The 57,671-nt window shown below is 63.6% G+C and carries 45 protein-coding genes and 1 tRNA gene (1 of these 46 running past the window's edge); 25 read left to right on the top strand and 21 right to left on the bottom strand.

Annotation, left to right across the window (positions count from 1 at the left end):
* Window positions 1–230, bottom strand: partial view of a hypothetical protein gene (locus NTZ26_13875; GenBank protein MCX6561589.1) — the 5' portion only. Its footprint begins 922 nt before the window's first position; 230 of the gene's 1,152 nt are visible here — the first part of the coding sequence; the start codon lies at window positions 228–230; its stop codon lies off the left edge, out of view.
* Between the two features lie 171 nt (window positions 231–401).
* On the opposite strand from NTZ26_13875, the gene NTZ26_13870 reads away from it, so the two are divergent.
* From NTZ26_13870 to rlmD, 5 genes are read left to right on the top strand one after another with little or no spacing between them, the layout of a single operon-like run.
* Window positions 402–1,490 (top strand): BamA/TamA family outer membrane protein, encoded by a 1,089-nt coding sequence (locus NTZ26_13870; protein MCX6561588.1) that lies wholly within the window; start codon window positions 402–404, stop codon window positions 1,488–1,490.
* A gap of 42 nt (window positions 1,491–1,532) precedes the next feature.
* Window positions 1,533–2,183: a LysE family transporter gene (locus NTZ26_13865; GenBank protein MCX6561587.1), complete on the top strand. Its 651-nt coding sequence runs from the start codon at window positions 1,533–1,535 to the stop codon at window positions 2,181–2,183.
* Between the two features lie 10 nt (window positions 2,184–2,193).
* Window positions 2,194–4,695 (top strand): alpha-mannosidase, encoded by a 2,502-nt coding sequence (locus NTZ26_13860; protein MCX6561586.1) that lies wholly within the window; start codon window positions 2,194–2,196, stop codon window positions 4,693–4,695.
* 5 nt (window positions 4,696–4,700) lie between these two features.
* The gene (locus NTZ26_13855) at window positions 4,701–5,918 is read left to right on the top strand and encodes a Gfo/Idh/MocA family oxidoreductase (GenBank protein MCX6561585.1); all 1,218 of its coding nucleotides are present in this window, start codon (window positions 4,701–4,703) and stop codon (window positions 5,916–5,918) included.
* A gap of 20 nt (window positions 5,919–5,938) precedes the next feature.
* Window positions 5,939–7,222, top strand: coding sequence for a 23S rRNA (uracil(1939)-C(5))-methyltransferase RlmD (rlmD, locus tag NTZ26_13850; GenBank protein MCX6561584.1), 1,284 nt, complete (start codon window positions 5,939–5,941; stop codon window positions 7,220–7,222).
* Between the two features lie 80 nt (window positions 7,223–7,302).
* On the opposite strand, the gene rlmN is transcribed toward rlmD, so the two are convergent.
* Both rlmN and NTZ26_13840 read right to left on the bottom strand, forming a co-directional pair.
* A complete protein-coding gene (gene rlmN, locus NTZ26_13845; protein MCX6561583.1) occupies window positions 7,303–8,361 on the bottom strand; it encodes a 23S rRNA (adenine(2503)-C(2))-methyltransferase RlmN in 1,059 nt (352 codons plus the stop codon).
* Window positions 8,362–8,365: 4 nt separating this feature from the next.
* Window positions 8,366–10,471, bottom strand: coding sequence for a sodium:solute symporter family protein (locus NTZ26_13840; GenBank protein ID MCX6561582.1), 2,106 nt, complete (start codon window positions 10,469–10,471; stop codon window positions 8,366–8,368).
* A 31-nt stretch (window positions 10,472–10,502) separates the two neighbouring features.
* On the opposite strand from NTZ26_13840, the gene NTZ26_13835 reads away from it, so the two are divergent.
* The gene (locus NTZ26_13835; protein MCX6561581.1) at window positions 10,503–11,420 is read left to right on the top strand and encodes a DMT family transporter; all 918 of its coding nucleotides are present in this window, start codon (window positions 10,503–10,505) and stop codon (window positions 11,418–11,420) included.
* Window positions 11,421–11,717: 297 nt separating this feature from the next.
* Here NTZ26_13835 and NTZ26_13830 read toward each other — a convergent pair whose 3' ends face one another.
* Window positions 11,718–12,338: a corrinoid protein gene (locus NTZ26_13830; protein ID MCX6561580.1), complete on the bottom strand. Its 621-nt coding sequence runs from the start codon at window positions 12,336–12,338 to the stop codon at window positions 11,718–11,720.
* Between the two features lie 89 nt (window positions 12,339–12,427).
* Window positions 12,428–15,307, bottom strand: coding sequence for a prolyl oligopeptidase family serine peptidase (locus NTZ26_13825; GenBank protein MCX6561579.1), 2,880 nt, complete (start codon window positions 15,305–15,307; stop codon window positions 12,428–12,430).
* Between the two features lie 185 nt (window positions 15,308–15,492).
* Between NTZ26_13825 and NTZ26_13820 the strand changes: the two genes are divergently transcribed.
* From NTZ26_13820 to NTZ26_13780, 9 genes are all read left to right on the top strand, one after another.
* The gene (locus NTZ26_13820) at window positions 15,493–15,855 is read left to right on the top strand and encodes a zinc finger Ran-binding domain-containing protein (GenBank protein ID MCX6561578.1); all 363 of its coding nucleotides are present in this window, start codon (window positions 15,493–15,495) and stop codon (window positions 15,853–15,855) included.
* A gap of 10 nt (window positions 15,856–15,865) precedes the next feature.
* Window positions 15,866–16,882 carry a sugar phosphate isomerase/epimerase gene (locus NTZ26_13815; GenBank protein ID MCX6561577.1) on the top strand — a complete coding sequence of 339 codons (1,017 nt, stop codon included), beginning with the start codon at window positions 15,866–15,868 and terminating at the stop codon, window positions 16,880–16,882.
* A complete protein-coding gene (locus tag NTZ26_13810; protein ID MCX6561576.1) occupies window positions 16,879–18,207 on the top strand; it encodes a hypothetical protein in 1,329 nt (442 codons plus the stop codon). The genes NTZ26_13815 and NTZ26_13810 overlap by 4 nt, the downstream gene beginning before the upstream one ends.
* A gap of 170 nt (window positions 18,208–18,377) precedes the next feature.
* Window positions 18,378–19,580 (top strand): ATP-dependent 6-phosphofructokinase, encoded by a 1,203-nt coding sequence (locus tag NTZ26_13805; protein MCX6561575.1) that lies wholly within the window; start codon window positions 18,378–18,380, stop codon window positions 19,578–19,580.
* A 63-nt stretch (window positions 19,581–19,643) separates the two neighbouring features.
* The gene (locus NTZ26_13800; protein MCX6561574.1) at window positions 19,644–21,659 is read left to right on the top strand and encodes an FAD-binding protein; all 2,016 of its coding nucleotides are present in this window, start codon (window positions 19,644–19,646) and stop codon (window positions 21,657–21,659) included.
* A 10-nt stretch (window positions 21,660–21,669) separates the two neighbouring features.
* Complete coding sequence (locus NTZ26_13795; GenBank protein ID MCX6561573.1) at window positions 21,670–22,461, top strand: 3-ketoacyl-ACP reductase; 792 nt, start codon at window positions 21,670–21,672, stop codon at window positions 22,459–22,461.
* Window positions 22,462–22,486: 25 nt separating this feature from the next.
* Complete coding sequence (locus NTZ26_13790; protein MCX6561572.1) at window positions 22,487–23,359, top strand: hypothetical protein; 873 nt, start codon at window positions 22,487–22,489, stop codon at window positions 23,357–23,359.
* 77 nt (window positions 23,360–23,436) lie between these two features.
* Window positions 23,437–24,135: a DUF5668 domain-containing protein gene (locus NTZ26_13785; protein ID MCX6561571.1), complete on the top strand. Its 699-nt coding sequence runs from the start codon at window positions 23,437–23,439 to the stop codon at window positions 24,133–24,135.
* A gap of 12 nt (window positions 24,136–24,147) precedes the next feature.
* Entirely contained in the window at window positions 24,148–24,957 is an 810-nt protein-coding gene (locus NTZ26_13780) for a hypothetical protein (GenBank protein MCX6561570.1), read from the top strand.
* Between the two features lie 99 nt (window positions 24,958–25,056).
* On the opposite strand, the gene NTZ26_13775 is transcribed toward NTZ26_13780, so the two are convergent.
* From NTZ26_13775 to NTZ26_13755, 5 genes are all read right to left on the bottom strand, one after another.
* Window positions 25,057–26,670, bottom strand: coding sequence for an energy transducer TonB (locus NTZ26_13775; protein MCX6561569.1), 1,614 nt, complete (start codon window positions 26,668–26,670; stop codon window positions 25,057–25,059).
* A 15-nt stretch (window positions 26,671–26,685) separates the two neighbouring features.
* Window positions 26,686–27,174, bottom strand: a complete 489-nt coding sequence (locus tag NTZ26_13770) for a hypothetical protein (protein MCX6561568.1) — start codon at window positions 27,172–27,174, stop codon at window positions 26,686–26,688.
* Window positions 27,152–27,700, bottom strand: coding sequence for an RNA polymerase sigma factor (locus NTZ26_13765; protein MCX6561567.1), 549 nt, complete (start codon window positions 27,698–27,700; stop codon window positions 27,152–27,154). Before NTZ26_13765 ends, NTZ26_13770 begins: the two co-directional genes overlap by 23 nt.
* 116 nt (window positions 27,701–27,816) lie before the next feature.
* Window positions 27,817–29,409 (bottom strand): tetratricopeptide repeat protein, encoded by a 1,593-nt coding sequence (locus NTZ26_13760; protein MCX6561566.1) that lies wholly within the window; start codon window positions 29,407–29,409, stop codon window positions 27,817–27,819.
* Between the two features lie 254 nt (window positions 29,410–29,663).
* Entirely contained in the window at window positions 29,664–32,159 is a 2,496-nt protein-coding gene (locus tag NTZ26_13755) for a methylenetetrahydrofolate reductase C-terminal domain-containing protein (protein MCX6561565.1), read from the bottom strand.
* 174 nt (window positions 32,160–32,333) lie between these two features.
* Here NTZ26_13755 and NTZ26_13750 point away from each other — a divergent pair, with 174 nt between their 5' ends.
* On the top strand, window positions 32,334–35,267 hold the full coding sequence (locus NTZ26_13750) for a prolyl oligopeptidase family serine peptidase (GenBank protein MCX6561564.1): 2,934 nt from the start codon (window positions 32,334–32,336) through the stop codon (window positions 35,265–35,267).
* A 94-nt stretch (window positions 35,268–35,361) separates the two neighbouring features.
* Here NTZ26_13750 and NTZ26_13745 read toward each other — a convergent pair whose 3' ends face one another.
* A complete protein-coding gene (locus NTZ26_13745) occupies window positions 35,362–35,733 on the bottom strand; it encodes a response regulator (protein MCX6561563.1) in 372 nt (123 codons plus the stop codon).
* A 119-nt stretch (window positions 35,734–35,852) separates the two neighbouring features.
* Here NTZ26_13745 and NTZ26_13740 point away from each other — a divergent pair, with 119 nt between their 5' ends.
* The 4 genes from NTZ26_13740 to NTZ26_13725 all read left to right on the top strand — a co-directional run bounded on the left by NTZ26_13740 (window position 35,853) and on the right by NTZ26_13725 (window position 39,298).
* Window positions 35,853–36,134: a metalloregulator ArsR/SmtB family transcription factor gene (locus NTZ26_13740; GenBank protein MCX6561562.1), complete on the top strand. Its 282-nt coding sequence runs from the start codon at window positions 35,853–35,855 to the stop codon at window positions 36,132–36,134.
* 5 nt (window positions 36,135–36,139) lie between these two features.
* On the top strand, window positions 36,140–36,478 hold the full coding sequence (gene trxA, locus NTZ26_13735) for a thioredoxin (GenBank protein MCX6561561.1): 339 nt from the start codon (window positions 36,140–36,142) through the stop codon (window positions 36,476–36,478).
* A 108-nt stretch (window positions 36,479–36,586) separates the two neighbouring features.
* Complete coding sequence (locus NTZ26_13730) at window positions 36,587–37,603, top strand: bifunctional methionine sulfoxide reductase B/A protein (GenBank protein MCX6561560.1); 1,017 nt, start codon at window positions 36,587–36,589, stop codon at window positions 37,601–37,603.
* Window positions 37,604–37,639: 36 nt separating this feature from the next.
* Window positions 37,640–39,298, top strand: coding sequence for an AAA family ATPase (locus NTZ26_13725; GenBank protein ID MCX6561559.1), 1,659 nt, complete (start codon window positions 37,640–37,642; stop codon window positions 39,296–39,298).
* 13 nt (window positions 39,299–39,311) lie between these two features.
* Here NTZ26_13725 and NTZ26_13720 read toward each other — a convergent pair whose 3' ends face one another.
* Window positions 39,312–39,614, bottom strand: coding sequence for a hypothetical protein (locus NTZ26_13720; protein MCX6561558.1), 303 nt, complete (start codon window positions 39,612–39,614; stop codon window positions 39,312–39,314).
* 161 nt (window positions 39,615–39,775) lie between these two features.
* Between NTZ26_13720 and NTZ26_13715 the strand changes: the two genes are divergently transcribed.
* Window positions 39,776–39,982, top strand: coding sequence for a hypothetical protein (locus NTZ26_13715; protein ID MCX6561557.1), 207 nt, complete (start codon window positions 39,776–39,778; stop codon window positions 39,980–39,982).
* Between the two features lie 38 nt (window positions 39,983–40,020).
* Here NTZ26_13715 and NTZ26_13710 read toward each other — a convergent pair whose 3' ends face one another.
* From NTZ26_13710 to NTZ26_13675, 8 genes are all read right to left on the bottom strand, one after another.
* The gene (locus tag NTZ26_13710) at window positions 40,021–40,641 is read right to left on the bottom strand and encodes an NUDIX hydrolase (GenBank protein ID MCX6561556.1); all 621 of its coding nucleotides are present in this window, start codon (window positions 40,639–40,641) and stop codon (window positions 40,021–40,023) included.
* A 26-nt stretch (window positions 40,642–40,667) separates the two neighbouring features.
* Entirely contained in the window at window positions 40,668–41,105 is a 438-nt protein-coding gene (locus tag NTZ26_13705) for a hypothetical protein (protein MCX6561555.1), read from the bottom strand.
* Window positions 41,106–41,122: 17 nt separating this feature from the next.
* The gene (locus tag NTZ26_13700) at window positions 41,123–42,265 is read right to left on the bottom strand and encodes an XRE family transcriptional regulator (protein MCX6561554.1); all 1,143 of its coding nucleotides are present in this window, start codon (window positions 42,263–42,265) and stop codon (window positions 41,123–41,125) included.
* A 53-nt stretch (window positions 42,266–42,318) separates the two neighbouring features.
* Complete coding sequence (locus NTZ26_13695; GenBank protein ID MCX6561553.1) at window positions 42,319–42,864, bottom strand: gamma carbonic anhydrase family protein; 546 nt, start codon at window positions 42,862–42,864, stop codon at window positions 42,319–42,321.
* A gap of 8 nt (window positions 42,865–42,872) precedes the next feature.
* The gene (locus NTZ26_13690; GenBank protein MCX6561552.1) at window positions 42,873–44,570 is read right to left on the bottom strand and encodes a mucoidy inhibitor MuiA family protein; all 1,698 of its coding nucleotides are present in this window, start codon (window positions 44,568–44,570) and stop codon (window positions 42,873–42,875) included.
* Between the two features lie 330 nt (window positions 44,571–44,900).
* Window positions 44,901–48,014 carry a protein kinase gene (locus tag NTZ26_13685; GenBank protein ID MCX6561551.1) on the bottom strand — a complete coding sequence of 1,038 codons (3,114 nt, stop codon included), beginning with the start codon at window positions 48,012–48,014 and terminating at the stop codon, window positions 44,901–44,903.
* A gap of 145 nt (window positions 48,015–48,159) precedes the next feature.
* Window positions 48,160–48,232 (bottom strand) — tRNA-Thr (locus NTZ26_13680).
* Window positions 48,233–48,333: 101 nt separating this feature from the next.
* Window positions 48,334–48,732, bottom strand: a complete 399-nt coding sequence (locus NTZ26_13675; protein ID MCX6561550.1) for a PilZ domain-containing protein — start codon at window positions 48,730–48,732, stop codon at window positions 48,334–48,336.
* A gap of 119 nt (window positions 48,733–48,851) precedes the next feature.
* Here NTZ26_13675 and smc point away from each other — a divergent pair, with 119 nt between their 5' ends.
* The 4 genes from smc to NTZ26_13655 all read left to right on the top strand — a co-directional run bounded on the left by smc (window position 48,852) and on the right by NTZ26_13655 (window position 57,442).
* A complete protein-coding gene (smc, locus tag NTZ26_13670; GenBank protein ID MCX6561549.1) occupies window positions 48,852–52,343 on the top strand; it encodes a chromosome segregation protein SMC in 3,492 nt (1,163 codons plus the stop codon).
* A complete protein-coding gene (locus NTZ26_13665) occupies window positions 52,336–53,823 on the top strand; it encodes a radical SAM protein (GenBank protein ID MCX6561548.1) in 1,488 nt (495 codons plus the stop codon). The genes smc and NTZ26_13665 overlap by 8 nt, the downstream gene beginning before the upstream one ends.
* A gap of 108 nt (window positions 53,824–53,931) precedes the next feature.
* A complete protein-coding gene (locus NTZ26_13660; GenBank protein ID MCX6561547.1) occupies window positions 53,932–55,401 on the top strand; it encodes a sodium:solute symporter family protein in 1,470 nt (489 codons plus the stop codon).
* A gap of 127 nt (window positions 55,402–55,528) precedes the next feature.
* Entirely contained in the window at window positions 55,529–57,442 is a 1,914-nt protein-coding gene (locus NTZ26_13655; GenBank protein ID MCX6561546.1) for a hypothetical protein, read from the top strand.
* A gap of 47 nt (window positions 57,443–57,489) precedes the next feature.
* On the opposite strand, the gene NTZ26_13650 is transcribed toward NTZ26_13655, so the two are convergent.
* On the bottom strand, window positions 57,490–57,671 hold a 182-nt coding region (locus NTZ26_13650), incomplete at its 5' end, for a hypothetical protein (protein ID MCX6561545.1).

Here is a 57,671-nt window from a genome sequence, read left to right as displayed (position 1 = left end):
TGGCCGTGCAGGCTGATCAGGATGCCGTCGAACTCATACCGGGCCCGCAGGCTCCGCAGCGTCTCGATAAAGGCGTCCTCGTCGAACCACAGCTCTTCCGGCCGAACGCCGCCCTGGATGAGCATGTGGCCTATACTCATCTGGCACATCACGGGGACTCGGGCAGGTCGGCCTCCGGCCATGGCGATCCGCATGCGTTCCCTGGGCGTCTCGGGGAGGATGGCCGTCATGGAGGCCATTATGCCGCGGGCCGAGGGCGTTTTCAATCGGTTCGCCGGCTTTCGCCAGCCGTCTTTTTCGTGTATCATCAAATTTTAGGCGTTTTTCCAGCCTGCCTTCCTTCGAGCCTTCAGCTTCTGCACCCTGAGAGTGCAAGCGAACCGAATCGATAAGAACCGATCATGAAAGCCGTTTCCGCCCCTATTTTAGCTTGGGCCGTTCTGGCCGCCGTTCTGCCCCTGTCTCTTCGCGCGGCGGAGGATACCAAGCCGACAGCCGCAAAGCGCACGATTCTTGTCATGCCGCTCGCTTATTACACGCCCGAAACGCGTCTGGCGGGCGGGATCGGGGGAATCCTGGCCTACAGGCCCGCATCGGAGGGCAAACAGCCCCGTCCGACCTCAATCCAATTCAGCGCCGTCATTACCCAAAACGACCAGTTCACCCTTCAAATGAAGCCCGAGATCTATCTCGGCCGGGAGGATTGGGTCCTAACGGGAAGCCTGGAATGGAGCCGCTTCCCCAATGAATTCTTCGGCCTCGGCAATGAAACGCTCGAGGCGGCCGGAGAGCTGATCACCCCCCGCCAGCTCCTGGCTGAATTCCAGGTCCAAAGGCGGCTTTTCCCGGGACGCCAGATCTACGCAGGGCTTATGGGCGTCATCGAGAATTACCGTTTTTTGGCCTTTGCGCCCGAGGGGCCTCTCGCCTCGGGAGACATCCTGGGCTCGCAAGGGGGAACCTTGGCGGGGCTCGGGATCATCGCCAAGACGGACGACCGGGACAACGTCTTCGTCCCCCGGCGTGGGCGATTCTGGCAGATTTCGGCCGTCTTTTTCGGCGGCGACTATCGTTTTTCCCGATTCAAAGCCGATCTCAGATCGTATCTGCCGTTCGCTGCATCAGCCGTTCTCGGCTTCCAGATGAAGCTCGAGGCCGTTTCCGGAGACGTGCCCTTCATGGCCATGCCCAAAATGGGCGGCGATAGTTTGATGCGCGGCTATCTTACGGGGAGATACCGCGACCGCGTTTTCGCCGGATTCCAAGCCGAGGCGAGGCTCCCTCTGTCCGGGCGATTCAGCGCGGTTGCGTTCGCCGGGTTGGGCCAGGTCGCCGGGCGCCTCGGTGCGCTCTCCGCGGCGGGCTTTAAACCCTCGGTGGGAGGCGGCCTGCGCTGCCGGGTCTCAAGCGAGGGCAACACCATCCGAATCGATTTCGGGTTAGGCCGGGGCTCTTCCGGCTTCTACGTCACCGCCAATGAAGCTTTCTAAACCTTTCCCCACCGTTGACAGGGCCGGAAGGATTCTGGTATTTTGGGCGAGCCTATGTATATCCTGATCGGGCTCGTCATTGGGTTTATCGCCGCCATCCCGCTCGGCCCGATCAACGTCTTCATCATTTCCCAGACCATGAAGCGGGATTTCTTTCACGGCTTCATAGGCGGGATCACGGCCTGCGTCCTGGACTCGATCTATTGCCTGATCGCCATTCTGGGCCTGTCCCAGGTCACCTCCTTGATCAACCGCTGGGTCGTCGTCCTCAAGGCCGGCGCTGCGGTCTTCCTGTTCGCCATCGCCTTCCGGCTCTTCCTGCAGTCCAAGGAGAAGCGGGAGCCCAAGGCGGAGAAGCCGGAGCTCAAGAAATCCGCCCGGCCGGCCCTGGCGGTTTTTCTGATGTACATTTCCAACCCGACCCTGGTCGCCTGGTGGATCGGGATCGGAGGCTTTTTCACCAGCCACTACTGGTTGACCGACCGCGGCATGAAGCCGTTTCTGTTCGCCCTGGCCTGCGGCCTGGGCGGGGCTCTGTGGTACTTCATCCTGACCCGCTACGTCTCCAAGTACCACCATATGTTCTCGCCCAAGACCTTCCAAGGGATCTTCGTCGGTATGGCCGCCATCCTGTTCGCCTTCGGGGCCTACACCTTTGCCTCGATCTTTATCGACTTCAAAATCCATCTCTAAGCCCGGCCCCATGCCCCGCCGAAGGGTCCACCTTCTCTGCAACGCCCACATCGACCCCGTCTGGCTCTGGGAGTGGCCGGAGGGTGCGGGCGAGGCCCTGGCTACTTTCCGCGTCGCGGCGGACTTCTGCGAGACCCGGCCGGGATTCGTCTTCTGCCACAACGAGGCCATCCTCTACCAATGGGTCGAGGAGCTCGAGCCCGAGCTCTTCACCCGCATCCGCAAGCTCGTCCGGGCGGGACGCTGGTCCATCCTGGGCGGCTGGTTTCTGCAGCCCGATTGCAACCTCCCGAGCGGCGAATCGTTCGTCCGTCAAGCCCTGCTCGGCAAGCGCTATTTCCGGGACCGGTTCGGCATCGAGATTCCGGTCGCCGCCAACCTGGACCCGTTCGGCCATACCCGCGGCCTGGTGCAGATCATGGCCAAGAGCGGGACCAAAGCCTACCTGTTCTGCCGGCCCGATCGAAAGTTCGCCGCCCTGCCGGCCGAGGACTTTGTTTGGATCGGGTACGACGGTTCGGAGGTGTTGGCAACGCGGGCCGAAGCCCATTACAACTCCCGCGGCGGCGGAGCCCGAGCCAAGATCGAAGCCTGGCTTGGGGGGTTGGCGGCGCGGCCCTCCAGCCTGCTGCTGTGGGGGATCGGCAACCACGGCGGCGGCGCTTCGGCCCGGGACTTGGACGAAATCGAGGTCCTGCGTCGGGAGAAAGCCGGCGAATTCGAGATCTTCCATTCCACCGCCGACGCCTATTTCGCCGAGCTGGAAAAGCGGCGGGCCTCCCTCCCCCGCTGGAACTCCGATATCAATCCCTGGGCGGTCGGGTGCTACACGACCATGGCCCGCATCAAACAAGCCCATCGACGCTTGGAGAACGAGCTGTTCTCGTCCGAAAAAATGGCTGCGGCCGCCGCCTTCCAAGGCTTGATCCGCTATCCCCTGACCGAGCTGGCCGAAGCGGGGCGGGATCTGGCTTTTTCCGAGTTCCACGATATCCTGCCCGGCTCTTCCATCCCGCCGGCCGAGGAGGGCGCCCTGCGGCTCCTCGATCACGGGCTGGAGATCGCCTCGCGCATCAAGGCCCGGTCGTTTTTCGCCCTGGCCGCCGCCGAGCCCAAGGCGGCCGAGGGGGAAATCCCCATCTTCGTCTACAATCCTCATCCCTATCGTCTCCGGACGATGATTGAATGCGAATTCCAGGACCACGAGCCCAACTACGGCGACGGCTGGCTGCGGCCCAGCCTGCGGTCCGGAGGCAGGGCGGTCCCCTGCCAGCCGGAGAAGGAACTGTCCAACCTGCGCCTGGAATGGCGCAAGAGGATCGTCTTCGCGGCCGATTTGGCCGCGTCCGGGCTGACCCGTTTCGATTGTCGACTGGAGAAGTCGCCGGCCCGCCCTGGTCCCGCCTTAGCCGCCGAAAACGGGTCCTTTCGATTCCGGACGCGCGACCTCGACGTGGCCGTCGACGCCGCGACCGGGTTGCTGCGGCGGTTCCGGATCAAAGGCCTGGATATCCTGCGGCCGGGCGCGCTCGAGCCCCTGGTCATGGCCGACAACGCCGACCCCTGGGGCATGAGCATCGTTCGCTTTCGCGAGGTCGCGGGCCGTTTCCAGGCGGCAGATCCGGCCGACTGCGCCAGGGCGGCCGGTGTGGAGGCCGAGCGCCTGGAGCCGGTTCGGGTCATCGAGGACGGCGAGGTCCGGACGGTCATCGAGTCCATCCTAGCCTACCGGACCTCGTTCGTCGTCCTCCGCCTCAAATTGCCGAAAGCCGGGACCGAGGTCGAGGTTGAAGCCCGCGTTTTGTGGAACGAAAAAGACCGCCTGCTCAAGCTGCGCCTTCCGACGACTTTGCGGGATGGGGTCTATTGGGGCCAGGTCGCCTACGGCCGGGACCGCCTGCCCGCCGGCGGAGACGAAGCCGTGGCCCAGAAATGGACGGCAGTCGTCTCCCCCTCCCGAAGGATCGCCCTCACTTGCATTAACGAGGCGACCTACGGCTCGGACTTCAAGGACGGCGAGATCCGTCTCTCTCTCGTTCGTTCGCCCGCCCATGCCGCCGACCCGCTGCCGGACAAGCCCCTTCTCTTTCAGGACCGGTTCATCCCCCGGATTGACCAGGGCGAGCGCGTTTTCCGCTTCTGGCTCGATGCGGGGCCTGCCGCGCGGCTCATGCGGGACATCGACCGCACGGCCTTGGCCAGAAACGAGGTGCCGTATGTTCTAAGCTGGTTCCCGCCGGGGAAGGGCCGCCGATCCGAAAGCTTCGTCCGTTTAGATGGCGACGCCGTCCAGATGACCACCCTCAAACAGGCCGAAAAAGGCAGAAGACTCGTCCTCCGCCTGTTCGAACCCACGGGCCGGAAGCGCACCGTACGGCTCGCGCTCCCCGCCGCGGGAGCCGAGACCCGAGTGGCGATGGGCTCCTTCGAGATCAAGACCCTGCTTTTCGACCCCAAGGACCGAAGCTTCGTCGAAGCCGACCTCCTGGAAGATCCGCTCGCGGGAAAGTGAAACAAATGGCCAAATCCCCGATCTCACTCGTTCTCGTCGGAATCGGCGGCATGGGCAACGTCTACGTCGAGGAGCTTTTTAAGAGGGATGGCGAAGGCCTCTTTTCAATCGCCGGGCTCGTCGACCCCGCCCCCGAGCGTTGTCCCCGGCTGGCAGAGCTGACGGCCAGGGGCATCCCCGTGTTCCCCGACCTGGCCGGGTTCTACGCTGCCCGCGGGACTGCCGACCTGGCGGTCATCTCTTCCCCCATCCAGTTCCACGCCGCGCAGACGATCCTGGCTCTGGAGAAGGGAAGCTACGTCCTGTGCGAAAAGCCGGTCGCGGCGACGATCCAGGAAGCCCGGGCCATGGCCGCGGCTGAGCGCCGGACGGAACGCTGGGCCGCCGTGGGGTATCAATGGTCGTTCTCCCGCGCCGTCCAATCGCTCAAGACCGATATCATGGCCGGCATCTATGGGCGGCCGGTAAAGATGCGCTGCCTCTACACCTGGCCGCGCGACAAAGCCTACTACGGGCGAAACGACTGGGCCGGCCGCGCCCGGACTTCCGACGGCGGCTGGGTCCTGGACGGTCCGGCCAACAACGCCATGGCCCACGACCTGCACAACATGCTCTATCTCCTGGGCCGGGACGTTCGATCGTGCGCCATGCCCGTCCGGATCGAAGCCGAGCTTTACCGGGCCAACCCGATCGAGAACTGCGATACGGCCGCGGCCCGTTTGGAGCTCGAGGACAGCACACCGGTCCTCTTCTGGGTTTCGCACGCCACCCGGCACGACCGCGGCCCGCGCCTCCGGCTCGAGTTCGACAAAGGCATCGTCACGGCCGAGCGCCGGGGCGGGAGCCTGCTCGGGGAAACGGCGGGAGGGGTGATCCGCGATTACGGCTATCCCGATCTGGCCCCGATGAAAAAGCTCTGGGACGCGATCGACGCGGTCAGGACGGGTACGGTTCCGGTCTGCTGTGTCGAGGCAGCCGCCGGACAAACGCTGGCTATCGACGGCATGCAGGACAGTGCGGGGACGGTTGTCGATTTTCCGGCCGGCCTGCGCCGAGAATCGGCCAACACCGCCTCGTCCTGGGTCTGGATCGAAGGCCTGGACGAGGCTCTCGCGGCGGGGTTCGAAGCGTCCAGGCTCCCTTCGGAGCTGGGCCTGCCCTGGGCCAGGCCCGGCCGCCCGGTCGATCTGACCGATTATCGCGAGTTCCCCGGCCCTCGGTAAGCGCCGGCCAAGCCACGGACATGGATGCTCTGGAGATCCGCAAAGTCGTTTACCCGGGACGGAGTCTGGGGTATCTGGACGGAAAGACCTGTTTCACGGACGAAGGCCTCCCCGGAGAGACGGTCGACGTCGAGCGCCTCAAGGACAAGCCGGATCTTATCGAGGCCCGAACGGTCGGGATCAGAGTGCGCTCCGCCCGCCGCGTGGAGCCGCGTTGCGATCATTATTCGGCTTGTTCCCCCTACCAGATCGCGGATTATCCCCTTCAGCTCGACCTCAAGGCCGGGCAATTGAAAGAGCTTCTAGCCGGACTGGAAACGGACGGCAAAAAAGACATCGGCATCGAGCCTTCGCCTCTTGTTTGGGAGTATAGGAACAAAGCCCGTTTCCGGATTCTCTGGACGGCGGCGGGCCCGGTGCCCGCCTATAATCGCCCGGGGCGCCGCGACAGTTTCGTTCCCGCCCTGGGTTGTCGGCTGCTCCTGCCCGCGGTGCGCGAGACCGTGGCCCGCGCGGTGGCGGCGGCGAGGCCGCTGCGGTCCTGCCTGGAGGATGTCGAGGTCAAGGCCTCGAGTACGACGGGCGAGATCCTCGTGGTCCTGCACGGGCGCTCGGCCCCCAAGCCCAAGGAGGTTGATCCCCTTCTGTCCGCTGTTCTCGAAAATCCCCGGATCGTCGGCATCGTCAGCCTGACGACCCGGGGCGGGAACCTCGAGGAGCGCGTCCTCTGGGGCCGCCGCTTCCTCGACGACGCCTTCGGCGGGGCGCCGGTGCGGATAGGGCCACTTTCGTTTTTCCAGGTGAACGCCTCCATCCAGCCCGCCGTTTTAGCCGAAATGCGCGGCGTCCTGAAGGGCCGCAAAGCGCGAACGCTGGCCGACCTGTACTGCGGCGTCGGCGCCTTCGGTCTGGCCCTGCTGCCGGAAGTCGAGACCGTTTATGCCGTCGAGTCGGAGCCGGAGGCGGTCTCGTTCCTCAAGATCAACGCCGCCCGAACGGGCTCGCCCCGCTTCACGATCTGCGACGGGACAGCCGAAGAATGGCTGGACTGGATTCTGGATCGCAAAGTCGACGCGGTCATCGTCGATCCCCCGAGAAAGGGCTTGGACGAGACGGTCTTGAACGGCTTGATCGCCCGACCGGTTCCCGCACTGATCTATCTATCCTGCAACCCTTCCACCCTGGCCCGCGACCTGCGCCGGCTCCTGCCCGCCTATCGGGTCGTCTCCTTGCGCGGCTATGATTTCTTCCCCCAGACCCCGCACATCGAAACCCTGGCTGTTTTAGAAGGGGTCAGGTCTTAAGATATAAGTTATCTATTTTCTTTCTCGAGAAACCTTATATCTTAAGACCTGACCCCTGCCAGTATTTCAGGCGAAAAACGTCACTTTTCGACAATTCGTCGTTCAAGAATTGTTGAATGTTGAGACCTGACCCCTGCTAATTGGCCGCAAGCGGCCTGGATATCCCGGCCTTTGGACTGACGGAGGGTTGCGGCGATTCCTGCCCCCCTCAAGCGAGCCAGAAAGCCCCGGCATGCACTGGCGTCCGGGGCAGCGTACGGCAGGCCCCGCACCGGGCTGAACGGGATCAGATTGACCTTGGCCTTGAGCCGGCCGGCGATCCGGGCCAGCTTTTCGGCATCGGCGGCGGTGTCGTTGAGGCCGCGGATCAGGACATATTCGAAAGTGATCATCCGCCCGCCCGCAGCCAAGTAATCCCGGCAAGCCCTCAATAGCGCGGCCAGCGGGTATTTCCGGTTGACGGGCATCAGCCGGCCGCGCTTCTCGTCGTCGGCCGCGTGCAGGGAAATCGACAGGTTGATCTGCAGGCCCAGGGCGCCCAGGCACGCGATGCCGGGGACGATTCCGCTCGTCGAGACCGTCATGCGGCGGGCGGCCATGGCCATCCCTTCGGGCGCGTTAAGGATGCGGACGGCCTTGACCAGATTCTCCAGGTTGTCCAAAGGCTCCCCCATCCCCATGAAAACCAGGTTGGTGAGCCCGGCCTCGAAATCGTCCCGCAGCGACAGAACCTGGCCGACGATCTCCCCCGGCCGCAGGTCGCGCTTGAATCCACCCAATCCGCTGGCGCAGAAGACGCAGCCGAACTTGCAGCCCACCTGGGTCGAGGCGCAGACGGTCCGCCGCCCGCCCGAAGGGATCAGCACAGTCTCGACGAACTCGCCGTCCTCGAGCCGGAAGAGCGTTTTCCGCGTGCCGTCCGGGGATGCCAGGATATCCGCCGGTTCAAGGGACCCGAAAGCGAAATGCTCTTCCAACCGGCCGCGCAGAGCCCGCGGGAAATCTGTGAACTGGTCGAAGCGGGTGGCGCCCTTGCGGTAGATCCAGGCGAAAGCCTGCCCGGCCCGGTAAGCCGGTTCCCCTAGGGATTTAAATTCCTCCCGCAGCTCCTCGAGCGTCAGGTCGCGGATATCGGTCATGGCCTCAACGGATGCTGACCATAAGCCAGAGCAGCAGGATGATGACGCCGACCAGGATCCAGCTTCCGCCGAAGCCGATGATGTCCATCCGGGTCGGCTTGAGAATCTCCCAGCTCGACTTCGGCCAGATCTTTAGGCGCCCGATCCTTTCCGGCTCGTTCGCCGCTGCCTCCACGGCCAGGCTGTCAGCTTCCAGAGTCGGCTGAATGGGCGTATGGAGCTTGCCGAAGAATCGGTCCAGGTGCGTTTTGGGCACCGGCCGGGTGGCCAGGCTGATCAGGAAGAGCAGGAGGAAGGGGAACAATGCGTCGAAGCCGAACCGGGCAGCGGAAAGCTGGGCCTTGGTCCAGCCCGAAAAATCAATTCCCAGCCAGCTCATGACCCAGATCTCGGCGTTGAACCGCCCCAGCCCGATCTTGGGCGAAGAGGGGTCTTCCGGATTGCGGCGGGCAACCTTGTCGTAGAAAACGGCCGCCGGCTCGATGACATGAGGCCGCTCGATCTTCTGCCCCAGGATGCCGGCCCGCCCCTCGCGGACGTCCTCCTGCAGGGCCGCGGTCCGGATCGTGACCGTCTTCGGCCTCGTCTCGGCCAGGAAGGCCGGGTTGGTCCGGGCCCAGGTCCAAGATTGGAAGACGTTGGGAACCACGGCGTAGATGGTGAAGCAGACGAAGATCTGGACGATGACCGCCGGTTTCGTCAACCGGCGCCAGATGAAGCCCAGCCAGATGGAGGCCCCGAAGACGGCCGGCAGGGAGATGAAATACTGGAACAGGGACAGCAGGTTGCCGACGAAGAGCGCCGTCCCGATGCCCCCCATCAGGGTCAAGGCCAGGACGACTTTGCCCAGGGTCAGATAGTGGCGCTCGCTCTTGTCCGGCCGGATCGGCTGGTAGATATTGCGGATGAACAGAGCCGCGTAGGAGACGGCGTTGGCGCTCAAAGACGACATATTGGCCGCCAGGACGCCGACCATCATCAGGCCGATGGCGCTGGGGAAGAGCAGCTCCCGGGTCATCATCCCCCAGATCAGATCGGGGTCGTGTAATTGACCGCCGAACAAGGCTACCGCCAGCAGTCCCGTCAAGGCCCAGAAAATCATCACGAAGCGCTTGAAGAACATGCCCATGATCATGCCGAAGCGGGCCGAGTTCTCGGTCTTGGCCGAGCCTGCCGTCTGCATCATCCCGGCCGAGGCGATGATCGAAACGAGGTTGGCCATGATCATGGCCAGAATGGTGTACCAGGCGTATTCCGAGGTGGTCACCGACCCGAACAGGTTGAACATGAAGTCCGGGACCTTGGCATGTAAGCCGGCAAACCCCCCGACCCGGGCCAGCCCGATCGGGACCAGCATCAGAGAGAATATGGTCTTGAGGACGCCCTGGACAATATCGGTCATGGCCGCGGCGATAAACCCGCCCATCACGGTGTAGGCGCTGACGACCAGGGCGAAGATAAAATAGACGAGGAGCGGGTTGGTGTAGGAGACGAAAGATTTCAGCTCGCCTTTCTTCTGGCGGTCGTCCAGCTCCCGGTAGCGGGCAGCGTCGGGCGCCGACAGGCCGGTATCGAGCTTTTTGCGCAGGCCCTGGTACTCGAAGAATTCGGTCACGTTGGCCTTTTCAACCGCAGTATAGGAGGCCGCCGGCTTGGGCGTCAGGGCCTGGATCATTTTGCCCGCGACCATATAGCTGACGCCGCCGCCGACAAAGGCCATGATCAGAGTGAAGACGGCGAACGCCGCTCCCAAAAACTTGCTCTTGAAGCGCTCGGTGAAGAAATCCCCCAGCGTCACCAGCCGCGATCGGCGCATGAAGGCGGTGGTGAACCAGTAGAAGGGGGTCAGGAATAAAACCAGATACTGGATCCACATGCCGCCGATGCCCTGCCGGTAGATCTCGCGGGTCACGGCCACGGCCTGGTCGGCGTTGGTCGAAGTCCCGAAGTTCAGGAAGAATTGGGTGAACTTCCCGAGCCTGCGCCCGGCCAGATAGAAATCCCCGGAGGTCTTGTTGCGCTTCTGGGCCCAGCGACCCATGGCCAGCATGCCGACGATATAGGCCAGGATGATGGTGACGTCGATCCAGTGCAAACCGAAGACGGTCATGCAGGCATTATATGATAAAATTGCTTTTTCAATGAGTGGACTGATCGATTCCCTGCGGCATCTCCCGATTTCGGGCGAGCTTCTGTCGATCGGGGCGGCCCTCTTCTGGGCCGCCGCCATCGTCATCTTCCGGATCGTCGGCCGCGACGTCCACCCCCTGGCCGTCAACCTGTTCAAGAACCTGCTGGGCGTCGCCCTGCTCGTCCCCACGATCGCCGCTCTCGGCCACCCCATTCTGCCCGCCCTGCCGGTCCGCGATTACGCCGTGTTTCTGCTCAGCGGGGTCATCGGCATCGCCGTCGCGGACACGCTGATCCTGATGGCCCTGAACAAGCTCGGGGCGGAGCTGCTGGCCATCGTCGACTGCGCCTACAGTCCATTCGTCATCGGCCTGTCGTTCGTGTTTCTCGGCGAACGGATGGACGCCCTCCAGACGGTGGGTGTCGTCCTGATCGTCCTGGCCGTGCTGCTCATCAGCGGCGGCCGCGGCGAGGCCAGGACTTCCCGCCGGGACCTCTTCCTGGGGATCGGCTTGGGCATCGTCAGCGTTTTCCTGATGGCCGCCGGCATCGTCATGGTCAAGCCCCTTCTCGGCCGGACGCCGCTCCTATGGGGGACGATGATCCGCCTGGCCGGCGGCAGCGCGGCCGTAGGCCTATACTTGGCTTTTCACCCGCGCCGCAAGGCATACCTTCGGCCGCTCGGATCGCTGCGGACGCTGGTTCTTTTGGTTCCCGGGGCGCTGTGCGCCACGTATTTCTCGAACACCCTTTGGTTGGCCGGGATGCGCCTGACCCAGGCTTCGATCGCCTCGGCCCTCAATCAGCTCAGCACGATCTTCATCTTCGTGCTGGCGGCGCTGTTCTTGAAAGAGAAGCCGACACCGCGAAAAATTCTCGCGGTCGCCCTGGCCTTTATCGGCGCCGTGCTGGTCTCGGCCGCCCTCTGATCTCCGGGAAACGCGGCTCGGAGTATTGGCCCGGCGGCTTCGGGCTCTACTCGCCTTTTCCCACAGCTCTCTTCGGCGCCTCGGAACTGCGCATTCGAGATCTCCCGATCTTGGAGACTACCCACTCCGTTTCGATTCCGTCAGATGGTTGCGTGCTCAAACAGCCCTCGGCGCCTGGCCAAAGCCAGGTTCCCTCAGAGAGTTGTGGAAAAAGGCGCCGCCCTCGCTATTTCGCCGTTGGCCAACACCCCGAACCGCGGCAATTTCCCGGAGATGGGAGCTACCCAAAAAATGTTTTCAGCTCAACAGGCGCGAGACGATGTCCACGGCGCTGGCGGCGTCTGGCGCGTACCCGCCGGCTCCGATCTGGGCGGCGTAATCCGGGGTCAACGGCGCCCCGCCCACCACGACGGGAGCCGTCACACCGGCGTCGCGAAGCGCTTGGACGACACCCTTCATCTGGATCATGGTCGTGGTCAGGAGCGCCGACAGGGCCACCACGTCGGCCTTGTTATCCCGGGCCGCGGCCACGAACTTGTCGGCGGACACGTCGGCCCCGAGGTCGACGATCTTGTAGCCGGCGCCCTTGAGCATCATGGCGACCAGGTTCTTGCCGATATCGTGCAGGTCGCCCTTGACGGTGCCGATGACCACCAGGCCCTTGGGCTCGACCTTTTCCTTGATCAGCAGGGGCTCGAGCTTGGTCAGACCGGCGTTCATGGCCCGGGCGGCTACCAGGACCTCGGGGATAAAGACTTCGTTGGCTTTGAACAACACGCCCAGCTTTTCCATGCCGATGATCAGGCCCTCGTTTAGAATCTGCCGGGCCGTCATCCCGGCCGCCACGGCCTGGTCCACCAGGGCTTCCACCTCGGCCTTGCGGCCGGCCATCAGGGCCTCTTGAATCTTATCCAGCATCGGTGCGCTCCTTGTCTCTTGGAGTTCGAAGTCTTATATACCACAGAGGACCGGCGACGAAAAGGCCGCCGGCGGTCCGCGGGTCCGGCTTACTTCTTCTCGGCCCCCTTGTAGAGGGCGTTGACGTCGCGCTTGCCCCGCTCCAGGAACGGCACCGGGGTGTCCATCCAGGCCGGCCGAGGCTTGCCCAGCAGATAGTGATCGAAGAACTCGTCCTGGTGGAGCGTCCAATACTTCATGTTCTCCCTCTCCCGCAGGCCGTGTTTCTCGCCGTTGAAGTTGAACATGTAGGCTTCCTTGCCCAACCGGCGCAGGGCGGTGAAGAATTCGATGCCCTGGTACCAGGGAACCGCGTCGTCGTCGTCGTTGTGGATCGAAAGGTAGGGCGTCTTGACCCGCTCGGCCCAGAAGACGGGCGAGTTCTCGAGATACTGCAGGACCCGGCTGAAGAGCGGGGCGCCGATGCGGCTCTGGGTCTTCTCATATTGGAATTCGCGGACCATGCCCGAGCCCCAGCGGATGCCGCCATAAGCGCTGGTCATGTTGGAGACCGAGGCGCCGGCCTGAACGGCGGCGAAGATGTCGGTCTGGGTGATCAGGTAAGTGATCTGGTAGCCGCCCCAGCTGTGGCCCTGGATGCCGATCCGGGCCGGATCGATGAAGCCCATGTCGACGACCTTCTGGACGGCCGGCACGACGCATTTCAGGGCGCTCGAGCCAGGGTAGCCGATCTCGTAGACGATGTCCGGCTGAAGGATGATATAGCCGTTGCTGGCGTAGCGGGTGAAGTTGATGCTGGTGCCGGGGGCCGGAGCCTGATGGCGGTGCAGGCCGTCGGCCAGCTTCTCGTAGATATAGACCATCAGCGGGTACTTTTTGGACGGATCGAAGTCCTCCGGCTTGGTCAGGATGGCGTCCAGCACCACCCCGTCCGCGTTCCGGTATTTGATCAGCTCCGAGGTCCCCCAATTGTATTCGGTCTGCTGCGGGTTGGCGTCGCTGACCTTGCGGCGATCGGCGAATTCGGGCCCGCTGGTCCAGAGGTTGGGGAACTCGGCGAAAGTCTGCTGGGTGAAGGCATAGATCTCGGCGTTCTTGGCCTTGATCAGGCCTCCGATGAGCTTGTCCGCCGTGAACACCTTGGACGGTGCGGCATCGACGGCCAGATTGACCCGGTAGTAGCCGGTGGCCTTGGTTTTGTCGTCGACGGTCTGGAGCAGGATCGGAGTCTTGGCCGGGACGGTCCGCTCCTCGCGGTCGAGCCGCAGGTAGCGGAAGATCAGGCCGTCGCGACGGCCGACGCCCTTGGTCGCGTTGCGGGCTCCGCTGCCGTCGGGATTGATCTCCCAAATGTCGTACTGATCGTAGAGGAGCAGGGCTTTGTCGCCGTCGGTCCAGCCGGCCGAACCGTAATTCCCCGGCTCGCTCGGCGAGTCCCATTCCTCCTGATGGAATTTGACGGGCAATTTGGAAGTCAGATCGAAGGTCTTGCCGTCGAGCAGCCGATAGGCGAACCAGGCCCGCGCGGCCTGATCGTAATAGGAGAGGAACCGGCCGCCGGGCGATAGCGAGGCGTTCCCGGGGAACTTCTCCAGGACTTTCTTGCGGGACCCGTCGGCCAAGCTGATCAGATAGACGTCGGCATAACCCTGGTCCCAGGACACCATCTGGCGGTACGGCTTGTCGTTCTGGCCGACGACGAACTTGGGATCGTCGCCCGCCGCGACGGAGGCAAGATCGGGCCCGCCGAGCACGACGAGCTTCTTCTCCTTGACCTGGAAGACGGCCGCGTAATTGCGCTTCTTGTCCTGGTCGGCGTTGATCTTCTGCATCGGCTGCAGGTCGGCGTCCTTCCAGCTCCAGATGTCGACCTTAACCGGCTCGGGCGCGTCCTCGGGCTCGGCCTTGGAGGCGTCGGCGTAGCCGAAGAAGAGCCGGGCGCCGTCCTTGGAGAACTGCAGGCGCCCGTTCTCGCTCACCGCCTGGCCCACGGGCAGGCCCTTGGCCGCGGGCACGGCCTCCGTTGCCGCCGCCGCGTTCTCGACCCAATGATATAGCTTGAAGGCCGAGGCGTCCTTCTTATATTCGTCGCGGTCGCTCAAGAAGGCCAATTGCCCGCCTTTGTCGTCGAAGGTCAGGCTCTTATAATGGCCGAGCCCCTTGGCCAGAAGCACCGTAGTCCCGTCGGCGGCTTGCCAAGCGTAGGCGCCGTCGTCCTCGGGCTTCTTGGCCGAAACGGCATAACCCAGCCACGAGCCGGGCTTGTTCCAAATATATTCCACGACTTCGGGCACGGACACGGTCCTCCCGGTCGCGAGCTCCCGGATGACCAACTCGGTGCCGGGGTCTTTCTTCTTTTCCTTGGGCTTCTTGACGTCGGCCGCCGACTTGGCTTCGCCGGGCTTCGTTTCGGGAGCCTTGGCCTCCGGGGCTTTGGCCTCTTCCTTCTTGGCCGGATCGGCCGGCTTCTCGTCCTTCTTCACGGGAGTTTCCAGAAGGTAGGCAATATAAGCGCCCGATTCCTCCGGGACTTTGAATCCCTTGACCCGTTCTACGGCCGTCACTTCGCCGGTGGCCAGGTTCATGACGCCGAGCCCGTTCTTGGGCTGTTCCTCCGGCTTCTTTTTATCCTTCTTGGCTTTGTCCATCTCCGCCTTGAGCGGCATGATGGTGAAGACGACGAACTTGCCGTCCACGGTCAGGACCGGGGACTGTCCGCGCGGGGACCGGAATTCCTTGTCGGTCTTCAGGTTGCGGACGACCAGCTCGCCGTCGCCGTCCTGGGGGACCAGGGCATAGACGAGCCAGGCGCCGTCGCGGGCCATTTGGGTCGATTGAATCGATCGCCAGGCGTTGTAAGCACTGTAGGACAGCGGTTTCTTGGCTGCCGCGGCGGGGCCGGCCGCCAGGACGGCGACTGCGACCAGGACGACCGCGACAAGGGCCCAGCTTCGGAATGTACGTCTCATAAGGGAACCTCCATCGAGGATGTGGAAGATCGCGCCGGAACAGGGGCGAACAGGCGCGCGTTCATGAATGCCGCGAATATATCAGGGGTGAGAAGAGGATGTCAAATGGCCGACTAAAAAAGAGACCGGCTCGTTTGACAACCGTCCGGCGGCGCACTATAAGGAAAAGCGGGGAGGAGGCGGAAATGATCGAATTCGTTTTTCTCATCATCGCGATCGGAGCGATCGTCACCGTTTCGCGCCAGCGGGGCGGCCAACCCCTGCTCTGGGGTCCGCTCGCCCTGGGGGGCTATTTCGGCCTGAAATTTCTGATGATCAAGCTGGCTCTTTTCCCGGCGCCTCCGGGAGAAGCCGGGAACTTGAACGTTGTGCGTTTTGCGATAAGCATCGGGTATGTCTGTCTCCTGTACCTGATCGTTCGCTTCGGCCTGGGCCGCTCGAAAGCCAAAGCCGGGGGAAAATGGGTCTGCCCGTCCTGCCAATTTCTCAACTCCGAGATCGCCGTCAAGTGCGAGGCCTGCGGCCGGGATTACAAGGAAGAGGAGTGATCGACTCCTGATGGATTCGAGGCAAGATTCCGGAGACGGGCGGCCCGGCAGGATTCTGAAGGTCGGCCTGGACGGCTACGGCCTCAAGCCGCTCGGCCTACCTCCCCTTCGCCTGCTCGAGTGGGCGGCCGCCCGGGGCGCCGACGGGATCCAGTTTTCCGAGCCGCCGCCGGAAGCGGATGATCCCGGCTTCCTGAAAGACCTCGGCCAGACCGCCCGCGGCCTAGGCCTCTATCTCGAATGGGGCGGCGGCCAGCATATCCCCTTCGATCCCAAGTCCCGCCGGCCGATCGATATCGCCGCCGTCAATCGGAAGGCCGCCGGTCAAGCCGCCGCGCTGGGCTTGACGGCGATCCGGTCCTGCTCCGGGGGCCTGATGCGTTGGGCCGCCGACGACCCGCCGGTCGCGGATTACCTCCAGGCCATGACCGCCGCCTTGCGCGATCAAGCCCCGATGCTGCGCGGCTTCGGAGTGACGTTGGCCTTGGAGACCCATTTCGAATTTACGACCTTCGAGATTCTGCGGCACTTCGAGATGTGCGGCGCCGAGCCGGGCGGCTGGCTGGGCATTTGTCTGGACACCATGAACGTCCTGACCCTGCTTGAGGATCCCGTCGCCGCCGCCCTCCGCGCTCGGCCCTGGATCGTGATGACCCATCTCAAGGACGGCGGGATTCTGGAGACCGCCGAGGGCTTCCGGACATTCACGGCGGCGGTTGGAGACGGGATCGTCGATTTTGCCTCCATCATCGCCGGCCTGAACGAACTCGAACGGGACATTCCCTTATCCGTCGAGGATCACGGCGGGGATTTTCTGATCCCCTTGGCCGACCCGGCTTTTCGGGCCAAGCTCCCTGACCTTTCCGTCGACGAGGAGGCGTCCCTGCGCCGTCTGTCGCGCCTGACGCGGGAGAGAATGGAGACGGAAGGATTGGCCGTCCTCGACCGCGCCGATTGGCCCCGCGCCTGCGAAGCGCGAATGACCCGCGGCCTCGCGGCCGCCCGCAGGCTGGCGGAGGGCGCGTGAGCCCCGATTCCGGGTCCCGTCATCGCCGATTCCAATTCCAGGATGCGGCCTCGCTTAGGAAGAAGGCCATCGAACTAGGGGCGGCCATCCCCTGGTCGGATTCTCTCGCTTCCCTCTTCGAACCCTTGGCCCTCGGAGAGAAGCGTCTCCCCCACCGCCTGATCTCGCACCCGATGGAAGGAGCGGACGCGGAGCCCGACGGAGGGCCGGGACCGCTGACTTCCCGCCGCTACGAGCGGCTCGCCGTGGGCGGCTTCGGCCTGCTCTGGTTCGAAGCGGCGGCCGTGACGCCGGACGGACGATCGAATCCTCGCCAGCTCCAATTGACGCCGGCGACGCTCCAGGGGTTCCAGCGGATGACGGAGGCGGCTCGCCGGGCGGCCCGCCGAGCCGGCCGCCCGGAGCCCGTCCTGATCCTGCAATTGACCCATTCGGGCCGGTTTTCCAAGCCGGAGGGCATCCCGGCACCGATCATCGCCCGGCACGACGCCGGGCTCGACGAGCTGCGCGCCATCCCCCCGGAGGCGCCGGTGATCTCCGATGCGGCTTTGGACCGGTTACGGGACTCCTTTATCGCCGCCGCCGGATTGGCGGAGCGAGCCGGATTCGACGGCGTGGACATCAAGGCCTGCCACGGCTATCTCGTCGGCGAGCTCCTGGCGGCCCGCGACAGGACCGCCAGCCGCTACGGCGGCCCTCTCGACAATCGTGCCAGGCTTCTCCTCGAGACCGCCGCCGCCGCGCATAGTCTCCACCCCGGGCTTCTCCTGGCTTCCAGGTTAGGCGTTTTCGATGCCGTCCCGGGCGGCTTCGGCGTCGCCGCCGGTTCGGCGGCCGGCTTCGATCCGGCGGAACCGATGGAAATCGCAACCCGCCTGCAGGCCGCCGGCGTCTCCCTCATTAACGTCACCGCCGGCGTCCCGGCCTGGCGGGCGCACTATGGACGGCCGTTCGATCGCCCGGCCGAAGGCGGGGCTGTCCCGGACGAACACCCCTTGGAAGGGATCGCCCGGCTGATCGAGCTGGCCGCTGTCATTCAGAGATCCGTCCCCGGCCTTGCCATAGTCGGGACGGGTTACTCCTGGCTGCGCGCTTTTTTCCCTTTCGTTGCTGCCGCCGTCGTCGCCGGCGGGGCCGCCTCGGCGATCGGGCTGGGACGCCTGGCCTTCGCCTACCCCGACGCGCCGGGAGACTTGCTCGCAGGGCGGCCGCTGGATTCCAAACGGGTTTGCACCGCCTGCTCGTCCTGCTCGACCCTTCTGCGGGCCGGCCGCCCGACGGGCTGCGTCGTGCGCGACGCAGCCATCTATCGCCTGGATCGATAGACAAACCCAGGCGGCATGCGCCGCGGGCGACCGAAATGGTTTACAAATCGAAGGCTTTGCCCCTATAATACCCGCGACATTTACGGCATCTCCGGCCGTGAAATCCGGCCGCATTCATCTCGAACCGCGAGAGCGAACGGGCATGTCCGCCGGAGGCCAAGGAGTTCAACATGGCCAACGGAAACGCCAAGCGCGGGCGGATCGGCATTCTGACCGGAGGCGGAGACGTCCCCGGCCTCAACCCGGCCATCCGGGCCGTCACCATGCGGGCCATCCACGAGGGCTACGAAGTCATCGGCATCCGCCGCGGCTGGGCCGGCCTGATCGATATGAATCGGGACGACGGCTGCGACAATTCCGAGCATTTCCAGGTCCTGACCGATGAGACCGTCAACCGGATCGGCCGCACCGGCGGCACGTTCCTCCACACCTCTAGGACCCGGCCCAGCCACGTCCCCAACGTCAACGTCCCCGAGCATTTGCGGGATCGATATCACGCGCCGACCAACGACCTGACGGACGAAGTCCTGAAAAACCTCGATAGCCTGGGCATCCACACCCTGATCCCGATCGGTGGCGACGACACCCTGAGCTACGGCATGCACCTGCACAAGAAAGGCGTCAAGGTCATCGCCATTCCCAAGACCATGGACAACGACGTCCCCGGCACCGATTACTGCATCGGGTTCAGCACTTGTTTGTCCCGGACGATCGCCTTGACCCACGCCTTGAGGACTTCGGCCGGATCGCACGAGCGCTTTCTGGTCATCGAGGTTTTCGGCCGTTACGCCGGGTTCACGGCCCTGCTGCCGACCATGGCCGGGGCGGCCAATCGCTGCGTCATCCCCGAGCACGTCTTCGACATCGAGCGGCTCTGCGAGCTCATGACGGCCGACCGCAAAACCAATCCCAGCCTTTACTCGGTCGTCCTGGTCTCGGAGGGCGCCCGCTGCCAAGGCAGCGACATGGTCTTCGCCAGCGAGGAGCGGGACATGTTCGGCCATAAGAAGCTGGGCGGGATCGGCGAGATCGTGGCCAACGGCCTGCGGGAGCTCTCGCCCAAATTCAACGCCGGCCGCCGCATCAATGTCATCGCCCAACGCCTGAGCTACCTGGTCCGCTGCGGCGACCCCGACGCCGTCGATTCGCTCGTCCCGATGGCCTTCGGCAACATCGCCCTGGACCTCCTGCTCGAAGGCAAGTCGGGCCGCATGGTCTGCCTCCGCAACGGCGAATACGACCATGTCCCGGTCGAGATCGTGACCAGCCAGAAGAAGGTCGTCGACATCGAAAAGTATTACGATCGGGAGCGCCTGCGGCCGCTCTACAAGAGCTTCCTGCAGAAGCCCTTCTTCATCGTCACCAACGACTGAACCCCGCCGCGGTTGCCGCGGGGCCCGGTTCGCCGTAGAATGGTTCGGGACCGCGGAGGCTTGGTGCGAACAACCGAAATCATCATCGATGGCCGGCGCATCCCGCTCCTTTCCCTAAACACCCTCGTCGTCGGCAGCGGTACGGCCGCCCTCAACGCCGCCGTCAGCCTGCACGAGCTGGGCGCGCGCGATCTGGCCCTGGCCACGGAAGCCATGGGCGCGGGGACCTCGTTCAACGCCGGCTCGGACAAACAGACCTACTACAAGCTGTCGCTGGCCGGCCCCAACGCCGATTCCATCCCGGACATGGCCCGGGATCTTTTCGCCGGCGGCTGCATGCACGGCGATATCGCCCTGGCCGAGGCGGCCGGATCAGCCCGGGCCTTCCTCAATCTCGTGCGGCTCGGCGTTCCCTTCCCCCAGGATGCGAACGGCGCCTTCCCGGGCTACAAGACCGATCACGACCCGCGCCGGCGAGCGACGTCGGCCGGGCCGCTGACCTCGAGGCTCATGGCCGAAGCGCTCCGCCGGGAGCTCCGGCGGCGGCGCATTCGCGTCTTTGACGGCCATCCGATCATCGGCCTGCTGACTCTGCCGCCGGAGGAAGGGCATCCCCCCGAAATCGTCGGCGCTTTGGCCTTGGACGAGCGCCGCCTGAAGCGCGGCGGAAACGGCCTCGTCGCTTTCTCCACCGTCAATATCATACTGGGAACCGGGGGGCCGGCCGGAATCTACCGGGATTCGGTTTATCCGGAAAGCCAAACCGGTTCGCACGGCCTGGCCTTCGAAGCGGGCGCCATTGGCCACAACCTGACCGAGTGGCAGTACGGCTTGGCCTCGATCAAGTTCCGCTGGAATCTTTCGGGAACTTATCAACAGGTCATCCCTCGCTATATCTCGACCGACCGCCGAGGCCAAGACGAGCGGGAATTCCTGACCGGCCATTTCCCCGACCTGGGCCGCTTGGCCACGGCCGTCTTCCTTAAGGGCTACCAATGGCCGTTCGATCCTCGTAAAGTCGCCGGATACGGTTCGTCGCTCATCGACCTGCTGGTTCATCGGGAAATTCACTCGCTCGGCCGCCGGGTCTTCCTGGACTACACCCGCAATCCGTCGGGCGCGGGGCGGCAGGACGATTTCCGCTTCGACCTTTTAAGTCCCGAAGCCCGAGCTTACCTCGAGCGGTCGCAGGCCCTCCTGGCGACGCCGTTTGAGAGGCTGGCCCGAATGAATCCCCCCGCCGTCGAGATCTATCGGAGCCGCGGCATCGACCTCGAACGGGAACGGCTGGAGATCGCCGTCTGCGCCCAGCACAACAACGGCGGGCTGATGGGGGATCATTGGTGGCAGTCGAACGTCCGCGGCCTCTTCCCGGTGGGCGAGGCCAACGGCTCGCACGGCGTTTACCGGCCCGGCGGATCGGCCTTGAACGCCGGCCAGGTCGGGAGCTTCCGGGCGGCCCAATTCATCGCCGCCTGCCGAACCGGCTCGCCCCTCTCCCCCGCCGCGTTTCTGGCCGTCGCGGGAAGCGGCATCAAGGCCAAGCTAGAGACAATGCGGGCCATGCAATCGGCCGGAGACGGCGGGGCCCGGGCCGAACGGTCCGCCCGCGCCGAGCTGGGCCGCCGTATGTCGTCCGCTGGCGCGCATATCCGCGACCCGCAAACGATCGGCCGCGAGGCGGACGCCGCCCGCCGCCAATATCAAAAGCTGCGCCGGACGATCGGCGCCGGAACGCTTTCGGATCTGCCGCGGGCCTTCCGCACCCTCGACCTCTGTCTGACCCATTGGCTTTATCTCGAGGCCGCTCGGGAATATTTGGCCCGGGGAGGCCGCAGCCGCGGCTCTTTCCTCGTCCTTGATCCGGCCGGCGAAAAGCCCGCTCCGTCGCTCGGGGAGGAGTGGCGCTTCGCCCCGGCCCAAGACGCGAACGGGGCGCCGGCCGAGATCCTCGAGATAGAACTCGCCCCGGACGGGCGGGTCATCCGCCGCTGGGTCGCTCCCCGCCCTCTGCCCGAATCCGATCCCTGGTTCGAGACCGTTTGGGCGGACTTCCGGGAAGGCCGCATCATCCGCTAGGAGAATCGCCATGTCCAAGCGACGAGTGGCATTGATCACGGGCGCCGGGCGCGGCATCGGTCGCGGCATCGCCCTGGCCTTGGCCCGGGAGGGGTATGACATCGCGGGCTGCGATATCGTTTACGAGCCGGATAATCGCATGACAGGCTTATTCGAAGCGAGCGCCGCCGCTGAAGCCGCCGGAGCGGCATTCCTGCCCATCCAGGCGGATATCGCCGATCTCAAGGGCCATGAAGCTCTCCTCCGATCCGTTTTGGATCGATTCGGCCGGATCGACTGCCTGGTCAACAATGCGGGAGTCGGGCCGGAAGTCCGATCCGACATTCTGGAGGAATCGCCGGCGGCCTACGATCGGGTTCTGGGCATCAACTTGAGAGGCCCGTTTTTCCTGACCCAGCGCATCGCGCCGCACTTGACCGACCTGGCCGCCCGCGAGCCCGAAGCCCATCCGGCCGTGGTCTTCATCACTTCGATCTCGGCCGTCGTCTCCTCTACGGCCCGATCGGGGTACTGCATCTCCAAGGCGGGCTTAAGCATGGCCGCCCGGCTTTTCGCCGACCGGCTGGCGGAAAGCGGGGTCGGCGTCTACGAAGTCCGGCCGGGCATCATACGGACGGACATGACGGCTCCGGTGAAGGAAAAATACGACCGCTTGATCGCGGAAGGCCTCGTCCCGCAGGGACGCTGGGGGGAGCCGGACGATATCGGCCGCGCCGTCGCCGCCCTGGTCGGAGGAGCCTTCGGCTATTCGACCGGTCTGGCCGTCGAAGTCAGCGGCGGCATGGACATCCGGCGGCTTTGAGCCGAACCGAAAAGGAACCGGGCTTATGAATAAAACCATTCTCGTTTTGATGCTCCTGACGGTGATTCTCGGCCCGGCCTCGCCGGCCCAAACGCCCGCCCCCCTGCGCTCCCTGATCGACACCGAGCTGGCCTTCGCTGGTTTTACGGCGGAGCACGGCATCCATGACGGCTTCCTGGCCTTCATGGCTGAAGGCAGCGTCGTCTTCCGGCCCGGCCCCATCGACGCCCGCGGCGTCTACTCCGCGGTGAAGCCGTCGCCGAGGCTTCTGGTCTGGTATCCCAGCTTTGCCTGGATTTCGGCGGCTGGAGATCTCGGCTATACCACAGGCCCCTGGGAGAGCTTCAAGGCCCGTGGGGAGAAAACGCCGGGGGCATCGGGGCATTTCATCACTCTGTGGAAGAGGCAGGCCGACGGGAGCTTCAAGTTCGCTCTGGATGCCGGAGTCTCCCATGCCGCCCATGCGGCCAAAGCGCCGGTCTATGCGCCCCCCGAGCAGCCGGTGAACACGCTGCCTATCCCGGCCAACGCCGCCGTCCGAGCAGAGGCGGAGCTCGCGAGCCTGGAAGCCCAGCTGGCCGAGGCGGCGGCGGCAAAGGGATACCCGGCCGGCATCGGGCCTTTCCTCGGCTCCGACGCCCGCGTTTACCGGGCCGGCGAATATCCGGCCGTGGGGCTGGAGAAAGCGTTGGATTTGGCCCGGAAATACGATGCCCGGTGGATACAAAAGCCCGCTCGGCTTACCGCGGCCTCGTCGGGTGATCTCGGCTTTGTCTACGGCCTGATGGAACGGGTCCCGGACGGGGCCAGGGCGGCCTTCCTGCGGATCTGGCGGCGGGCCGCGGACGGCCGCTGGCGTCTCGCGCTCGACCTCGTCGACCCCTTCCCGGAGTCATAGCCCCCCCGGGAGGCCCGGCGTTGGCGCGCCTACCCCGGCCGTGGTATAAAGGATTCATTCCCAAAAAGGAGATGGCCATGCCCGCAAAACGAACCGACGGCGGCCGCGTGTTCTGGGGCCTGCTTTTGATACTGATGGGCGTCCTGTTCCTCCTGGACCAGATGGGCCGGCTCAATTTCGGCGACATCATGTCCACCTATTGGCCGGTCATCATCATCCTGGTCGGCCTGTCGACGATGATCGGCAGCGGCTTCCGCCGGATCGGCGGCGGGCTCTTCCTGGTCCTCCTGGGGACGTTCTTCCAGCTCCGGGAGCTGGGCATCCTGCGCGAGGACATCTGGCACTATGCCTGGCCGGCCCTCATCATCCTGGTCGGCATCTGGATCCTCTTCGGCGGCATCTTCCGCCACCGCACGCATCCGGCCTTCCCCGTCGACGCCGGTTCGGATATGGACGTTACGGCCATCCTTTCCGGGCAGGATCGACGCTTCACCTCGGCCGGCTTCAAGGGCGGCCATGCCACGGCCGTCATGGGCGGGGCTGAGATCGACCTGACCGAGGCGACGCTTGAAGGCGGCAAGGCCACGGTCGAGCTGACCGCCATCATGGGCGGCATCGATCTGCGGGTGCCGCGCGACTGGAAAGTGGTCATCGACGCGACCCCGATCCTGGGCGGCGTCTCGGACAGCCGCAAGAACATCGCCGACGCCGACGCCAAGTCCACTCTTTACATCAAAGCCACGGCCATCCTGGGCGGCGTCGAGATCAAGAGCTGAAAGGCGGCGGATATGAAGAAATTTTTGCTCTGGTTTCTGGCTTTCATTATCGCGGCCGGATTAATGGCCTATCAGCGCATCACGGGCCCGACCTACCCCAAGCGGGGGACCGTGTCCGTGGACGGCCGCGAGGTCAAGTTCCGCCTGCCGCGAAGCTCGGAAAACCTAAAGGATTGCGAAATCGCCGTCTCCATTCTGGGAGCGGATGTCGGCGGCTATGTCGAGTTCAAGCGATACAAAACCGAGGACCCTTACTCCAAGTTCCCAATGGTCCGTCAAGACGACAAGCTGGTCGGATTCCTGCCCAAGCAGCCCCGGGCCGGGAAGCTCCTCTATCGTGTCGTCCTGATCCAAGGCGACAAGGAATACCCGTTGACCGGGGAAGAACCGGTCGTCATCCGGTTCCGCGGGTCGGTCCCTATCTGGGTCCTCATCCCCCACGTCCTGGCCATGTTCCTGGCCATGCTGTTGGCGGCCCGGGCCGGGCTGGCGGCGCTGGACAAAAAAAGCAAGCCCATCGCCTTCGCCAAATGGGCGGCGGTCTTTCTCTTCATCGCCGGGTTCATCCTGGGGCCGCTGATGCAGTATTACGCCTTCGGGCCGTTCTGGGCGGGGTTCCCGCTCGGGCACGACATGACCGACAACAAGACGCTGGTGGCCATGATGGGCTGGATCATCGCCCTGCGGGCCGGCCGCAAGGGCAAGGAGGCGCGGGGCTGGGTGCTGGCCGCGTCGCTCCTCTTCCTAATCGCCTTCCTCATCCCGCACAGCGTGTTCGGGTCGGAGCTCAACTACACGGCGCTCAAGCCGCCCTTGAAATAGGGATCGATCGACCCTTTAGAGCATTCGAGGAAACGAAACACCGGGAAGCTGTCGAAGGCTTCCCGGAGTTTTTTTGTTGGCGATGCTTTCCGCGCCGTCTCACTTCAAGTTAAAGCGGACGGTAGTCGTGAAAATAGCCGGCCGCTTCCGGCCGTCGATCACCAAGGGCTCATAAACCCACTGCCGGACGGAATCGATGGCCGCTTGGTCGAGCAAGGGGATGGAGCGGAGAATCTTGACCGAGGCGATGCGGCCATATATGTCGGTCAGGACTTCCATGATGACGACGCCCTCGACCATCGCCTGCCGGGCCGCCTCCGGGTAGATCGGAGCCACCTGGCGGACGAGCTTGGGCGGCTGGATATTGTCCACGCATCGCACGGCATCGCCGTCGTCAACCGGCTTTTGCGGCGCTTCTTTGGGCATCGTCCCTCCGATGACTCCCCCCATGACGCCGCCGACGACTCCTCCCATCACGCCGCCGGCAACCCCGCCTACCTCCGCACTTTCTTCGCTCGGAAGGTGGAAAACGACGCTCAGCGCCACGGGCCCCGACTTGATGACGCTCTTCCCCGGAGCCGGTTTGAAGACATGGTCATTCAAACCATCAATGGCCGCCTTGTCGAGCATCGGATGAACGCTCTTGATGACGTTGACCGCCGAGACCGAACCCTTGGCGTCGATGACCGCTTCCACCTCGACGGTTCCTTGGAGCTTCTTCGCGATGGCTTCCTTGGGGTATGTGATCGGGATCGCGGCCGGGAAAACGGCAAAATCCTTGTCCCCCTTAGAGGGATTCGGCATGGCGAAAGCCCTGGCCGTGTCGCGCGCGAATCGGACGGTGACGGTGAAGATCATAGGCCGATTCCGGCCGTCGATCATCATTGGCTCGTAAACCCACTGCCTGACCGCGTCGATGGCCGCCTGGTCGAGCAGAGGGATAGAACGAAGGACCTTGATGTTCTGGACCCGGCCGTAGATGTCGGTCTGGGCTTCCAGGATGACGGTGCCTTCCACCTTGGCTTGGCGGGCCACGGGCGGATAGATCGGAGCGACCTCACGGACGAGACGGGGCGGTCGGATATCCCCTACGGCTCGGACGGCATCCCCCACAACGGCACCCTCAACGACCACTTCGGGCGCCGGCCAGGATGTCGTCTGCATGGACAGGAAATAGGGCTTGCCGTCCTTATCGGAAAAGCCGAAGACGGCGGTGTTCTTCTCGGGCAGGGTGAACTCCGTATCGAGCAGATTGATCTTGGCCCCGCCGTTTTGCTCAAAGACCTCAATACGGAATCGCTTTTGCCCGATCGCCAGCGGCGTCACCATGACCAGATAGAAGGTCTTGTCGAGCTGGAAGAAATGGAAGGCCTTATCGGCTTGGCCGGGCTCCCAGGTCAGCTCGGCCTCGGTCAACAGGCTGACATCTTTCAGGTTGAAGACCTGCTTGATCCGGGCCGCTTGGGCGGCTTGATCCGCCTCCGCTTGGATGTTCGCGGAAACCGTAAAATTCAGATAGGAGGCGGTGACGGCCTTGAAAGGCTCGGGCGCCCCCTCCCGCTGGCCCTGAAAGACGAGCAGCTTCATCGTGCCGATGGTTTTGTGGGGAGGTTGCCCTGCCGCGGACGGTCCTCCTCCCTGGCCCCAAACCGGGCCTCCTAGAATCATCGCCGCCGCCAAGAGTCCTAATGTTCCGAAGACCACCCTTTTCATGACGCCCTCCTTTTCCTATAAATTCTTTTCCACCCAGACGAGAACCATCCCGTCCCCGGGCGAGTGGACGACAAACGTAGCCGCTGGTTTCTGTTGGATCCGGGCATAATGAATCTCGAAACTTTCTTCCGCCCTCGTGATGATTGCCGTTCCTTCCGATCCGGTGCCGAAATAGCGAACGACGGAAACCGTCAGGCCGGCCGCAACCATGAAGCCGAGGCAAGCGACGGCGTATCGCCACAGCCGCGGCCCCGGATTGCGCACTGGAACGGGCTCGAAATCCAAATCCCGCCCGGCTTGGGACGATCTTCGCCGCACGGCGGGCCAGATGTCGTCCAGCCTCCCCAAATCAGCCGCCCGGACGAATATCCGCCGGACTTCGTCCCGGCCCGCGAGCCGTTTCGCGCAGACGGGGCACCGCTCGGCGTGCTCCGCCAGCCGGGCTTTTACGGCCCGAAACGGAATCAGCCTATAGAGCCAATCAACGATTCCCGAATGTCCCATGACCTTTCTCCATCAGAGCTTTAATCTTCTTACGGGCGTTGAACAGATAAACCCGGGCCGTGGACGCCGTGCAGCCCAAGATGCCGGCGATTTCGGCCGCGATCAGCCCCTCGTTGGCCCACAGGGCGGCGACCATCCGCTCCCGCGGGCTCAGCGTTTCAAGAAGACTCGCGAACAGCTTCGGGTCGGCGGAAGTCTCCACCGGCTCGGTGTAGGGCGGACGCAGCGGATCGGCGGCCGCCCGGGCGAAAAACGCGCGGAAGCGGCGCTTGCGCTTAAGCAGATCAAGGGCACGGCGGTAGAGGATCGTGTAAAGCCAGTTCCGGAAGCTCAAGCGGGGGTCGTAACGATCGAGATGGAGGAAAGCCTGGATGAACGTCTCCTGGCAGACATCCTCGGCATCCTGCCGGTTGCCCAGCATGTTCACGGCTAACGCCGTCAATGGCCCCTGGTACTGGTTCACGATTGGACGGAACTCCTCCCCGTCTCCGCGCAGGCAAGCCGCGATTCGTTCGTTTTCGTCCATCGGGTCTCTTTGACCCTTTCATAGGGTATTACGCCATGGGACTTCGCAACGTTTAGGATAGGTCTATGGCCGGGCCGGTCACTATGCCGCAGGCCGGGAGATGGGAGACCTTTGCTTTACTTCATCCGTGCCAGGAGGGCGGTCGCTTTCTCTTTGAATTGGGGATGAGCGGCGGCCCGCTCGGCAGCCGGGCGGGCTTTGTCGGGGCGGCCCAAATTGAGCCAGGAGGCGGCTGCGTTGTAAAACGCCGTGGCTCGCGTCACTCGGGTGACCAGGAGCTGGTTCTCTTTTTTCTTCAGCATCCTCGCCCGCCGATCCTCGGCCATCGGCGCCGCCTTGATCTCCGCGATCTTGGTCTCGATCGCCGCTTCATTGCGGCCGACGACTTCAGCCGCCAGGTCGTAATACAAGGACGCATCCTGCCAGTTGGATCGGCTATCGCTGATCCGGCCCAGTCCGAAAAGCGCTTCGACGTTGCCCCCGTTGTATTTCAGCGCCTCTTTGAATTCCTTCTCGGCCCGATCAAACTGAATCAGATCAAGAGCGATCGTGCCGGCCAGCCCGAAGACCTCGGAGTTTGTCGGGAGACGGCCCTTCGATTCTTCGATGTGGGCCTGGGCCGCCGCGTCCTCGTCCAAGGCATGCCGGTTCCAGGCCAGCCAATAGTGGGCCTCCCCCATCAGCCAATTGCCCAGCTCGACCATCTTGCCCAGAACCTCGATGGCCTCGCGGTAGCGGCCCAGGTAGCTGAGGCTGATGGCTTTCCCGAGCAGCGCATCGCGATAGCCCGGCGAGAGCGCCAGCGTCCGATCGTAATAAGAGAGGCTTTTCTCAAATTCCTCGGTCGTGGTATAGATGCTGGCCAGGTAGATGAAGACTTGGGGCGAATCGACGAGTCCTGCTTCCGCCTTGAGGAAGTCCGCTTCGGCCGAGAGGAGATTCCTCTCGCCGAGCGCCAGCTCGCCCAGATGGAACCAGGCCTCGTAAAATTCGGAATCGGCCGCCGTCAGGCGCTCCAGAAGATCCGGTTTTTCCTTGGTGGTCCGCATGGCGTTCATGTAGAGCATCAGCCGCGACTCGGGGAATAGAGCGAAGATCGGCCCGTAATCCTCCTGCCCGTCCCGCCCGGCGGCATAGGAGGCGTAGAAGGCCAGATAGGCAAAAGCATAATAATCCGCGCTTGTGGTTTTGGCCCGCAGATCGGCCTGAGTCGCTTGGGCCGCCTTCATGGACTTCTCAAAGTCCGCCTGTGTCCAGCGGGCGTAGGAGTGGGTGTCGGCGAAATCGACTTGGATGCCTCGGGTCCTCGACGCAACGAGGTCGGCATGCTCGATATAGAATTTCAGCCCGGCCAGCTCGGGGTTCGCCCCGATGACGGCGAGGGCGGTATCCACCGTATGGCTGGTTTGAATGGAGAGCTGGCGCTCGCGGATCCGAAGCAGGACCAGGGTTTTAACATAATCCGCGGCCACGGACTTGTGAGCCGCTTTCAGGGCGTATAGATCAGCGTAGATCGTAGCGGCTTTCTTGAAGGCTTCATAGTGCCCCCGAGCGACGAGTCCCGCCGCCTCGGCTCTTTTGGCCTCGATCGAAACTCCGCCGGGCGCGGTTTCGGGTTTTCCGCCGCCCGCACAGGCCGAGAGGAATCCGACCAAACAGATCAGCGCGGCCGAGCCGGCCGTCCGGAGGCAAAAAGACGCTTTGGCCATAAAACACCCCTCACATCGTATACGACGCCGGGAGACGGGATGTTTAGCCCCGCCCCTTACTCCAGATTCTACTATGAGGCGTCGAGATCGCCACGTGCTTCCTTTCAGGAAGCCCTCGCGACGACAGTCGAGGCGACATCGTGTCGAGGGCGGCAAAGTGACCGCTCTCGCGATGACGACAAAAAGAGCGTGTTCGTTTCACAAACGCGGCTGACGGGAAGGGCTCGCGATGACGGCGAGGGAAAGGCCCCGGGTCAGGAGCGCTTTTTGCGGTTGGTCCGGCAGAATTCCATCATCGCGTCGATGGCCCGCTGGCCGGCTTGGGGGCTTCCGTCCTGCCGGGCAAAAGCATCCACGAAAGTCGTGAGCTCGGGCGCGGCGGGATGGTCCTCGTAATCGTGCATGACGTTGACGATGGCCGCGTCCAACCCACAGCGGCGGGCGATCGCCAAATAGGCCCGACAGACGCCGGTCCTGCGGCCGGGCAGGTCGCGCACGGCGTTGGTGACGCCGAGCGAGAGATGGACGCCGCGAAGCGCGGGATCGCGCTTGACCCGCCGGATTGTCTCGAAAGTCCGATAGGTGTAGCCGGGCGTATCCGGGGCCATGGGCATGTCGATGGCCAGCGGGAAGACCGTCGAATCGATGAAGATGTCGGCCGGTCGGAATCCGTTGGCCACCGCGGCTTGGACCAGCTGGCGAGCCATCTCGTGCAGCTCCGCGAAGCTGTAGACGCCTTCGTGGCCGGCGTGTTTTTCGTCCACGAGCATGCCGATGAACTTGAAGGCGAAGCGGGACCGCAGAGGCAGGAGCCGGTCCATGGTGTAGGTCTTGACGGCGTTGACCAGCGGCACGGCCAGGCCGGAGGCGGCGCCGTCGTACCAGGCGGCCAGGCCGGCTTCCAAGACTTCCGGCGAGCCGCTGTCGACGCAGACCGGCAGGCCCTCGGCGGAGGTCCGGATGAAACGTACATAATCGACCATCATCCGCTTCCGGAACTCGAGGTCGGAGCCGCCGAAGGCGTCGACGTTGACGTCGATGTAATCGGCCTTGTGTTGGATCTGGGCCTTGATAAGCGAGAGGAGATAATTGCGCGCCCCGCCCGGCCGATCGAGCCCGCCTTCCCCCGTCGCAAGCACCTCGGCCATGGCGGCGGCCGTCTTGGGGATACTGCCATGGAGCAGTTCGCCGATCTGAATCAGGCCCCGCGGGCGGGCGTGATCCCGGCCGAAATAGTAGTTCGGGATCGAGGCGGTGTGGGCTAGAGCCGGGATGCGATCGGCGTTGGATAACGCCTCGAGGCGTTTCAGGCCGGTGCGGCCTTCGCTCGCCGCAGCGAAAAAGATCGACTCGCCGACGCAGATGCGGTCCGGGTTCGTGCCGCAGCGGCCACGCGGATCGGCGTCGCCGCAGGGCGGGTTGGACAATCCCTTCGCGCAGCGCCCCAGCGTGCACAACCCGAAGTTCTCGGGCAGGTAGCAATCCCCGCACTCCTGGCAGTCAAAGAGCAGGGTCTTGGCGGCGGCTTCCGCCGCATAGACCGACGCGTAAGGGAAGCCTTGTCCCCGGCGCACCGAGGCCGAAGCTTTTAGAACGGCCTTGACGGCGGGATAGGCCCCTCGCCCCGGCGTCATCAGAGTCCGGTGGGTCAAGTCGAACATCCGCTTGCCAGCCGTCGCTTGGGGCCGCGAGACGGAGCGGCGGCAGCCCTCCTCATCATAAAGGTAATAGGTCGGGGATCCGTCGACGACGCGGCCCGGCCCGAAATCGAGGCGATCCCGCCGGTTCCGCCAATCGGAGCCGATCTCCTCCGCCCGCTGGAGAATCGCCGGCAGGGTCTCGAAATCCGGAAACCCGCCCAGATCCACTCCCGCCGCTCCCAAGTCCTTATACATGGCGGTCTGCAGGGCGGCCCGCTCGATCGTATCCGCCGCCGACTCCTTCGAGACGGCGTTAAACAGGGCCCGGCTGACATAACAGCCGGGGAGCTTGCCCTCGGCCATGAGCCGGGGCGAGGAATTGCGGGCGGTCAAGAAATAAACATTGCCGAATACGGGGACGTCGATCCCCTCTTCGCCCAGATAGCGGAAAAGCTCTTCGCTCTTGCGGGAATCCCAGCCCATTTGGGTAATCAGCGCCCCGGCTCCGGCCCGGAGCTTCTTTTTCATCTTGAAGTACTGCTGAAGCTGGGAGGCCTCGGTGTATTTGAACGGCGAGACCGCGGCCATGGCCATGAATTGAGGGACGCCCTCGAAGCGGCCAAGCGGGGCGGCCGCCCAGGAGGCGTGGTTGATGTCGCGAATGAGGCCAAGCAAGCCGATCGCATCGACCTCAAAGACGCCTTGAGCCGAGGCCGGCTTATCGCCGGTCAGGGCCAGCACGGAATCCAGCCCCAGCGCGCGCAGGCCGCATAAATAGGACTTCAGCGCCTCGGCGTTGTGATCCTTGGCCGAGACATGCGGGACGACGTCGAGGGAGCCCCACAGGTCTTGTTTGTCGAGAACGGCGAAGACATCGGCCGGGCTTAAAGAGGCCACGCCGTTGGGACTCTGCGGGATGGTCACGCCGGCCAGCTCGCATCCCGCGGGAAGCCGGTCCGCAGCGCCGGCGGCGGACTCGAGGAAGGCCCGGATGCCGCGCAGGCTATGACCGGACTCCGGGACGAGCTCCGCCAGAACGAGGAAGGGACGCTTCCCTTGCGGGGCCTGGCCGCGGGCCGCCAGCCGGGTCTGCAGGCTGATCCGATCCATCTCGAGTTGCTCCTTGATTGCCGATTCCACCATTCGGACGATCGGATACTCTACCATAACCGGCCGGGCGCATGGAAGTTGTTCCAACGCGCCGCCGGGTCCGCATTGCCAGGCCGTAGGCGTTTATCGTAAGATGCTCGAAGTTGTGATTTCATCACCAGGAGAACTATTTTCATGAAAAGAACCATCGTCGGATTTCTCGCGATCCTGATCGCGGCCGTTTTCCTGGCCGCCGCAGTCCGTCAACAGGCCCCGCCTCCGCCCCCGCCGCCCACTCCGGCCGCGCCGCAAGCCCCGGCCGTCAAGGCCGCCCCGCGTCCGATCGAGCTGCGCGACATCCTGGCCTGGAAAACCCAGGGCGGCTCGGCCCTGTCGGCCGACGGCTCCTGGTTCGGATACCGCCATATCCCGCTCGAGGGCGACGGCGACATCGTCTTTCGCCAAACCCAAGGCAGCAAGGAATACCGCTTCCCCATCGGCGAAGCTCGTTTCGCCCCCCTGGCGATCTCGGATGACGGCAAGTTCGCCGCCTATATGATCAGCCTCGAGGCCAAGGAAGCCAAGAAGCTCCGCCAGAGCCGCGGCCGCATCTACACCAAGGCCGCCGTCCTCAACCTGGCGACGGGCGAGAAGATCGAGTACGAGAAGATTCGATCCTTCCAGTTCGCGCCCGAGAACCCCGGCTGGCTCGTCCTCCACAAAGCCGCGCCCGAGGGGCAGGAGCGGGAGAAAGACAAATGGACGGGGTCCGATCTCGTCCTGCGCGAGCTTGCAACCGGCAAAGAGCTCGTCCTCGGAAACGTGGCCGAGTTCGCTTTCGATAAGAAGGGCCGCTGGCTGGCCCTGCTGATCGACGCCTACGGCCAGACGGGCAACGGCGTTCTTCTCCGCAACATGGCCGCCGGCACCATCGTGCCCCTGGATTCCGACAAGGCCGCCTACAAGGGCCTGGCCTGGACCGAAAAGGGCGACGGCTTGGCCTGCCTCAAAGGCAAAGAGGATAAAGCCTTCGAGGACAAGCTCTACGCTGCAGTCGGGTTCACCGGATTCACCCCAGGCCCAATCCAGAAGACGGTCTACGATCCCAAGGACGACAAGTCCTTCCCGGCCGGGATGTCGATCAGCCCCGACCGGACGCCGCAGTGGACCGAATCGCTGGACGCGCTCCTCTTCGGCATCCGCGAGCTCAAGAAGAAAGGCGAGGGCGCCGCTCCCGCGGGCGACGGCGCAGCGGCCGGGGCGCCTCCGGCCGCACCCGATGAGGATCTGCCCGATCTCGTCCTCTGGCACGGCCTGGACAAGCGGCTCCAGTCGCAGCAGCAGGTCGAAGCGGGACGCGACCAGACCTTCAGCTACCTGGCCGAATACCGGCTCAAGGAGAAGAAGTTCATCCGCCTGGCCGACGATGATCTCCGCACCCTGCTCGTCGCCCCCAAGGAGCGCTGGGCGGTCGGCTACGACAACCGGGAGTATGAGCTCGACGGCAACCTCGACGGCCGCAGCTACCGCGACGTTTATCTCATCGACATGACGACCGGAGCCCGCAAGCCGATCCTCAAGAAGAGCCGTTACTCCTTCTCCATCTCGACCGATGGCACCCACCTTCTCTACTACGATGAAGGCGCCTTCTTGACCTTCGAGTTCGCAACCGGCAAGTCCTATCCCATCACCAAGGGCGTCCCTGCCGATTTCGTCAACGAAGACGACGACCACAATGTCAAGAACCCGCCCGACTATCCGATCGGCTGGTCCGAGGACGGCCTCTTCGCCCTGCTCAGCGACGGCTGGGACATCTGGAAAGTCCCGGTCCACGGCGGAACGGCCGTCAATCTGACCATCAACGGCCGCAAGGACCAGATCCGGTATCGGGGCCTCGATTCGCTCGATCGGGACGACAAGGGCATTGATCTGGCCAAGCCGCTCTACGTCCCCCTTTACGGCGAATGGACCAAGAAGGCGGGCCTCGGCCGCCTGGAGAAAGGCCAGCCGGGGGTTAAGGTTCTGCTCTGGGACGACGCCGGCTTCGGCGGACCGGCCAAGGCCCGCAAGGCCGAGGTCTATTATTACTCCCGCGACACTTATAAGGACTATTCGGACGTCTATATCGCCGACGCGCTCCTCGGCAACGGCCGCAAGATCACCGATATCGCGGCCGGCCAGAAGGACTTCCTCTGGTCGAGCGGACAAATGCTCCTCGATTACAAGATGGACCCCAAGAGCGGCAAGGACGTCAAGCTTCAAGCCGCCCTGTACCTTCCGGCCAACTATGAAAAAGGCAAGAAGTATCCCACCGTCATCTACTACTACGAGAAGATGTCGCAGCAGCTCAACCGCTACGCCATGCCCTCGTACAACGGCTTCAACAAGTCCGTTTACACGAGCAACGGCTACGCGGTCCTGATGCCCGACATCACCTACAAGCTCAACGACCCCGGAATGAGCGCCGTCTGGTGCGTCCTGCCGGCCCTCGAGGCGGCAGTCGCGACCGGCGTCGTCGACCGCTCCAAGGTCGGCCTGCAGGGGCATTCCTGGGGCGGCTACCAGACCGCGTTCCTGGTCACCCAGGCCGACTTCGCGGCCGCCGTGGCCGGCGCCCCGCTGACCAACATGATCAGCATGTACAGCTCAATCTATTTCAACTCCGGATCCGGCAACATGGCCATCTTCGAGAGCTCGCAGGGCCGGTTCCTGGGCGGCTACTGGGACAACCTGGAAGCTTACCAGAGGAACTCCCCCGTCTACCACGCGACCAAGGTGAACACCCCGCTCATGATTCTGCACAACGACAAGGACGGCGCCGTCGTTTGGAACCAGGGCATCGAGTACTACAGCACCCTGCGCCGGATGAAGAAGCCGGTCATCATGCTTCAGTACGTCGGCGAAAATCACGGCCTGGCCAAGCCGGCCAACATGAAGGACTATACCGTCCGGATGAAGGAATGGTTCGACCACTGGCTGATGGGCAAACCCGCCCCGGCCTGGATGACCGAGGGCATCCCCTACCTCAAGCTCAAGGACGCGCTCAAGGAGCGGGCCAAGCTGTGGAAGGTCGAAGAGCCCAAGCCGGCCGAGAAGAAGGACGACAAGAAGGAGCCCGAGAAGAAATAGCCGGCGCCTGCAAACAAGCCGAACCGCGCCCTCGTCCCGACTCCCCGCGGAGTCGGGGCGGGGGCGTTTTTTCGGGCGGGGCGCTATAAAAGCGCTAAACGCCCGGGATAAGGGCCCGGACGGCTCTGATCAAGACATCGGCTTGGAACGGCTTTTCGAGGATCGCGTCGGCGCCGGCGCTGCGCGCCTCGCGCTGAACGCCCGGATTCTTGAGACCGGTGACGACCAGGATTTTGGCCCCGGACAGCCGGGGATCCTTCCGGATTCGGGAGCAAACCGCAAGCCCGTCCGCCTTGGGGAGAAGCAGATCCGTGACGATCAGGGCCGGGACGAAACGGGCCGCCGCTTCGAGGCCGGCCTCTCCGTCCGCCGCCGTGAAGATCTCGAAGCCGATGCCGCCCAAGATTCTTTCAATCAGGGCTCGGGTCACCCGATCGTCGTCGATCACCAGGGCTGGGATGGGCATCCACTCTCCTCCGGCCTCGAGGCCGCCCGTATTGTACTCCTTTTCGGGGCTTCGCCTCCCCCCTTGACATATTCAATATATATTATATAATGGCTAGGATATATCGAGGGAGGATGCTCATGAAGTCTGCCATCGCCGAACTAAGCCCCCTGGCCAAGCGGTTCAAGGCCCTCGCCCACCCGGCCCGGCTGCTCCTTGTCCGCCGTCTGATGGAGAATGAGCGCTGCGTCTCGGACGTGGAAAAATGCCTGGGGCTGTCCCAGCCCAACGTCTCGCAGCACCTGCGGATTCTGAAGGAAGCCGGGATCATCGAGGGTCGCCGCGAGAGGACCCGGATCTGTTACCGGATCGCCGATGAGCGGGTCGCCCGCATATTAAAAATAGCCTTGGAAGGAGAATGAAGACTATGTCCAAAGTCGTTCCCGTCCGCGAAGCATCGTTTGATGCCGAAGTCCTCCGTTCCGATATCCCGGTGGTGGTTGATTTCTGGGCTCCCTGGTGCGGCCCCTGCAGGATGATGGCCCCGGTCCTGGAAGCCGCTTCCGAGCGCTGGGCCGGCCGGGTCAAATTCGCTAAGCTCGACACGGACGAGAACGGCTCGACCGCAAGCCGCCATGCCATTATGGCCATCCCCACCCTGATCGTCTTCGAAAAGGGAACCGAAAAGGACCGGGCCGTCGGATTCGTTCCCGCCGCCCAATTGGATGACTGGCTGAAGCGATTCGCCGCCCCCCTTCCCGGCTGATCTCCGGCCGCCTCGCCCGCCCCCGCCCCGCCTTTGGCCGAGGGCTTGCTTTTTGGGAATTTTAATCTATATTATTACTATAGGATTTAGATAGTATAGGAGCTGGCCATGAATATAAGCCAAAAGGCCCTGATCGGCCTGGTCAGCCTGACCCTCGCCTGGGCGGGCTGGAGGGGCCTGAACGCGCTGATGTATGCCGGTTCCCTGCCTGATATTCAGGCGGGCAAAGGAGAGATGACGATGGTTCCCAAGGTTCGCAAGGCGGATGCCGAGTGGAAGAAGACCCTGGCGCCCGATCAATATAAAGTCATGTTCCAATGCGGCACCGAGGCTCCCTTCTCGGGCCGCTACAACGACTTCTGGGAAAAGGGCACCTACATATGCGCCGCCTGCGGGGCGCCCCTGTTCACCTCCGAAGCCAAATACGAGCATGGAACCGGATGGCCCTCCTTCAAAGCGCCTTTCTCCGAGGCCAATATCGAATACCGCGAGGATGCCTCTCTGGGCATGACCCGGACCGAGGTCCGCTGTTCGGTCTGCGGCGCCCATCTCGGCCACGTCTTCGACGACGGACCCGCCCCGAGCGGCCGCCACTACTGCATCAACTCGGCGGCCATGCTGTTCCAGGCGGCCGACGCAAAGGCCAAGACGGTCCCCGGCGTCGCGACGTTCGCGGCCGGCTGTTTCTGGGGCGTCGAATACAAATTCGGCCGAGTGGACGGCGTCCTATCCACGGTCGTGGGCTATGCCGGCGGCAAGGTCAAGGACCCGACCTACAAGCAGGTCTGCAGCGACGACACCGGACATGCCGAGGCCGTCCAGGTGACTTTCGATCCGGTCAAGATCTCCTATGAGGACCTAGTCCGGAAGTTCTTCTCCTTCCACGATCCGACCCAGCTCAACCGCCAGGGCCCCGACGTGGGCAGGCAATATCGCTCGGTCATCTTCTTTCACGACCCGGCCCAGAAGGCCGCGGCCGAGAAGGTCAAGGCCGAGGTCGAGAAGGACGGCGCCTTCCGCCGCCGGATCGTGACCGAGATCGTCCCGGCCCGGGAGTTCTACCGGGCCGAGGAGTATCACCAGAAGTACTACGAGAAGAACAAGCGCGGCGCCTGCGCCTTTTGATCCTCGGCGTTTCCCGAAAGTGGGGGCTGGGATATAATGATCCCCGCCCCGATGGCCAGGAAATCCCGACCCGCCGCTCCCCCTCGCCCCCTTCCGGCCGCATACCCGCGGACAGCATCCGGTCTTGAGATCAACCCCGAGTTCGGTCGGGCCCTCGAGCTTCTCGAATCGACCGATAAGCCCGTCTTCATCACCGGCCGGGCCGGGACCGGCAAATCGACCCTGCTGGACCATTTCCGATCCACGACGAGCAAACGGGTGGCCGTGTTGGCGCCCACCGGTGTGGCCGCCCTGAATGTCCGCGGCCAAACCGTGCATTCCTTCTGCCGCTTCAAGCCCAACGTCACGCTGGAGGCCGTCAAAGCCCTGCCCAAAGCCAAGGCGAACGGGCCCGAGGGCGCCCTCTACCGGAACCTGGATATGGTCATCATCGACGAAGTCTCGATGGTCCGGGCCGATCTCTTGGACTGCGTCGAGAAGTTCCTGCGCCTGAACGGGCCGCTGCCCAAGCGCCGCTTCGGCGGCATCCAGATGGTCTTCATCGGCGACCTCTACCAGCTCCCCCCGGTCGTGACGGCCCAGGAGAGGGCCCTGTTCGAGGCGGCTTCCGACTCGCCCTACGAGTCGCCCTACTTCTTCTCGGCCCGAGTCTTGGCCGACGGCGGCTATCCCCTGGAGTTCGTCGAGCTGGAGAAGATCTACCGCCAAAGCGAAGCCGAGTTCATCGGCCTGCTCAATGCGATCCGCAACCGCTCCATCAGCGAAGCCGATCTGGAGCGCCTGAACGCCAGGCTCGATCCCGAATTCGCTCCGGCCGACGGCGGGCTCTATATCACCCTGACCAGCACCAACGACCAGGCCTTCCGCCGCAACCGGGAGAAGCTGGAAACCCTGACCGGCGAGACGTTCGGCTATGACGGGTTCATTGAAGGGGACTTCGACCGCACCTCGCTTCCGACGGACCAACGCCTCGAGATCAAGGCCGGGGCCCAGGTCATGCTCCTGACCAACGATCCCGCGGGCCGCTGGGTCAACGGGACGATCGGCAAGGTCATCGACGTGGTCCGCGAGACGGGAGCCGACGACGCCGTGGAAGTCGAGCTCGCCGACGGCGAGATCGTGGACATCGGCCCCAATATCTGGGAGATCTTCCGTTTCGCCTACGACAAGGACGGCGGTCGAATCGTCAGCGAGCCGGTGGGGGCCTTCACCCAATACCCCCTCAAGCTGGCCTGGGCCGTGACCATTCACAAAAGCCAGGGCAAGACCTTCGATCGCGTCATCGTCGATGTCGGCCGGGGGACGTTCGCCCACGGCCAAGTCTATGTGGCCTTGAGCCGCTGCACCACCTTTGAGGGGCTGGTCTTGCGCAAGCCGATCCGCAAGGAGCACATCCGGATGGATTGGCGGGTGGTCCGGTTCCTGACCGGGTTCCAGTATGCCAAGTCGGAAGCCCGACTGGCCTACGCCGATAAACGGCGGCTGATCGAAGAGGCCATCTCCGAAGGCCGGGTCCTGGAAGTCGTCTACCTCAAGCCCGACGACAGCAAGAGCCGCCGCCGGATCCGCCCCGAGAGCCTGGAGCCGATGGAATACGGGGGCCGGAAATTCGAGGGCCTGCGGGCCTGGTGTTATGAACGGGAAGACATCCGCCACTTCCGGATCGAGCGGATGCTCGAGATCAAGGTCCTCTAGGTTTCCATCGGGCTCATGATTTGCGCGGCAGGCCCTCCCGGGCCGATTTGATCAGCCCGTCGCCAGCCTGAAGATCGGGGAAATAGCGGGCGAAAGCGCTTTCCTCGAGCTCGAACTTGCCCCTCTTCCCCGCGTTCGTCTGGTAGCGGACCACGACCAATTGAAGTTTGAGGCGCTTGTTCCCACCCTGATAGGCGGTCCTGCGACCGATCGACTCGACCCGCCCCGACCAGGCCGCGTTCAGGCGGCCCTTTTGGATCAAGGTCAGGATCACCGCGAACGCGATCACGATTCCGGTGACCAAGATCGGTATCATAGGGACCTCCGTGCGCGGGAATTATACCAGATCGACTCCCGAGGAGTGAGACAATCGGCCGCCTCCAGCGTCTCCTTCTATGCAGGGCCGAGGCCGCCTGGGAGGCGGGATGGGTTGACATTCGGGAGTCGAGAATGTACATTTGCGTTCGGGGACGATTGATGAAAAGACTGCATATTCTCCTTGACGACGGGCTCTACGAGAAGCTGAAGTCTTCCGCCGCCGCGCGGAGGGAAAGCCTGGCCGACGTGATCAGGGGATTTCTACGGGATCAGCTCGACCGCGAGATGGACAAATCGGGCTTCCCGACCTTCACCTCGGCCGAAATCGACGAAATCCTGCGGATCATGGACGCGCGGGAATCCTGACTGCCTCTCGGCCGACCGCCCAGAGAGCCCCTTGGCTTTTAATCGAAATCGGGTCCCTGGTCTGGGTGTCGACGGAGCTCGAACATGCGCCGGATTTGGCGCTCGGTCACCCGATCCGTCGAGAGCGGCGGCAGGGCGTCTTCGGCGAAAAACTCGACGTCCTGCGTCTCCAGGCTCCGCTTGGCCAAGCCCCCTAGGATCTCGCAGAGGAAATAGATCTTGTAACAGGAAAAATAGCGCCTGGAATGGCCCTGCCGGTCGCGGTCGTAGACGGCCAGGAGGCGGACGGCCCGGGCCTCGAATCCCGTTTCTTCCTGAATCTCACGGACGACATTCTCCGAAGGAGTGGCGCCCAGGTCCGCCCAGCCGCCCGGCAGGGTCCAACGCCCTCCGTCCGTCCGCTCGGAGACGAGCAGGATGCGGTCCTGGCGGAAGAGGACGCCGCGGACCTCGACTTTGGGCGTCAGATAGCCTTCCTCGGCCGTAAACAGGGTTTGGACGGCGGCGGGATTACTTCCCGTCTCGGCGGCCGCCATGTCCGCCGCCAGAACCAGCAGCTTCTCGTAGCGGGCCCTGTCGAACGGGTCCCGGCCATAAGTCAGCCCTTCCTTGGCCAGGGCCAGGATTTCACGGGACCAGGAAGCGGGAGGCGTCGGCATCAGGGGCAGGTCCGGGAAGGGGCTGCCTATTCGACCAAAATCCCAGTGTCCCCCACCTTCCACTGCCCGCCGTCGAGGACATACAGCAGCGTCCGGAGGACTTCGCGCTGGTTCTCAGCCATATATTTGATGTCCACGATCATCCATTCGTCCAGCCCCTTGAAGAACAGGGCCAGGACCTGTTCGCTGGGCTGGGCGAACTTCTTGCCCTTGAACTTGCGCAGAACCTTGGCATCGCGGCCGTAGGCGCGGATGAAGACGGGCAACGATCCTCGGTTCGCGGCGTCGGTCTTGATGAACTCCTCGACCGCGTTGGCCGGGCGATACGCCTCATCGATGGTCGTCCAAGGAATCTCCAATCCGGCCCGGCCGCCCTTCTTGAGGGATCGGCCGAGGAAAAACCCGCCGATGGCCACGGCGTCGATCAAAAGAAAGATGATTATGATTTTGGCGGCCTTGCTCATAAGATTCTCCTCGCGCGTCAATCCTCCGGCGTCGGCAGGATGGTCTGGACGCCTTTTTTCAGCCCCTTGCCGCCGGCGATCCGGCGGGCCGCTTCCTCCTGCAGGAGCTTGTAGCGGTCCGAGGTGATGGGGCGCTTCTTGAACTTGAACAGCAGCCCGCTGACCATTCCGCTCCGGGCGGCGGCCCGCTCGTCGGGGTCGTAGCCGGCTTCGTCGTCGCCCAGCCCGAACAGCTCCTTCTCGCGGGGCGACGGGTCGCGCCGCACGTACTCGACGAACTGGACCTTGTCCAGGAAGTCCAAGTCCCTTAGCGTCCTCAACATGGCCAGCATGCTGACGCCGAAGTACCGCTTCAGGTAGAGGGCCTCGTCGTAGTGGACGCGCTTGGCGCGAAACTCCTTGTCCACCAGCTCGCGCACTCGCCCGGGCGGCATCAGGAAACGGGCCGCAAAGGCCTGAGCGTACTGTTCGCGCGGATGATAGAGCTCGACATAGTCGTCGACGAAGACATCGGAATTGTCGATGACCGGGCCCTCGTTGCGGTCCTTGAGGTAATGGCAGTACTCGTGGGCCGCGCTGTAGACCTGGCGGCCGAAGGCCTGGGCCGAATTGACCAGGGCGAAGGCAGCCTGTTTGGCCTCGAGATAGATGAAGACGCCGCTGACGCGGCAATCCTCGGGCATCGGCATGCGCAGGATGCGGAGGCCGTTGGCTTCGAACAGGCCGAAGACGTCGCGCACCGGTTCTTCACCCAGGCCGAGGCGGCGGCGCTCCTCATCGGCCATGCGCTCGGGCGGGACGAGGCCGTAAAGAGGGGCCAAATCCAGTCGGCGGCCGGTGATCGCCTCGAGCTTGAGATAGTCGTCGCAAAAGCGCCGGAATCGCTGCAGCTCCTCCCGGGCCCGCTCGTCCACGGCGTCGGCCCGGAAGAGCATGGCCATGGCGTCGGGGCCGGGCTCCCGCTCGTAGAAAAAGTAGGAGATTTCGCGATTGAGGAAAGCGGCGATCTTGCCCAGAGCCGCGAAGCTGGGCGTCCGTTTGCCCGCTTCGAGATAGGAGATATATTCGGCCGAGTAGCCCAAGGCCCGGGCGAATGCCGTCTGGCTTAAGCCCATTTTTTCCCTGGCTTTGCGAAGCTTGGCACCGAGGAATTGGATCATGCGGCCCTCCCCATCAGGGATGGCCGAAGATTAACACGGAGTCAGAGAGCAAGTCAACGCGCCCCCGACGGGTTGACAACCTCCTTCCCTATCCCTTTGGCCAGGTAAGCCTTCCAGAATTCGACGTAGGACCGGGCATGGTCGCCATTGTGCCGGACTTCCTCCTCGCTCAAGGCGCGGACCACGACGGCCGGCGAGCCGAGGACAAGCGAGCCCGCCGGGTAGGTCTTGCGGGGCGGGACGAGCGCCCCGGCGGCCACGATCGTCCCTTTCTTGATGACAGCCCCGTCCAAGACGATCGCGCCCATGCCTATGATGCAGTCGTCCTCGATGGTGCAGGCGTGGAGAATCGCCCCATGGCCGACCGTGACCCGGTCGCCGAGGACGGTGCCGCGGCCGAAATCGACGTGGACGGTGCAATTGTCCTGGATGTTGGAATCCTCGCCGATGACGATATCGGCGACGTCGGCCCGCAGGACGCTGTTGTACCAGACGCTGGCACCGGCCTTCAGGGTCACGGCACCGATGATTTGGGCTCCCTCGGCGACAAAAGTATCGGCATGCCGAACCGGCGTTTTTAGGCTGAAATCGTAGGGCATAGGGCCGCTCACAAGCCGCTGATCGTGGCGTCCCTCGGGTATTCGATCGTATACTCGATCAGGATCTCCTTCTTTTCCTGGGGCGCCAGAAGGACCGTCCAAGACAGCATCCCCTTCTCGTCCCGCTTGGCCGGAGCCGGCGTCAGGACGACGTCTTTGACCTCGATCTTGGAATTCTGGCTGATCGGGAGGCGGTCCGCAAGGTCGACCGAAACCGGGGTCTTGCGCAGGTTTTGGACGGTCAACCGATAGATGAAATGAAGCTTCTCGGCTTTGCTTAAGAGCCCGCCGCCGGATTTCTCCCGCTTGACCTGCTCGAACTTGATCTTGATCTGGCCGTCTTCGCCGAAGAAGAACTTGGCTTCTTCGCCGGCGGCCGTGGCCGGGAGGGTCATGGCGCCGACGAAGTCCTGGCCGATGAAGAGATCCGCGCTGCCCGAAAGCAGCGGGTAGGCCAAGGTGTTGGTCAGAGTGCCGCGAAGGTACGCCGTTTCGCGGTTCTGAGGAACGGCCGCATAGTCGTACTTGACCTTGACGGTCGGCGAATCGATCGGGAACTTGTGCGGCGCGCCGTCCGAGGGGACGTCGACGGCCCGCTTGATCTCGAAATTCACGTGCAATCCGGTTTCGGCCACATCCGCAGTCTCGATCTCGGCTTCCCGGGGCGGCGGCGCCGGGGCCGGCATCGAAGCCGCCGCCGGCATCTCGGCCATCTTCATCATCTCCCTCGAACCCTCGTCCCGGGAGGAACCTTTGGACATGCGCGGGACATAGATATCCAATAGCCAGGGGGAAAGATCGCGCGGCCGGCTCTCCAGAGCCGGCGAGGAGGTCGAGAGCGCCATCCGGACGCCTTCCCAGCTCTCGCCGCTTCTCTGTTGAATAACGGCTGAAAGGGACAGCTCGGCTTCGCCGCTGTCGGGCAGAGCCCGGACGACATAGACGGGCGTCCAACGGGCGTTGGCGACGGTATAGGAAAGATCGAGGGTGAAATCGCCTTGCGTTTTGGCTTCGATCAGAACGGTCACTTTGCGGGCCTCGGCCGGTCGGCCGGGCTTGAGCTCCTCGATTCGCTTGCGGAGCGCTTCGGCCTTGGTTTCCTGCTCCTTGAGGGTCTTCTGACGGTCAAGCTGTCCGGCCTTGACGGTCGCCAGTTTTCCGCCCAAGAACTCCAGCGTCTTCTCCCAACCCAACGGATCGGCCTTGCCCTGGGCCACAGACGCCGCGTTCAGCGCCGATTGGCTGGCGGGCAGGGACATCAGGAAGCTCTCCTGGACGCCCAGAACGGCCAAATCGTTCTTGGTCTTGCCGATCTCATAAAGCAAAGCATCCAGCTCGGTCTGGACCTTGCGGGCCTCGGGCAGGAGGGGCGATTCGAGGTATTCATTGGCCGTCTCGAGCCCGAGGATCTTGACCTCGGCCGCGCCGCGGCCGCTGGCCCGGAGGGAACCGCCAATGATCGTCGTCGGCAAGCCCGCAAAGACGACGCTCTGGGGGCCCAGGATCGGCCGGATGGCGGCCGTGCGGACGACGGTGGCCCGGTCGGCGAAGACCGTGACCGACTGGATCCGGCTGACGGCCTGGATCTTCAGCTCGGGATTAGGTGTGACGAATCGGGGCGGCGGCAATTCCTGGGCGGATGCGACGGCGCCGGCCAGGACGGCCGCGGCCAGGCCCAATAAAATCGCTCGACGGGTTTGGTTCATGGCGATCTCCTTCCTTTATTCAAAAAGTAATACATTTCCCGGGGCATTACAAGCGCTCGCCCCGGGAATACAACCGGGAGCGGCGGATTATTCCCGCCGGAAGAGAAACTGAGCATCTGCGCCCCGAGAGATCGCCGGCTAGGTGCGAAGAATCTGGAGTCCGCGAGCGGGATCGAACCGCCGACCTGCTGGTTATGAAGGGACAGCCTCAGCCGACTAACGAGTTGATCGCAAAAATAGCTCCATGGGCGGCGTGGGAGATAGCGCATGGATTGTGCTCACCTGCGGCGCCGACACTCCCCTTTGATCGGACGAGCTTGAGGGCAAACTTCATCCTACCTTCAGCCTGGCCAGCCGGTTCCTGGCGTCCTTGCTTTCGACAAAACGCGGGTCCGCGTCCGCCCAGTACTTGAGGAATTTCTCGTACTCCAGACACGCCCTTTTTTTGACGCCCTTCTCCTCCAAAACCCGGCCGAACCGGTAGTGGTAAAGAGGATGAATGAGCATGCGCAGCCGGTTCTTCGGATCGATGGTCGTCAGGCGCTCGTATTCGGCGATGGCCTTATTGAGATCGCCATTTTTCCAGTAGGCCCTGGCCAAGACGTCCTTCAGAAATGGGATGTTATATCTACCCATGGAACCCGAGTTCACGGATGGCAGCATCCCGAACACAATCTTTTCCCCGAGGCTGATCGCCTTTCCCACCGAGTTTCCGGCCAAGGCGGCCTCGGCGCTCAAGAGCGAGTAATCTAATGTCAGCTCCGCCCGGTCGGTCGGATCCAACCCGGGGAGGACATTCTCCATCTCCGTCAAATGCGTTTTCACCGCTTCCAGTCGGCCTTGCTTGAGTTCGACCCAGCCGAGGCAAAAGCTGTAATCCGCCGCATAATAGGCCCGGCGTGACGGATCGTCCTTTATGTTGGAATCCATAGAACTCCGGAAAGCCGCCAGGGACTTGCCGAATTCTCCCCTGTCCGTGTAGAGGAATCCCATGATCCAATCGATGTACGCAACGCCGGAAGGATACTTGAATTTCTCAGCCTGGCTTCGGTTGAAGAGAAAGCTGGTGAGCGAGCTGTCCAGCCGGCCGAGAAGATAATCGTATACGCCTTTGAGCCAGGGCCCATCCAAGTTGGCCCACTGCGCCGGCGCCTTCTTGGGGTACTCCTCTACCCAGCGTCCGACTGCTCCGTAGTCCTCTTTGAGGGCATAAACGTAAGCCAGCCCCGGATAGGCGTTAAAGAAATCCGGCTTGATGGCCAGCGCCTCTTGATATTTTGCGGCGGCCTCGTCCAGCTTGCCCATGAAAAGATTCATTTCGGCGATGGAATCGACCGGATTGGGAAGCCCGGGTTTCAGCTCGGCATAGCGCTCGAACGATTGAGCCGCCTTGGCAAAATCTCCCGCATCGGCGTAGGCATAGCCGAGCTCATTGACAGCAGGGCCGTACCTTAAATCGATGGCGATGGCCTTTTCGAGCTCACCGATGGCCTCCGGATTGCGGTCGGATTTATAGAATAATACCCCCAGCTCGTAGTGAGCTTCCTTATCCTCCGGATACTTATCGACGAGATCCTTCAGCAGCCGGATTTCTTTGGCGGGATCCCGTTCGATGCTGCCGGCATATTCGGCCTCGATGAAAAGCCTATCCTTCTCTGTGGCCCTGGCCGAATAGATCTTGGCTTTCTCCAGGGCCTTGTCGCGGGCGGGATCATCCAAAAGATTTCCGGCGGCCCGGGCCAGGACGTAGTAGGCGACAGCGAACGTCGGGTCGACAGTCACGGCTTTCTCCGCGAATTTCCTGGCGTCCGCCCAAAAAAAGTTTTCGTTGGCTTCTCGGGCCTTCAGATAATTGCCGTAGGCCTCCATGGAACTCGTGGTGAGGTCGATGATCTTCCGTCCCGGCGCCTCGATCTTGAGTGCCGGGGGCGCGATGCCGCGGCGGATCGTCCGGCTGATCTCATCGATCTGGGATTTGAGGATGCTGGCGACGCCGTCCCCCCTGGCCGAGGCGCTTTTGAGGATATGCTTGCTCGAGGCATCCAGAACCTGGACGTCCGTGGCGAACGTCTCTCCCGCCTTGACGAAGCTTCCCAGGACGACGGCCTCGATGCCCTCCTTGCGGCAGACTTCGAAGCCCGCCTCCTCGTCGAAAATGGCGGCTGCGTCCCTCCCGGAATTGCGCAGAAGGTCCTTCATCCTCTCCCAGGATGTCACCCGTATGCGATGCGACTGCTCCAAGCTCGTGATGAGAAGGTGCGGGATCGCCTCCCGGAGGTAGTCGAGCTCCGCGTCGCCGGTCTGGTTTTTGAACCCGATGACGGCGATCGAACGCCCGGCTCCTGCCTTCTCCGGGATTATTTGCCGGATGAGAAAGCCGACGAGCGCCAGAAGAACGATAGCTCCCGGAATCCAAATCTTCTTGGAGGGGAGGCGGACGGTGATTTCCTTGGACGTCGATGGTTTCCGGGTTGGCAGGGCATGAGGAGTCGTCGGCAGCGACTTCTCGACCTTGGCCAGGTCGGCGAGGAGCTCTGCCGCGATTCGATAGCGCTTCTCCCTCGACTTTTCCAGGCATTTCAGGATGATGCGGTCGAGGTCCTCCGGAATCTGGGTGTTCAGCGCCCGCGGGTCGGGAGGCGCCTCGCTCTTCTGCTTGACGGCGATGCTCAGCGGGGTTTCGCCCTCAAACGGAAGACAGCCCGTCAGCATCTCGAAGAGGACGATGCCCAGGGCATAGAGGTCCGTGCCCGGGTCGGCTTCCTTGCCCTCCACCTGCTCGGGCGACATGTAGCCGGGCGTTCCGATCATCACGTTGCCCCCGGTCATCCCCTTGGCGCCGACCAGGCGAGCAATCCCGAAGTCCATGATCCGAGCATTGCCCTCTTTATCGATCATGATGTTTTGCGGCTTGAGATCGCGGTGGATGACACCCAACTTGTGGGCTTCCGCCAATCCCTCGGCGACTTGCTGAGCGATAAACACGGCTTTTCCGGAGTTGAGGGGGGCCGCCCTTCGGATGAAGCTTTTTAGATCCTCCCCGGCCACATACTCCATGGTGATGAACAGCTGCTGACCGTCCTGGTGGAGCTCGTGCATCCGGCAGACGTTGCGGTGGGTAATCCGGCGGGCCAGCTTGATCTCGTTCCGGAAGCGCTCGACGGTCCGTTCGTCCAGGGCGATCTCGGGGTGGAGGATCTTCAGCGCGATCTCTTCGCCGACTTCTTTGTCATAGGCCCGGTAAACCCGCCCCATGCCTCCGGCCCCGAGCTCCTCGATCAGCTCGAACCGGCCGGCGAAGATTTCGCCGCGAACAAGCTCATGGGGAGTCGTATCGAGCGTCCGAGTGGAGGAGACCTGGGCCGCGGGATCGAACTTCGTGCCGCACTTACCGCAGAAAAGGGTATCCGATGGATTATTAGAATGACACTTGAGGCATTTCAAGTCCCATACCCCTCTCGACCTAGGTTAGCCTCAGAATATCAACAAACAAAAAGGCCGTCAATGTAAGGAAACATGCCCATCGACCGCACCTCTCCCCTACCCGCAAGTCGCTGATCTTCAGGAGTTATCAGAGTGCAAGCAAGAGAGCCAGCGAGAGGGATCGAACCTCCGACCTGCTGATTACGAATCAGCCGCTCTACCGACTGAGCTACGCTGGCTGCGGGAAGAGGGCCATAAATTAGCCGAAAACACTCCGTAAGTCAAACGACCGGGAACGGAGGGGACGGCGAAAGGGAGCCGGAGGCGATTCCGGATCGGACTATTTGGACGGCGCGGCGCCGGCCTGAACCTTTAGCTGGTCTTTGGCTTTGTCCTTGCGCCAGTTGTCATAGCCCATATCGAGGAGTTCGGACTTGGTGCAGTTCTCCAAGTCCTTGATCCTCAGCCCGATTTCGACCTTCTTGCCCTTGGGCTTAATCCAAACAACCTCGCCTTTCAGGGAGCAGTTTTTATGGCTTTCGGGGCCGTGGACCTTGAAGGTCAGGTCTTTGCCGGGTCCGAAATCCATCCCCATCTCAAGGACGACCCGGATGCCTTCTCGGGAAACATTGTCGATCAGGGCGGGATTGCCGGGCTGGCCGTTTTCGTCGACCTCTACGAGCTCGACCGGGACGAGGCATTCAAAGCGAAGATATTTTCTCTTCTCTTCTTCAGGCATTTGAGGTTAGTGTGGCACGAATCTCCGGCCATTTCAAGCAAATAATTCCGGGCCGGGCCGATTTTGGCTGTTGAGGCCGGACCCCCTCTTCGACTACAATACCTCCCTATCGAAACCCCATGTACATCAAGCGACTCGAACTCCAGGGCTTCAAGACCTTCCCGGAACGGACCAAGGTCCTCTTCAATCCCGGGATCACCATCATCATCGGCCCCAACGGCACCGGCAAGAGCAACATCGTCGAGGCCATCCAGTGGGTCCTGGGCGGCCACCGCCAGAAGACCGTTCGCGGCGAACGGACCGAGGACGCCATCTTCAACGGCACTCAGAAGCGCCCCGCCATGGGCATGGCCGACGTCAGCCTCGTCTTCCAGAACACCGAGGAAGAGCTCCAGATCAATCACCGGGCCTTCCGGACGGGCGAAAGCGAATACCGCCTGAACGGCAAGATGGTCCGGCTGCGGGACATCCAGGAGGAGCTCTGGAAGAAGGCCATCTCCGAGAACAAGTATTACGTCATCGAACAGGGCGCCATCGGCACCTTCGTCACCTCCAAGCCGGTCGAGAAGCGGGCCCTGATCGAAGAGGCGGCCGGCACCGCCTACTACAAGGACAAGAAGCGGCTGGCCGAGCACAAGCTCGACGATACCGAACAGAATCTGACCCGGCTGGAGGATATCCTGGCCGAGGTGGCCAAGGCCAGAAACTCGCTGGCCCGCCAGGCCGGAGCGGCCGAGCGCTACCGCAAGCTGCGGGAACGGATCCGGGAGCTCACCGTCCTGCACTTTAAGCACCGCGGCGAGCAGCTCCAGGCCGGCCAGCGCGAGGTCCAAACCCAGTACGATCTCGGCTTGGAGAAGGAGCGGGCCCAGGATGTCCGCCTGGCCGAGGAGGAGCGGACCGTCAATCACAAGCGCGGCGAAGCCCGCGACCTGGAGCAGACCCTCAAAACCGGCCAGGACCGCTTGTATTCCCTCAAGGCCCAAATCGCCCGGGCCGAGGCCGAGCGCGACCGCGAGAAGCGGCGGGCCGAGGACTTGGAGGTTCTGCGGCGCCGCGCCGCGGCCGAATCGGACGAGCTCCTGGCCGAGCTCATGGTCCTGGAGCAGGAGCTCAACCTGGCCGGCGAGGACGCCGCCGCCCAGGCCGAGGATCTGACCCGCAAGGAAGCCGAGGCCGTGAGCCTCGAGTCCTCCCACCGCGAGGCCGAAGCCCGCGTCGCCCCATGGGCGGCCAAGGTTGAATCGCTTCGGGCCGACACTATCCAGGTGCTGGCCGAGCTGACCTCGGCCCGCAACGAGCAAGCCAAGCTCGAGAAGGAAATCGAGCTCATCTATAGGCAGGAAGAAAAGCTCCGGTCAAGGCGTGACGAGGCGACCGAGCGTCATTCCCGCAAGGCCGCTGAGCGCGAAGCCGTCGAAACCGAACGAGCCTCGGGCGCGGCCGGGCTGGCCGAGCGGGAGCGCTCCGAGGCCGAGGCCCGGGCCCGCCTGACCGAATCCGTCGCCGGCATCAACGCCTTGCGCGATCGCATCGGCATTCTCAAAGACGAGCGCGATGCGACGGTCCACCACCTCGGGTCCCTTCGGAAGCTGGAAGCCAAGGAGCGCCAGGCGGCCGCGGTTCCCGATGTCCCCTCGGCCCTGGGCGCTTTCGCCGACATGGTCAGCTCCGACGCTGCGGACGCGCCTCTCATCGACGTCTTCTGGAAAGAGGAAGCCCGATCGCTGGTCATCCGCCCCCAGGACGTCCTCGACGCGCTGGGCGCCGGAGAACTGCGGGGCAACTTCCTCCTTCTTCCCCCGGACAAAGGTGCCGCCGCCGGCGAGATCCCTCTGTTCGATCCCGAGATTCTCGGCCGGCTCAAGGCTCGGCTTAAGCCCGGCGCCGCCCTGGGCGGCCGACTGCCGCTCCTCCAGGACGCCTTCATCGTCAAGGACATTCAGTCCGCCGTCCGGCTGTGGCTGGCCCACCCGGACCGCAATTTCATCACTCCCCAGGGGGACGTCCTCCTGCGCGGCGGCCTGCTCAAGCTGGGGCAGCGCCAGGAGGGGTTGTTCACTTTCATCCAGGAAATCCGGGACGTGGAAGGCCGCCTGGCCGCCCAGGACGCCGTCATCGAACCTCTCGTCCGCGAGCTCGAAGCGGCCATGGCCGGCAAAGCCGAGCTGGACGCCCGGCTCGACGCCCTGGCCTCGGAGATGGCCGTCCTGCGCCGAACCTTGATCGACCTCGAGAAGCGTACCGCGCTGGTCCTGGCCGAAAGGGACAAGCTCGAAAACGACCTGGCCCTCTTCGGCCACGACCTCGAGATTCTAGCCATGGACCGGCACGGATTTCTGGAGAAGCAGGAGCGCCACGCCGTCGTCCTGCGAACCCTGGAAGACGCGGAGAAGCTCCGCCGTGAAACGGCCGAAGCCGAGGAGCGCGAGCTTCTCCAGCACCAGGAGCGGGCCAACCTGGAGACCCAGGCCCTGCTCGAGCTGCGCGGGGCGATCGATCTGCGGCGTGAGAAGATCGGCGGCCTGGAGGCCCGGGTCAAGGCCCAGGAAACGCGCAAAGCCGCCGCGGCCGCCAAGCTCGGCAGCCTGCAGGAGGAGATCCGGGCTTCCGAGGCCGAGCAGGAATCGCTCCGCCGGATGATCGTCGAGCTGGGCGACCGCGCCGTCAACCTGGACGGCCAGCGGGCCGAGCAGGAGGAGGCGCTGGCCGAGAGCGAGGGCAAGCTGGCCGACCTGCGCCGCGAGCTTCTGGCGGCCGAGTCCGGGCTGTCCGGTCTGCGGGAAGAGCACGAGCGGCTGAAGGACGAGCGCATGAGCTGGGAAGTCCGCAAGGCTGAGGTCGACCGGGACCTGGTCAACCTCGAGGAGGCCTGCTGGCAGGAGCTGAAGAAGACCATCCAGGAAGTGAAGGCCGAAGCCGCCGCCGAATCCGCCGAGACCGGCGACGTCGAGGCCGAGCTGGATGAGGCCAAGGACAAGCTCCAGCGGATCGGCGCCGTGAACCTGATGGCCGAAGAGGAGTACCAGCAGCAGAAGGAGCGGCACGAATTTCTCGTCCAACAGCGGGCCGACCTGCGCGAGTCGATCAGCCAGACCAAGGAAGCCATCAAGCAGATCGACGAGGAGAGCCGGACGCGGTTTTTAACCGCGCTGGCCGAGGTCAATACCTACTTCCAAGAGCTGTTCACGACCCTGTTCAAGGGCGGGACGGCCTCGGTCCGGCTGCTCGACGAGAACGACCCCCTGGAAAGCGGTGTCGACGTCCTGGCCCAGCCGCCGGGCAAGAGGGTCGGCAACATGGGCCTGCTCTCGGGCGGCGAGAAATCGCTGACCAGCCTGGCCTTTTTATTCGCCCTGTTCCGCTACAAGCCCACCCCGTTCTGCATCCTGGACGAGGTGGACGCCGCGCTGGACGAGGCCAACCTGATCCGGTTCCTCGATCTGATGAAGACCATCAAGTCCGACACCCAGTTCATCATCATCACCCACAACTACCGGACGATGGAGGTGGCGGACTACATCTACGGCACGACTATGGAAGAGCCGAACGTGACCCGGGTTTTCTCGATGAAGATGGAGAAGAAGGCGGAGGCCGAGCCCGTTGCCTAGAGTCCAGTTGTATGTCTCGCCGGGCGGGTATTTCGCCGAACGCTGGGCCGATGGATCGTCCATGCCCCCCCTGGGCCTGCTCACCATCGGGGCCGTGCTGGAGCGCGAGGGCATCCCGGTCGAGATCGTCCCCTGCAACGTCCTAGGCTTGGGCTGGAAGGACATCGTCCGCAAGATCCGCCGCGACAAGCCCGACATTGTCGGCGTCACGATCACGACCGAAAACCGCTTTCAAGCCTTTAAGCTCATCCGCCTGGCCAAGCGGGCCCACCCCGACTGCCTGACCGTGCTGGGCGGCCCGCACGCCTCCATGGCGGCCGAGGACTGCATCCGCCATATCCCGGAGCTCGACGTCGTCGTCCGGGGCGAGGGCGAGATGACCATGCTCGAGCTCTGCCGGGCCTGGGATGCGCGGCCCGAGCTTGCGGCCTTGGACGGCATCCCCGGCCTGATCCTTCGCCGGGACGGCGAGCCGACCTCGAACCCGCCGCGGCTGCCCATCGCCGACCTCGACTCCCTCCCCTATCCCGCCTATCACCTGGTGCCGTTCGAGAAGTACAAGTTCGCCTTCGACGTCCCCGGGCATGGCCCGCTGCCGGCCATCAACATCATGACCAGCCGCGGCTGCCCTTTCGCCTGCAGCTTCTGCGCCACCCCGGTCAACTGGGGCCGCCACGTCCGGATGCGCAGCCCCGAGAACGTCATCCGCGAGATCGAGCTGCTTAAGGCCCGCTACGGGATCAAGGTGGTTTTCTTCTTCGACGACACTTTCAACGCCAGCCCCAAGCGGGCCGACGCCATCTGCGATCTGATGATCGAGCGGAAGCTGGATGTCTTCTTCAAGTGCGACGTCCGCCTGGACATCATGAGCCGGGCCCTGCTTCTGAAGATGAAGGCGGCCGGCCTGTTCCATCTGTCATACGGGCTGGAGGCGGGCTCGGACCGGGTCCGCAGCGACATCGTCGGCAAAACCATCGAGATGGCCGACTTCCACAATCTCACGGCTTGGTGCGTCGAGCTCGGGGTGGTGGCCAACGTCTTTTTCATCTTCAGCCACCCGACCGAGACGTGGCAGGAGGCGCAGGAGACGATTGGGATCATCGAGCAGTACAAGGATCGAATCGAGGGCTCGGTGGCCATCCTGCACATCTATCCCGGGACGCCGCTGGAAAAGCACGCCTTGGCGACGGGCTTCCTGCCGGCCGGCTTCTCCTGGACGCGCCGCTACCGCAAGGGCGTGATCACACTGCCGCTGGCCCAAGGCGACGTTCCCCTCTATATCGACAAATTGACTTGGGCCCAAATCAGCGAGCTTGTCCTCCGCTGGTCTTTCAGCGCCCGCCGGACGTCCCTGCTCCGCAAGGCGCCCCGAGCCCTCCGCCAGGTCCGCTCCTTCGGCGACCTTAAACGGCTGGTCGTCATGGGCTGGGTGTATTTAAAGCTGAAACGGGCCGCCCGGAATTCGCAGACACATCATTAATTCCGATAGCAGCGGGAAGTTTTCCCGCGGGAACGCCGCTCATCTTAAGAACGGGCGGCCGTCGCGGAATTAAGTATGTCTCTGCGAATTCCGATAAGGGAGGGCGGCATGTCCATTTATGTCTACATCATCCTGGCCTATCTGCTGGTCCTGATGGGCTTCAACTTCTATCGCTCCCGCAAGATCAAAAGCCAAGACGATTTCCAGGTCGCCGGGCGCAACCTCAAGTGGCAGGTCATGGTCTTCACCCTGATCTGCACGTGGATCGGCTCGGGCACCTTCATCAGCGGAGCCGAGTTCGCCGCCAAAGCCGGGTTCTCGGCCCTCTGGCTGGCGGCCGGCGCCTGGGTCGGTATCATCCTGATCTACTTCCTGGCCGCCAAGATCCACACCTTCGGCCAATACACGGTCGGGGACGTGCTCGAGGTCCGGTACGGTCCCGCGGCCCGGCTCTTCGGCGCCGTGGCCCTGATCCTGTCCTTCGTCTCCATAGTCTCCTACCAGTTCGTGGCCGGCGGCTTCATCCTGAACGTGATCACCGACGGGCGCATCTCCGAATCGACCGGGACGCTTATTGCGGCCGCTTTCGTCATCCTGTTCACGGCCGTGGGCGGGATGGTGGCCATCGCCTACACGGATCTGCCCAACGGGATCATCATCGTCCTGGCCTGTCTGATCGCCGTGCCCTTTGTCGTCACGGCCGTGGGCGGGCTGCCGGCGGCCAAGGCCGCCCTGGACCCTGGCTATTTCGCCGTGGTCAACACTCAATTCGGGGCTCATCCCTGGCTGAAAGCGATTGGATATTTCCTCTCGACCATGTTCCTCCTGCTCGGCGTCCAAAGCATGTATCAGAAATTCTACAGCGCCAAGTCCGGCCGGGACGCCAAGAAGGCCGTGGCCTGGTGGACGGTCGGGACGATCATCGTCGAGACCATCGTCGTCGTCATCGCCGTCTTCGCCTTCAGCAAGCTCAAGGGTCAGATCGATTTGAGCGTGCCCAAAGCCGGAGGCAAGATCGTGCTCATGGCCGCCAAGCAGCTCGTCCCGGTGCCGGTCGGCGTCCTCCTGCTGGGAGCGGCCTGCGCCGTGGTCATCTCGACCGGCATGAACTATCTGCTCTCCCCCTCGACCACCCTGATGCGCGATATCTACCAGCGCTTCCTCAACAAGAAAGCCGACCCGAAAAAGATGGTAGCCCTGCAGAAAGTCCTGATCGTCGTGATCGGCGTTCTGGCCTTCCTGCTGGCCACCCAGCTCAAGAGCGTCCTGGAGATGAGCTTGTTCGCTTACACCATTTACGGCGTCGCCATCACGCCGGCGCTCCTGGCCGCCCTGGCCTGGAAGCGGGCCACCAAAGCCGGCGGCCTGGCCTCGATCATCTCGGGCTCGGTCGTCTGCATCTTCTTCTTCGTCATGTCCAAGGTCCTGCCCGCGGCTCAGGTCCCGGAGGGCGATCCCTGGGGCATCCCGCTCATCTACCCGGCACTGATCGCCTCGCTCGGATCCCTGGTCATTGTCAGCTTCCTGACGCCCAAGCCGAAGGAAGAGGATTTAGCCAGGTTTTTCCCGAAGAAATAGATGCTCAGAGTCTCTCAAGGCACACTTGTCCCCTTTAGGGGACGGACAATCGTCAGTTATTTAAGGAAATAAGGCGGCGGGATTGGTATAATTATTGCAGATGGTATCGGTGTAAGGAGAAATGGCCATGAAAAGAGCATTGATCGTCATTCTGGCCGTGGCCTTCCTGGTTCCCGTCATTAAAGCCCAGGAGCAAGAAGCGCGGTACGTCAATAATTCGTTCGCCCGCCTGAGCCACATAACAGGGACGGCCCTCTTGCAGAGAGCCCAGGATCTCGGGTACGAAGACGCCGAGCTGAACGCGCCGATCGCTGAAGGGGACCGGATCGGGACGACCGACGGCCGGGTCGAGATATACCTGGGCAAGCGGGTTTATGTCCGTCTGGACCAGAACTCCAAGATTGATTTCGCCTCCCTGCCCCGCCGGGACAACGGCATCACCCGCATCCGGCAGTGGGCGGGCCATATGTATCTCGATGTCGGCGCCTTGGCCAAGGAAAAGTCCATCGAAATCCTGACCGACGACGCCACGTTCTACGTCTTGGACAAGGGGCTCTACCGGATCGACGTCCGCGAGGGCGGCGATACGGAGCTCCTCGTGTTCGAAGGCATGATCGAGGCGGCCGGCGCCGACGGATCGATGCTGGTCAAGGATTCCCAGCGAATCGTCCTTCAGAACGGCATGTTCCAGGGCAAGCCGGCCTCGTTCTTTGCGGCCGCGGCCGAGGACGCCTTCGACCAATTCAACTCCACCCGCCTCTCCGCCGTCCATCGCCAGATGGCCCGCGGCTATCTGCCGGACGATATGTCCGACTTTGAGTCGGAGCTCGGCGAGTACGGCGACTGGACCGAGACGCCCGAGTTCGGCAACGTCTGGATCCCCCGCAATATGGGCCCCGATTGGCGTCCCTACTCCAACGGTCATTGGACCTGGATCCCCATGGCCGGCTGGTGCTGGGTTCCCTACGAGCCATGGGGATGGGGTCCGTTCCACTATGGTCGTTGGGGCTGGGGGATGGGCTACGGCTGGTATTGGATCCCGATGAACGTCTGGGGCCCCGGCTGGGTCGACTGGTGGTGGGGCATGGACTACTGGGGTTGGGCTCCGCTGAGCTACTGGGGCTACCCCGGCATCCTCTACAACAACAGGTACTACGGCCGCGGCTGGCAGGGCGATTATCCGCACAACTCGCGGGCCCTGACCGTCGTCCGCAAGGATCAGCTCCAGGCCCGGAACATCCCGAAGGTGGCCCTGACCGAAGAGGCCCTCAAGGGCGCCGGCCGGATCACGATGGCCAATAAGATGCCCGACGCCCAGCCTTCCCAGCACGGCCGTGTTTCGGTCGAGCCGATGGATAACGGCCGGGTCATTATCCGCCAGGGCGGGTCCAACGCCGCCGGCGGCAACGCCGCCGGCCAAGGCGGCCGGGTCATCAAGGAAACCGACAATTCCGGCTCCCGGACGGGCGGCCAGTCGGCCGGCTCCGGCGGCAGAACCGTAGACACCCAGGCGGGCGGAAAGACGACCTCAGGGACGACTTCCAAGCCCGGCGAAAGCGGCACGATCAAGAAGGGCGAGGCTTCGCAAAATACTCCTCCCCCCGCCAACAACTCGGGGGCGACCGGCGAGCGGAAAATCCGGAAAAAAGAAGGCGAACCCGGATCGGGATCTGAAATGAGATCCTACGCCCCCGGCTCCGGCTACGGCTACCCCTCTTCCCGGACTATCACCCGAGAGAGCACGTCCCCCGGACGAAGCTCCTCGGGCTCGGTCCTGGGCAACGTTTACCGGCGCCTCTCGGGCTCCTCCGGCAGCTCCTCGGTCTCCCGCAGCGGATCCTCGTCGAGCGGATCGTCTTCAAGCGGTCGTAGCTCCAGCGGCAATGTTTCGCGGGGCTCCTCTTCTTCGAGCGGTCGCAGCTCGAGCGGATCGTCCTCCAGCGGCCGCAGCAGCTCCGGCAGCTCCTCCGCGGGCCGCAGCTCGGGCTCGTCCGGCAGCTCCCGCTCCTCCGGGGGCGGCGGCGGCGGGCACAGAAAGTAGTTTTCAACCTCACCTAAAAGGAAGCGGCACCTGCCGCTTCCTTTTTTTTAACGCTCGCGCTCTTCCTTGCCCTTCGCGTCCGAGTCGTAGTTGAGGACGAGCAGATGATCCTCGAGCGAGCAGTAGCGCATCGGCTCGGTGCCGTCCAGAAAGGCTTCCATGAAGCGCCATTTGCAGAACGAAGCCGGGCGCAAGCCCGTCTTGCGATCGATGGCCTCGAAGACGATGC

It is taken from the genome of Candidatus Aminicenantes bacterium, assembly GCA_026393855.1.
Lineage (GTDB): Bacteria > Acidobacteriota > Aminicenantia > Aminicenantales > UBA4085 > UBA4085.
This window is presented reverse-complemented; position numbering and strand designations above follow the sequence as displayed.

Excerpts from the sequence above, each read along its gene's own strand:
- NTZ26_13870 (MCX6561588.1), top strand. The coding sequence starts at position 402 with ATGAAAGCCGTTTCCGCCCCTATTTTAGCTTGGGCCGTTCTGGCCGCC.
- NTZ26_13860 (MCX6561586.1), top strand. The coding sequence starts at position 2,194 with ATGCCCCGCCGAAGGGTCCACCTTCTCTGCAACGCCCACATCGACCCC.
- NTZ26_13855 (MCX6561585.1), top strand. The coding sequence starts at position 4,701 with ATGGCCAAATCCCCGATCTCACTCGTTCTCGTCGGAATCGGCGGCATG.
- rlmD (MCX6561584.1), top strand. The coding sequence starts at position 5,939 with ATGGATGCTCTGGAGATCCGCAAAGTCGTTTACCCGGGACGGAGTCTG.
- rlmN (MCX6561583.1), bottom strand. The coding sequence starts at position 8,361 with ATGACCGATATCCGCGACCTGACGCTCGAGGAGCTGCGGGAGGAATTT.
- NTZ26_13840 (MCX6561582.1), bottom strand. The coding sequence starts at position 10,471 with ATGACCGTCTTCGGTTTGCACTGGATCGACGTCACCATCATCCTGGCC.
- NTZ26_13835 (MCX6561581.1), top strand. The coding sequence starts at position 10,503 with ATGAGTGGACTGATCGATTCCCTGCGGCATCTCCCGATTTCGGGCGAG.
- NTZ26_13830 (MCX6561580.1), bottom strand. The coding sequence starts at position 12,338 with ATGCTGGATAAGATTCAAGAGGCCCTGATGGCCGGCCGCAAGGCCGAG.
- NTZ26_13825 (MCX6561579.1), bottom strand. The coding sequence starts at position 15,307 with ATGAGACGTACATTCCGAAGCTGGGCCCTTGTCGCGGTCGTCCTGGTC.
- NTZ26_13820 (MCX6561578.1), top strand. The coding sequence starts at position 15,493 with ATGATCGAATTCGTTTTTCTCATCATCGCGATCGGAGCGATCGTCACC.
- NTZ26_13815 (MCX6561577.1), top strand. The coding sequence starts at position 15,866 with ATGGATTCGAGGCAAGATTCCGGAGACGGGCGGCCCGGCAGGATTCTG.
- NTZ26_13805 (MCX6561575.1), top strand. The coding sequence starts at position 18,378 with ATGGCCAACGGAAACGCCAAGCGCGGGCGGATCGGCATTCTGACCGGA.
- NTZ26_13795 (MCX6561573.1), top strand. The coding sequence starts at position 21,670 with ATGTCCAAGCGACGAGTGGCATTGATCACGGGCGCCGGGCGCGGCATC.
- NTZ26_13790 (MCX6561572.1), top strand. The coding sequence starts at position 22,487 with ATGAATAAAACCATTCTCGTTTTGATGCTCCTGACGGTGATTCTCGGC.
- NTZ26_13785 (MCX6561571.1), top strand. The coding sequence starts at position 23,437 with ATGCCCGCAAAACGAACCGACGGCGGCCGCGTGTTCTGGGGCCTGCTT.
- NTZ26_13780 (MCX6561570.1), top strand. The coding sequence starts at position 24,148 with ATGAAGAAATTTTTGCTCTGGTTTCTGGCTTTCATTATCGCGGCCGGA.
- NTZ26_13775 (MCX6561569.1), bottom strand. The coding sequence starts at position 26,670 with ATGAAAAGGGTGGTCTTCGGAACATTAGGACTCTTGGCGGCGGCGATG.
- NTZ26_13770 (MCX6561568.1), bottom strand. The coding sequence starts at position 27,174 with ATGGGACATTCGGGAATCGTTGATTGGCTCTATAGGCTGATTCCGTTT.
- NTZ26_13765 (MCX6561567.1), bottom strand. The coding sequence starts at position 27,700 with ATGGACGAAAACGAACGAATCGCGGCTTGCCTGCGCGGAGACGGGGAG.
- NTZ26_13760 (MCX6561566.1), bottom strand. The coding sequence starts at position 29,409 with ATGGCCAAAGCGTCTTTTTGCCTCCGGACGGCCGGCTCGGCCGCGCTG.
- NTZ26_13755 (MCX6561565.1), bottom strand. The coding sequence starts at position 32,159 with ATGGATCGGATCAGCCTGCAGACCCGGCTGGCGGCCCGCGGCCAGGCC.
- NTZ26_13750 (MCX6561564.1), top strand. The coding sequence starts at position 32,334 with ATGAAAAGAACCATCGTCGGATTTCTCGCGATCCTGATCGCGGCCGTT.
- NTZ26_13745 (MCX6561563.1), bottom strand. The coding sequence starts at position 35,733 with ATGCCCATCCCAGCCCTGGTGATCGACGACGATCGGGTGACCCGAGCC.
- NTZ26_13740 (MCX6561562.1), top strand. The coding sequence starts at position 35,853 with ATGAAGTCTGCCATCGCCGAACTAAGCCCCCTGGCCAAGCGGTTCAAG.
- trxA (MCX6561561.1), top strand. The coding sequence starts at position 36,140 with ATGTCCAAAGTCGTTCCCGTCCGCGAAGCATCGTTTGATGCCGAAGTC.
- NTZ26_13730 (MCX6561560.1), top strand. The coding sequence starts at position 36,587 with ATGAATATAAGCCAAAAGGCCCTGATCGGCCTGGTCAGCCTGACCCTC.
- NTZ26_13725 (MCX6561559.1), top strand. The coding sequence starts at position 37,640 with ATGATCCCCGCCCCGATGGCCAGGAAATCCCGACCCGCCGCTCCCCCT.
- NTZ26_13720 (MCX6561558.1), bottom strand. The coding sequence starts at position 39,614 with ATGATACCGATCTTGGTCACCGGAATCGTGATCGCGTTCGCGGTGATC.
- NTZ26_13715 (MCX6561557.1), top strand. The coding sequence starts at position 39,776 with ATGAAAAGACTGCATATTCTCCTTGACGACGGGCTCTACGAGAAGCTG.
- NTZ26_13710 (MCX6561556.1), bottom strand. The coding sequence starts at position 40,641 with ATGCCGACGCCTCCCGCTTCCTGGTCCCGTGAAATCCTGGCCCTGGCC.
- NTZ26_13705 (MCX6561555.1), bottom strand. The coding sequence starts at position 41,105 with ATGAGCAAGGCCGCCAAAATCATAATCATCTTTCTTTTGATCGACGCC.
- NTZ26_13700 (MCX6561554.1), bottom strand. The coding sequence starts at position 42,265 with ATGATCCAATTCCTCGGTGCCAAGCTTCGCAAAGCCAGGGAAAAAATG.
- NTZ26_13695 (MCX6561553.1), bottom strand. The coding sequence starts at position 42,864 with ATGCCCTACGATTTCAGCCTAAAAACGCCGGTTCGGCATGCCGATACT.
- NTZ26_13690 (MCX6561552.1), bottom strand. The coding sequence starts at position 44,570 with ATGAACCAAACCCGTCGAGCGATTTTATTGGGCCTGGCCGCGGCCGTC.
- NTZ26_13675 (MCX6561550.1), bottom strand. The coding sequence starts at position 48,732 with ATGCCTGAAGAAGAGAAGAGAAAATATCTTCGCTTTGAATGCCTCGTC.
- smc (MCX6561549.1), top strand. The coding sequence starts at position 48,852 with ATGTACATCAAGCGACTCGAACTCCAGGGCTTCAAGACCTTCCCGGAA.
- NTZ26_13660 (MCX6561547.1), top strand. The coding sequence starts at position 53,932 with ATGTCCATTTATGTCTACATCATCCTGGCCTATCTGCTGGTCCTGATG.
- NTZ26_13655 (MCX6561546.1), top strand. The coding sequence starts at position 55,529 with ATGAAAAGAGCATTGATCGTCATTCTGGCCGTGGCCTTCCTGGTTCCC.